37 protein-coding genes, 4 tRNA genes and 2 pseudogenes are annotated in these 40,945 nt (G+C 56.5%); 19 read left to right on the top strand and 24 right to left on the bottom strand.

The genetic code is table 11. The features are described from left to right. Positions 1-305: 305 nt before the first annotated feature. The 3 genes from WA928_RS00215 to WA928_RS00205 all read right to left on the bottom strand — a co-directional run bounded on the left by WA928_RS00215 (position 306) and on the right by WA928_RS00205 (position 2,200). A tRNA-OTHER gene (locus WA928_RS00215) sits at positions 306-405 on the bottom strand. Next, positions 396-1,232 carry a hypothetical protein gene (locus WA928_RS00210; protein WP_424298126.1) on the bottom strand — a complete coding sequence of 279 codons (837 nt, stop codon included), beginning with the start codon at positions 1,230-1,232 and terminating at the stop codon, positions 396-398. The genes WA928_RS00215 and WA928_RS00210 overlap by 10 nt, the downstream gene beginning before the upstream one ends. 296 nt (positions 1,233-1,528) lie before the next feature. Next, positions 1,529-2,200 carry a TetR/AcrR family transcriptional regulator gene (locus WA928_RS00205; RefSeq protein ID WP_424298124.1) on the bottom strand — a complete coding sequence of 224 codons (672 nt, stop codon included), beginning with the start codon at positions 2,198-2,200 and terminating at the stop codon, positions 1,529-1,531. A 105-nt stretch (positions 2,201-2,305) separates the two neighbouring features. Here WA928_RS00205 and WA928_RS00200 point away from each other — a divergent pair, with 105 nt between their 5' ends. Then, positions 2,306-2,743: a VOC family protein gene (locus tag WA928_RS00200; protein ID WP_424298122.1), complete on the top strand. Its 438-nt coding sequence runs from the start codon at positions 2,306-2,308 to the stop codon at positions 2,741-2,743. 89 nt (positions 2,744-2,832) lie between these two features. On the opposite strand, the gene WA928_RS00195 is transcribed toward WA928_RS00200, so the two are convergent. From WA928_RS00195 to WA928_RS00175, 5 genes are all read right to left on the bottom strand, one after another. Continuing rightward, on the bottom strand, positions 2,833-3,480 hold the full coding sequence (locus WA928_RS00195; protein WP_424298120.1) for a DsbA family oxidoreductase: 648 nt from the start codon (positions 3,478-3,480) through the stop codon (positions 2,833-2,835). A 135-nt stretch (positions 3,481-3,615) separates the two neighbouring features. Continuing rightward, positions 3,616-4,065, bottom strand: coding sequence for a hypothetical protein (locus WA928_RS00190; protein WP_350381264.1), 450 nt, complete (start codon positions 4,063-4,065; stop codon positions 3,616-3,618). Positions 4,066-4,078: 13 nt separating this feature from the next. After that, positions 4,079-4,240 carry a hypothetical protein gene (locus WA928_RS00185; protein ID WP_350381265.1) on the bottom strand — a complete coding sequence of 54 codons (162 nt, stop codon included), beginning with the start codon at positions 4,238-4,240 and terminating at the stop codon, positions 4,079-4,081. Positions 4,241-4,258: 18 nt separating this feature from the next. Continuing rightward, complete coding sequence (locus WA928_RS00180) at positions 4,259-5,242, bottom strand: cbb3-type cytochrome c oxidase subunit II (protein WP_424298118.1); 984 nt, start codon at positions 5,240-5,242, stop codon at positions 4,259-4,261. 4 nt (positions 5,243-5,246) lie between these two features. After that, positions 5,247-6,659: a cbb3-type cytochrome c oxidase subunit I gene (locus tag WA928_RS00175; protein WP_424298116.1), complete on the bottom strand. Its 1,413-nt coding sequence runs from the start codon at positions 6,657-6,659 to the stop codon at positions 5,247-5,249. Between the two features lie 367 nt (positions 6,660-7,026). Between WA928_RS00175 and WA928_RS00170 the strand changes: the two genes are divergently transcribed. Together WA928_RS00170 and WA928_RS00165 are read left to right on the top strand one after the other, a co-directional pair. Further along, positions 7,027-8,814, top strand: coding sequence for an ABC transporter ATP-binding protein (locus tag WA928_RS00170; protein ID WP_424298114.1), 1,788 nt, complete (start codon positions 7,027-7,029; stop codon positions 8,812-8,814). A gap of 1 nt (position 8,815) precedes the next feature. After that, positions 8,816-9,445, top strand: coding sequence for a PIN domain-containing protein (locus WA928_RS00165; RefSeq protein WP_417277270.1), 630 nt, complete (start codon positions 8,816-8,818; stop codon positions 9,443-9,445). Between the two features lie 134 nt (positions 9,446-9,579). Here WA928_RS00165 and WA928_RS00160 read toward each other — a convergent pair whose 3' ends face one another. Then, positions 9,580-10,374 carry an SDR family NAD(P)-dependent oxidoreductase gene (locus WA928_RS00160; protein ID WP_417277271.1) on the bottom strand — a complete coding sequence of 265 codons (795 nt, stop codon included), beginning with the start codon at positions 10,372-10,374 and terminating at the stop codon, positions 9,580-9,582. 118 nt (positions 10,375-10,492) lie between these two features. Here WA928_RS00160 and WA928_RS00155 point away from each other — a divergent pair, with 118 nt between their 5' ends. Further along, positions 10,493-11,356 carry a LysR family transcriptional regulator gene (locus WA928_RS00155; RefSeq protein WP_424298111.1) on the top strand — a complete coding sequence of 288 codons (864 nt, stop codon included), beginning with the start codon at positions 10,493-10,495 and terminating at the stop codon, positions 11,354-11,356. A gap of 8 nt (positions 11,357-11,364) precedes the next feature. Here WA928_RS00155 and WA928_RS00150 read toward each other — a convergent pair. From WA928_RS00150 to WA928_RS00140, 3 genes and pseudogenes are all read right to left on the bottom strand, one after another. Next, positions 11,365-12,084: pseudogene (locus WA928_RS00150) on the bottom strand (GNAT family N-acetyltransferase); the annotation flags it as partial. 60 nt (positions 12,085-12,144) lie between these two features. Next, positions 12,145-12,744: an NADPH-dependent F420 reductase gene (locus WA928_RS00145; RefSeq protein WP_424298109.1), complete on the bottom strand. Its 600-nt coding sequence runs from the start codon at positions 12,742-12,744 to the stop codon at positions 12,145-12,147. Between the two features lie 76 nt (positions 12,745-12,820). Continuing rightward, positions 12,821-13,042: pseudogene (locus WA928_RS00140) on the bottom strand (SDR family NAD(P)-dependent oxidoreductase); the annotation flags it as partial. A 138-nt stretch (positions 13,043-13,180) separates the two neighbouring features. On the opposite strand from WA928_RS00140, the gene WA928_RS00135 reads away from it, so the two are divergent. Next, the gene (locus WA928_RS00135; RefSeq protein ID WP_424298107.1) at positions 13,181-14,167 is read left to right on the top strand and encodes a LysR family transcriptional regulator; all 987 of its coding nucleotides are present in this window, start codon (positions 13,181-13,183) and stop codon (positions 14,165-14,167) included. On the opposite strand, the gene WA928_RS00130 is transcribed toward WA928_RS00135, so the two are convergent. Genes WA928_RS00130 through WA928_RS00120 form a run of 3 tightly spaced genes read right to left on the bottom strand, consistent with a single transcriptional unit; the run spans position 14,103 to position 17,234 of the window. Beyond that, positions 14,103-15,116 carry a substrate-binding domain-containing protein gene (locus tag WA928_RS00130; RefSeq protein WP_424298105.1) on the bottom strand — a complete coding sequence of 338 codons (1,014 nt, stop codon included), beginning with the start codon at positions 15,114-15,116 and terminating at the stop codon, positions 14,103-14,105. The genes WA928_RS00135 and WA928_RS00130 overlap by 65 nt on opposite strands. A gap of 16 nt (positions 15,117-15,132) precedes the next feature. Continuing rightward, positions 15,133-15,843 (bottom strand): sulfite exporter TauE/SafE family protein, encoded by a 711-nt coding sequence (locus WA928_RS00125; protein WP_424298103.1) that lies wholly within the window; start codon positions 15,841-15,843, stop codon positions 15,133-15,135. Then, positions 15,840-17,234 (bottom strand): amidohydrolase family protein, encoded by a 1,395-nt coding sequence (locus tag WA928_RS00120; RefSeq protein ID WP_424298101.1) that lies wholly within the window; start codon positions 17,232-17,234, stop codon positions 15,840-15,842. Before WA928_RS00120 ends, WA928_RS00125 begins: the two co-directional genes overlap by 4 nt. A gap of 296 nt (positions 17,235-17,530) precedes the next feature. On the opposite strand from WA928_RS00120, the gene WA928_RS00115 reads away from it, so the two are divergent. Then, the gene (locus WA928_RS00115) at positions 17,531-18,925 is read left to right on the top strand and encodes a uracil-xanthine permease family protein (protein ID WP_424298099.1); all 1,395 of its coding nucleotides are present in this window, start codon (positions 17,531-17,533) and stop codon (positions 18,923-18,925) included. 87 nt (positions 18,926-19,012) lie between these two features. On the opposite strand, the gene WA928_RS00110 is transcribed toward WA928_RS00115, so the two are convergent. Both WA928_RS00110 and WA928_RS00105 read right to left on the bottom strand, forming a co-directional pair. After that, positions 19,013-19,420, bottom strand: coding sequence for a DUF2231 domain-containing protein (locus WA928_RS00110; RefSeq protein ID WP_424298097.1), 408 nt, complete (start codon positions 19,418-19,420; stop codon positions 19,013-19,015). Between the two features lie 4 nt (positions 19,421-19,424). Further along, positions 19,425-19,763, bottom strand: coding sequence for a hypothetical protein (locus WA928_RS00105; protein ID WP_424298095.1), 339 nt, complete (start codon positions 19,761-19,763; stop codon positions 19,425-19,427). 117 nt (positions 19,764-19,880) lie between these two features. On the opposite strand from WA928_RS00105, the gene WA928_RS00100 reads away from it, so the two are divergent. Next, the gene (locus WA928_RS00100; protein ID WP_424298093.1) at positions 19,881-20,549 is read left to right on the top strand and encodes a cupin domain-containing protein; all 669 of its coding nucleotides are present in this window, start codon (positions 19,881-19,883) and stop codon (positions 20,547-20,549) included. A 73-nt stretch (positions 20,550-20,622) separates the two neighbouring features. Here WA928_RS00100 and WA928_RS00095 read toward each other — a convergent pair whose 3' ends face one another. Continuing rightward, positions 20,623-21,936, bottom strand: coding sequence for an NAD(P)/FAD-dependent oxidoreductase (locus tag WA928_RS00095; RefSeq protein ID WP_424298091.1), 1,314 nt, complete (start codon positions 21,934-21,936; stop codon positions 20,623-20,625). A 108-nt stretch (positions 21,937-22,044) separates the two neighbouring features. Here WA928_RS00095 and WA928_RS00090 point away from each other — a divergent pair, with 108 nt between their 5' ends. After that, the gene (locus WA928_RS00090; protein ID WP_424298089.1) at positions 22,045-23,007 is read left to right on the top strand and encodes a LysR family transcriptional regulator; all 963 of its coding nucleotides are present in this window, start codon (positions 22,045-22,047) and stop codon (positions 23,005-23,007) included. A gap of 47 nt (positions 23,008-23,054) precedes the next feature. On the opposite strand, the gene WA928_RS00085 is transcribed toward WA928_RS00090, so the two are convergent. From WA928_RS00085 to WA928_RS00070, 4 genes are read right to left on the bottom strand one after another with little or no spacing between them, the layout of a single operon-like run. Next, positions 23,055-26,666, bottom strand: a complete 3,612-nt coding sequence (locus WA928_RS00085; RefSeq protein WP_424298130.1) for a hydantoinase B/oxoprolinase family protein — start codon at positions 26,664-26,666, stop codon at positions 23,055-23,057. Between the two features lie 39 nt (positions 26,667-26,705). Next, a complete protein-coding gene (locus WA928_RS00080; protein ID WP_424298087.1) occupies positions 26,706-28,019 on the bottom strand; it encodes a TRAP transporter large permease in 1,314 nt (437 codons plus the stop codon). A gap of 12 nt (positions 28,020-28,031) precedes the next feature. Beyond that, positions 28,032-28,544 (bottom strand): TRAP transporter small permease subunit, encoded by a 513-nt coding sequence (locus WA928_RS00075; RefSeq protein WP_424298085.1) that lies wholly within the window; start codon positions 28,542-28,544, stop codon positions 28,032-28,034. 19 nt (positions 28,545-28,563) lie between these two features. Next, the gene (locus tag WA928_RS00070) at positions 28,564-29,571 is read right to left on the bottom strand and encodes a TRAP transporter substrate-binding protein (RefSeq protein WP_424298083.1); all 1,008 of its coding nucleotides are present in this window, start codon (positions 29,569-29,571) and stop codon (positions 28,564-28,566) included. 369 nt (positions 29,572-29,940) lie between these two features. On the opposite strand from WA928_RS00070, the gene WA928_RS00065 reads away from it, so the two are divergent. Further along, complete coding sequence (locus WA928_RS00065; RefSeq protein WP_424298081.1) at positions 29,941-31,218, top strand: MFS transporter; 1,278 nt, start codon at positions 29,941-29,943, stop codon at positions 31,216-31,218. Here the strand turns inward: WA928_RS00065 and WA928_RS00060 are convergent. Continuing rightward, the gene (locus tag WA928_RS00060) at positions 31,215-31,904 is read right to left on the bottom strand and encodes a class I SAM-dependent methyltransferase (protein ID WP_424298079.1); all 690 of its coding nucleotides are present in this window, start codon (positions 31,902-31,904) and stop codon (positions 31,215-31,217) included. The genes WA928_RS00065 and WA928_RS00060 overlap by 4 nt on opposite strands. A 152-nt stretch (positions 31,905-32,056) precedes the next feature. On the opposite strand from WA928_RS00060, the gene WA928_RS00055 reads away from it, so the two are divergent. Next, positions 32,057-33,106 carry a metallophosphoesterase gene (locus WA928_RS00055; protein WP_424298077.1) on the top strand — a complete coding sequence of 350 codons (1,050 nt, stop codon included), beginning with the start codon at positions 32,057-32,059 and terminating at the stop codon, positions 33,104-33,106. Between the two features lie 272 nt (positions 33,107-33,378). Here WA928_RS00055 and WA928_RS00050 read toward each other — a convergent pair whose 3' ends face one another. Beyond that, positions 33,379-34,551, bottom strand: a complete 1,173-nt coding sequence (locus tag WA928_RS00050) for a methionine aminotransferase (RefSeq protein ID WP_424298075.1) — start codon at positions 34,549-34,551, stop codon at positions 33,379-33,381. A 270-nt stretch (positions 34,552-34,821) separates the two neighbouring features. Between WA928_RS00050 and WA928_RS00045 the strand changes: the two genes are divergently transcribed. The 9 genes from WA928_RS00045 to WA928_RS00005 form a co-directional block, all read left to right on the top strand. After that, positions 34,822-35,028: a cold-shock protein gene (locus tag WA928_RS00045; RefSeq protein WP_350381297.1), complete on the top strand. Its 207-nt coding sequence runs from the start codon at positions 34,822-34,824 to the stop codon at positions 35,026-35,028. Between the two features lie 1,032 nt (positions 35,029-36,060). Beyond that, positions 36,061-37,977, top strand: a complete 1,917-nt coding sequence (gene mnmG / locus WA928_RS00040; protein ID WP_424298072.1) for a tRNA uridine-5-carboxymethylaminomethyl(34) synthesis enzyme MnmG — start codon at positions 36,061-36,063, stop codon at positions 37,975-37,977. Then, on the top strand, positions 37,974-38,645 hold the full coding sequence (gene rsmG, locus WA928_RS00035) for a 16S rRNA (guanine(527)-N(7))-methyltransferase RsmG (protein WP_424298070.1): 672 nt from the start codon (positions 37,974-37,976) through the stop codon (positions 38,643-38,645). Before mnmG ends, rsmG begins: the two co-directional genes overlap by 4 nt. After that, complete coding sequence (locus WA928_RS00030) at positions 38,635-39,447, top strand: ParA family protein (RefSeq protein WP_350381302.1); 813 nt, start codon at positions 38,635-38,637, stop codon at positions 39,445-39,447. Before rsmG ends, WA928_RS00030 begins: the two co-directional genes overlap by 11 nt. Before the next feature lie 32 nt (positions 39,448-39,479). After that, positions 39,480-40,418 (top strand): ParB/RepB/Spo0J family partition protein, encoded by a 939-nt coding sequence (locus tag WA928_RS00025; protein ID WP_424298068.1) that lies wholly within the window; start codon positions 39,480-39,482, stop codon positions 40,416-40,418. Positions 40,419-40,457: 39 nt separating this feature from the next. Next, a tRNA-Tyr gene (locus WA928_RS00020) sits at positions 40,458-40,544 on the top strand. 58 nt (positions 40,545-40,602) lie between these two features. Next, positions 40,603-40,676: transfer RNA gene (locus tag WA928_RS00015), tRNA-Gly, on the top strand. 32 nt (positions 40,677-40,708) lie between these two features. Next, positions 40,709-40,783: transfer RNA gene (locus WA928_RS00010), tRNA-Thr, on the top strand. A gap of 37 nt (positions 40,784-40,820) precedes the next feature. Beyond that, positions 40,821-40,945, top strand: a 125-nt coding sequence (locus WA928_RS00005) for a GTP-binding protein (protein ID WP_424298128.1), incomplete at its 3' end; no start/stop codon positions are given.

Raw genomic sequence — 40,945 nt, 5'->3', positions numbered from 1 at the left:
CTCGCGTCGGGCGTATGGTTTCAGAAACTTTGAGAATTACCGCATGAGAGTCTTGGCTCAATGCGGCTGGAACGGTGTCATCAACCGTGTCTGATGAATGCCCATCCCCCGTTAATGGGGTAGAGCCCGGCGAAGTCACTCACCTTGGTCACTTTCTGTTCGACAAGGAGGCATTCGCCCATTCGGTCTACGACGGGAAACAAATCAGCGCTCCCCATTCACATTGCGTCTGCTATCTGCATGCCGTGTCAGCCCAACGGAGTCATAAACAGACGTCAGCCGCTTGTGACCGGAATCAAAATCGGTGGTGGCCCATCTTGGATTTGAACCAAGATCTGCCCCTTCACAAGAGCACTGCGAAGTGACCTTGTGAAGGGGGACGCTCGACCGTTAAGCTAATGGGCCAAAAACTTGTCAAGTATACCTTCGGCTCTCGCCACGGAAACGCCATAATCAGTCCGAAGCTTGCCAATCCAAGCATTGCGCTTGCGCTGGGACGAATGCGTCAGGTCACTCTGTTTGAGCTCAAGCATTACAAACAGCCGTTCGTCGCCGGGATCCAGTTCAGCATCAATCGCCTTCGTTAGAGCAAGTCCCACCTGAGCCAACAACTTGACGTCGTGGAATGACAGTTGGTTAATACTATTAGGCGCAGACTGCATTCCATACTCGACACGTGCTTGATCAAGCAGCTCAGCATTCTTATCGTAGTATTCCTTGGCCTTTTCCAGTGAATCTTTACTTGGATGAGCGATAGCATTTCGCACCAAACGATAATAGTCCATCGCTGCGATGCGGTGTTTTCCTAAGCGCGCTGTGTGCACCTCCGGTCGCGAAAGGGTATTGCGAGCTAAAGATGTGAACGGCCCATCACCATCGTGTTGAACCCAGGGCCTCCCATTTAACCGGAAGAAGTCATCTCGAACCTCTTCCAAAAACAGATCAAAACCACTGTATAGACTTACCACGTTCAAGCGCGCGGTGCTCTGGATGATCTTCTGTGATCTCAAACCGTCGACGACGACACCATGCTTCTCGGCCATTGCTTTCCACGGATCCGCAACATCATTTGCCTCGATGATGGGAATCACCTCGTGGATTCCAACGTGCAGGCCTGCCGCTACGGCAGTCAGCTCACCGATGAAGGACTTGAACGAACGGGCTGCTCTACTTGAATAGGCATTCACTTTTATTATTTCAAATGAGCGGTGGTCGGAAAATTGCGCAGACAAGAAGGCTCTATGGGTCGAAGCGGACTTGGTAAGAAATTCCTCCAACCTATTTTCATTAAAGCAGAAATTAGCAGTTGTCTGCTTTGGTGTGGCATTGACTTAACCCAAGGGAACGTCTGCTCCTGGCCGTAAGCAGTCATCCGTACCTCACCAGAACCTACACCGTCACGCCCACTTTCCCCGCCGTCACAGTGCCCATGGGGTTGCACCTGAGTCCAGAAGCGCTGGCCGTCGTCTCAGCAAGAACGGTGCGAGCCACAACTAGCAATAACATCGTGTGGGCGTGAGGCGGTTGATCAACCACCCAGCTCCGCCAGCAACCCTCGCTCAACCATCGCCACCAACTGTTCGGCGAGCGCCTGGTGTTCGGTTTCGCCCTGGCCCCGCAAGGGGCCGTTAAGCACCAAGAACGCCATGCCGTGAACAGCCGACCACGCCATCCACTCTGCTCCGGCGCGACGTGCGGGGAGCATCAGACCCGCATCGACCATTCCGTCCAGGGCTTGGCCCAGCAACTGGAAGGGATCCAGGCCGCTGGCACCTTGTGCCGACTCATGGTCAGAGTGGGGAGTTTCGTTCAAGTCGAATGGCTGTGCCGCAAAGGCAGTGCGGAACAGGCCAGGCTCCTGACGCGCAAAGCGCAAATAGCCCAGCCCCACACCGCGAAAAGAAGCCCGCGCGCGCAAACGCGGATCGTCCAGGGGTTGCACCGCATTGATCTCGGCCTCGATGGCGTACGCCAGTTGCGATAGCGCGACCCCTCGCACCGCCTCGAACAACGCTTGATGGTTCGCAAAATGGCGATAGGCCGCGTTTGGCACCACACCTGCGCACCGCGTCACTTCGCGCAGCACCACGGCATCAGGCCCACCCTCGCGCGCCAGCGCGACACCCGCTTCAAGCAGCGCGGCCCGCAGGTTCCCGTGTCTATAGGTGCGGCGGGCCGGGCGCAAAGGATCATCCGACATTTAGAAACAATTTTTATGTGGACAGCGTCCACTCAGGCTTTCATATTAACACTAAGTGTACAGCGTCCACACCCTCATCATTCACGGAAATCCTGGGAGATCCTGATGCAGCTCACCCCCTATCTCAATTTCGACGGCGAGTGCGCCGAGGCCTTTGCCTTCTACGCCAAACTGTTCAACGGCACCATCGTCTACCAAGGCACCTTCGGCGAAATCCCGCCTACCGCCGATATGCCGCCTATCCCCGAATCGGCCCGGCAGCGCATCATGCATGTGCATCTGCAAATGGGAGACCAATCACTGTTCGGGTCCGACGCCATGCCAGGTGCGGACACCGCTTGCGGCGGCTATCAGGCGCCGCAAGGCACGTGGGTCTCAATCCATGCAGCCGACACAGCCGAAGGCCAGCGCCTGTTTGACGCGCTGGCACAAGGTGGTCAGGTCGTGATGCCGTTTGCCAAAACCTTCTGGTCACCGGGCTTTGGCATGACCCGAGATCGCTTCGGCACGCCGTGGATGGTGAACGTCACGTTGGCTGAATGAAAGAAGAAGCGCCACGAAGCAACTTGGCGAAACGTGCTTTCAGGGCAGCCTTGGGGCACAGACGCACGGGAGCGGAGATTCCCTGAGATTTACCCGGCACCAGCCACCTGCCGCAACGCCTGCTCGAATGTCTCGGGGGGCTGGCCGCCCTGGATCAGGTGCCGGTCGTTCAGGATGATGGAAGGGACAGAATTGATACCCTGCTGGGTGTAAAACCGTTCACGCGATCGTACGTCCGCCGAATACTCGTCGGAGTTTAGAATCTCGCGTGCGCGATCCTGGTTTAACCCCGACTCGCGGCACAACCTGATCAGAGTCTCGTGATCGCTGGGATTCTCGCCGTCCGTGAAATACGCCTTCAAGAGCGCATGCTTCAATGCCAGCTGGTGCCCTTCAAGGCCCGCCCAATGCAAAAGCCGATGCGCATCGAAGGTGTTGTACGTATGCGTGCGCTTGTCCATGTTGAAGGTGAAGCCGACCTCGCGGCCCCGTGCCGTGATGAGTTCGCCATTTTGGCGAACCTGTTCTGGCGTCATACCGTACTTGCGCGATAGACGCTCGACGGTATCCTGCCCTTCGGGCGGCATGTCCGGGTTCAGCTCAAAGGGTTGGAAATGAAGTTCTGCTTCGATTTCGCCCTCGATCCTGGACAATGCCTGCTCCAGCGAGCCCAACCCCACCGCGCACCAGGGACAAGACACGTCGGAGACGAAATCGATCTTGATACGGGTGACCATGTGAAGCTCCTACCAATAGATTGCAACTGACATATTCTATCCAAGGGTAGCACCTTGAAGACCGCCTTGGCGCCGCCCGGAATTTGCTCTCCTGCATCTAGGGCGCCATAAGGGTCAAGGAGATCCAGAGTCAAGTCAATGCTGCCACATCGTGCCGTGGACGTAGGTTGGTGTACTGGCAAATGGCGCGGGTGGCTCCCACTGCACAGCCACATACCATGCGGACCACGCGACGATGATCAGCGACAGCACCCATAGCCATACCGGTATCGGCGAGGGCGACTCGGCGCGACGAGGTTCGAACCGCTCTTCTGCGCCAAAGGCATTGACGGTAAAGCTCAGGTCGCCATGCACGACCGAGTCGCTGCGCAGTCCTGTCAAGGTGATGCCCGGACCATTGCGCACCTGAAACGGCACCTCGCGCACACCAATGCGCCCACTGTGGCTGCGCGCCTCGATATGCAGGCGATGCGGGCCGTCCGGCAATGCATGCGTGTCCAGGCTAACGGTAACTGGCGGCTCGTAATCCGCGATGGGATCCGGGCGGTCATCCAGGTAAATGCGGATGCGGGATTCTTCTTCCATGACCTTGATTCCTTTATCGATCATCATCCATGATCAGATATTTCGGGTGATTTTTATCCTGCTCGCCAGGCTTGACCAGCATGATGATGGCGGCAACAAAACACCCGATGGCACCCAACCCAAAGACAGCAATAATGATCAGATTGCCGATCAAATGGTTTGCAAAACTGTCCATTATCATGATGCAGGCCTCCTATTTTTTAGCCCGTACGGCAGCCACGTCTTTCGCAGTCACGGTTGGCGCCTGATTACCCCAGGAGGTCCGTTCGTGATCGATGATGTCGGCAATTTGGCTGTCGCTTAACTGGGATTCAAAGGACGGCATTTGCGCGGCATAAGTAATGCCATTGATAACCCTGCCGTGCAGGCCGTGCAAGACGACGTGGATATGCTCGGTGGGGTCTTTAGCATTGACCACCGGATTTTGCGCCAACGGGGGGAACACACCCGGAACCCCTGCCCCTTGCGCGCCATGGCAGGCGGCGCAGGTGGATGCAAACAGCTTCGCACCATCCGCAGCGTTAAAGGTGCTTGCACCCTTACTGCCTGTAGGCCCGGCCGCCGTCGTCGCACCTGTTGGCGCCTGCGCCGCGGCGGCGGGCGCACCGGCAGCCTGGGTATTGGGCAGTGCGGGCTGCTTCAGGGACAACAGATACGCCACCAGGGCCTGGGCATCGGGGCTGGGAATCACCACGCCATGGGCCGGCGCATAGGCCTTGGGCACAGGCACGGGCTGCGTGCCCTGCGGGGCCTGCGCCACAAGCTTGAACAACGCAGGAAACGACGGCATGACCGACTGCGGCACGACGGCACGCGGATCATACAGATGGATGTACTGCCAGATCTTGCTGGATTGGCGCTTGCCGATATTGGTCAGATCTGGCCCGGTGCGCTCGGATGCCAGCAGCTCGGGGGTCTGGTAGGCAAAATCCCCAGGCGCCGATGGCCGGCCAAACACGCGATCGATGGCTTGCGGCCTGACCTGCTGGGTATGGCAATAGACACAGCCTTCGCTGATGTAAACCTGCCTGCCCTTTTGCTGCCACAGGGTCAGTTGATTGACCTCCGGCCCGGGTGGCACTTGCGATAACTCGATGCCGGGCAAAACCGCCATCAGTACCGACAAAACGATATAGAGCAGTGTCGAGCCACCCGCAATGGCAATAAGTTTATTCATGGTCTCAGGCCTCCGCCGGCAGGGGGATGGAGGTCTGCGCAGCCGTGGACGAGCCCCGATACGTCATCGTCCAGACATTCCACGCAAACACCAGGTGGCTTAGAAACATCAAGGTGCCCCCCACAGAACGCCACAGCCAGTAAGGCCCCATATCCACCACCGACTGAATGAACGGCGCACCGTGTATCCAGTCCAGCCCCTGTATCGAACCGCCGATGGACAATGCCAGCACGTACACGATGATGCCAACCGTGGCCAGCCAGAAATGAATCCCCAGCAGCAGGTTATTGGGCGCCTTGCCGGTTGCCTTGGGCAGCAGCGCGTAGATGCCGCCCCAGATCGCAAAAGTGACAAACCCGTACATCGTCAGGTGGGAGTGGCCCACGGTGTAATTGGTGAAGTGCCACATTGCCTGCACGGACCGGAAGGCCTCGACCGTGCCCTGGGTAGACCCCAACAGATAGCCCAGCACACCCACCAGGATGAACATGGCCGGAGTGCGGCGCATGCGCTCGGGGCGCCCGCGCATGGTCATCAAATAATTGGCACTGCCGCCCCACACGGGCACCAGCATCGCCACGCTGGCAACGATGGCGGTTGTCTGCAGCCACCACGGCAAGGGGCTAAATAGAAAATGGTGCGCGCCCAGCAGCGGGTAAAACGCCAGGTTTGTCCAAAACGCAAAGATCCCCAACGAGTACGAATAGATGGGCCGGTTCATCAACTTGGGCAGGGCGTAATAAAAAACACCCAGCGACAGCGGCGTGAACCACATGCCCACGGCGTTATGCATGTAGTAGCCCTGAACCGCAACCTGCCCCAACCCGTGCTGGTACCAGGGCACCATCGTCACCACCACAATGACAATCGTCCACAAAGTGCCGCCGATGGTGTACCAATTGGACAGGTAGATATCCTTGCCTTCGCGGTGCGCCACCGTGGCAATCATGTTCCACGCAGCAGTCACCAGGCCGGCGCCCAGGATGGCGCGGATCCACCACAGCCATTCGCGATATTCCTGGCCGCCGTTGTTGTAGCCCAGATCCAGCGTAACCGTCCCGGCAATGGCTGCGACATTTAGCAGCACCAGTGTTGCCCACGCCAGCTTCGCGCTGTAGAGGCGTGTGCCAGAGCTCTTTGCAGAGATATAGAGGGCAAGGCCGATCAGCGCCGGGCTGGCCCAGGCATAAAAGGTATCGTTGGTGTGGATGGGGCGCAGGCGCCCAAATGTCAGGGCCGGTGCGGTGGCCAGTTCTGGTGACACGAGTTTTAACGAAAGCAGGACACCTACCGCAGTGGCAAAGATCAGCCAGATCGTTGCGCATATCGTATACGCACTGAACAGGCGGGTCAGTTCGTCGTCACCGTCGGATGGCCGCGCGGATCTTGCAATGATGGTGACGTTTTCATCAGCCATGAATACTCCCGGTGGGCAGGCGCCTGGCCGTCCGGGTGGTGTGCAGTGGGTGCGACAGGGAAGTCTGAAGCTGGCTCTCAGTCGTAGATGGCAAATGACTCTGCCATATCGCGCGCCGCCTAGCGTATGCGCCGTTTCTGTAGAAACTTCAAGCTTAAATAGTACAGTCGGACATTGACACGACCCTGAATTCATACGCCAGGGGCACTGTTTTAAGCTTGCTGTTAGTTGGTCAAGCAAAACGCCAACCCGGCATCCCCTGCGCGTAAAATGACGATATCTTCTCACTCACGATACCGCCCTGTTTACGCCTCTCTTTCGCTGGTTCGAGTCCCGGATCCCTGTCTTCCAGGAGCCGGACGAACGCATGCCGCCCACTGCGGTGGGACGCTTCTATCTCCATTACCTGGTGCAGGTCTGGCCGGTGTTTCTGGCTATTTTGGTGGTCGGGCTGGGGGTAGCCTCGATCGAAGTGGCCCTATTTGGCTTTATCGGCCGCATCGTAGACCTGGCCAAGGAGATTCCCGAGCCGGGCTTCTTCATCCGCCACGGGCACGAGCTGGCCTGGATGGCTCTGATCACGCTGGTTGCCCGGCCTGTGTTCAGCGGCCTGCACGATTTGCTGGTCAACCAAACCATTGTCCCCAGCCTGACCAACCGCATCCGTTGGCAGAACCACCGCTATGTGATCCGCCAGAGCCTGGGCTTCTTTCAGAACGACTATGCCGGCCGGGTTGCCAACCGTATCCTGCGCACTGGCGATGCCTTGCGAGACTCCGCCGTCCAATTGGTGGATGCGCTCTGGTACGTCCTGGTCTACACCGGCAGCGCGATCGCCCTGTTTGTACACGCGGACTACCGATTGGCCCTGCCGCTGCTGGTCTGGATCATCGTCTACGTGGTTCTGCTGCGGATTTGCGTGCCGCTCATGAAAGACCGCTCCTGGCAGGCCTCGGCGGCAGCCTCCAAACTGATGGGCCGCATCGTGGATGGCTACGGCAACATCCTGACGCTGAAGCTCTTTTCTGATCGCCAGAGAGAAGAAGCCTACGTCGCCGAAGCGCTGGCCGAACAGACCGACAAACTGGCCCGCATGACCCGCATCACCACCGCGCTGGACGCGGGGGTCACGGCCCTGAACAGCCTGCTGATCGCCGGCACGTCCGGGCTGGCGCTGTGGCTCTGGAGCCGGGGCGAAGTCACGGTGGGCGATATCGCACTGTCCACTGGCCTGGTCATCCGCATCAGCAATATGTCGGGCTGGGTCATGACGGTCGTCAACAGCATCTTCTCCAACGTCGGGGCAGTGCAAGACGGCATTACCTCGATTTCACAACCCAGGGCAGTCCAGGATGAGGCTGGCGCCCCACCGCTACGCGTGGTTGAGGGTGCCCTGCGCCTGCACGATGTGCACTTTCATTATGGTTCACAGCACCCCGTCTTTACCGGGCTGAACCTGAGCATCCACGGCGGAGAAAAGGTCGGCCTGATCGGGCCGTCCGGCGCCGGGAAATCCACCCTGGTCAGCCTGTTGCTGCGCCTGCACGACATCCAGGGGGGCAGCATCACCATCGACGGGCAGGACATCGCCCAGGTTACCCAGGAAAGCTTGCGGATGCAGATTGGCGTCGTCACCCAGGATACGTCCTTGTTGCATCGCTCGATCCGGGACAACATCCTGTACGGCCGGCCCGATGCAAGCGAAGCGCACATCCTGCAGGCCATCCGCAAGGCCCAGGCCGACAGCTTTATCCCGGATCTGGTCGACCGCGACGGCCAGCGCGGCCTGGATGCCACGGTAGGCGAACGCGGGGTAAAACTGTCTGGCGGGCAACGCCAGCGCATCGCCATCGCCCGCGTGCTGCTAAAAGACGCACCCATCCTGGTGCTGGATGAAGCCACCAGCGCCCTGGATTCGGATACCGAGGCCGCCATCCAGGACAGTCTGGACATCCTGATGCAAGGTAAAACCGTCATTGCCATCGCACACCGGCTATCCACCATCACCCGTATGGACCGCCTGATCGTGCTGGATCAGGGCCGCATCGCCGAAACCGGCACCCATACTGAATTACTGGCCCGAAACGGGCTGTACGCACATCTGTGGCGGCGCCAGACCGGCGGATTTGTCGCATCCGATGAGGCGGGCCTTTGAAATGCCCCAGCCTCAGCAAATCTCTCACCCACAGGCCTGCCCTGCCCCACCCTTTGTCGTTCTTGATGCCTGTGTGCTGATGTCCACCGTGCAGCGCCAATTGCTGCTGCGCGTGGCCGAACAAGGCGTATTTCAGCCGATCTGGACAGAACGCATCGGCGAGGAGTGGCGCCGCAACGCCGAGCGTGTCTGGCAGGTTCCACCTGAAAAACTGGCGAATCAATGGGCAGACATGAACCAGCGCTTTCCTGGGGCCATGGAGCCCAACACCGACCCCTATGAAGTCGGGTTGCGCTACAGCGACCCCAAGGATTTTCACGTGATCGCAGCAGGCTTGGCACGTAGAGCACGCTGCGGCTTGCAGCGCCCGCCAGCCGTGCACGTAATGACATGGAATCTAAAGGATTTCAACCGATCCGAACTGCGGCGCCAGGGCTTGAGGGTGTGCACCCCCGATCAATTGCTGGCCGACTGGTGGCGGGCGGAACCATCGCGCCTGGACGCTGCCGTACAGGCTGTGGCTGTCGACTCTGTTGCGCTGGGCCACGCGCCCGAGCCGCTGGCCGACACCTTGCTGCGTGAACGGCTGTGTCGGCTCAAGCGTCTGGCAACCGAAGCCCCTGCACGGTGATGCTCTGGAGGCACCCAACCGTTCGTTACCCCCGTACCGACTGCATCGACGCAGCGGCCCACATCCGCCCAGCTTTAGTTCAGAGAATTGATTGTGGAGCATACTGCATCGTTGTGGCCGGTTTATCCCCGATTTCAGGCGACTGAGCGAACGACCCCACCATCAACCCGCAACGCGGCGCCAGTGGTTGCAGATGCCTCTTCCGAGCAGGCATATACCACCATGTTCGCAACCTCTCGGGTTGTTGCGAACCGGTTGATCAGCGAGGTTGGACGAGCCGCTTTCAGGAACTGCTGTTCGGCCTGCTCTTGAGTAATGCCTTGCTCTTTCGCTGTCGATTCCATCCAATTGGATAGAATCTCGGATCTCGTCGGGCCGGGCAGTACGGCATTGACCGTAACGCCCGTTCCGCCGACGAGTTCAGCCAGCCCGCGTGAAACAGCAAGCACCGCGGTCTTGGTCATGCCGTAGTCAATCATTTCCTTCGGAATGTTTAGCCCGGATTCACTGCTGAGAAACACCACACGGCCCCAGCCACGTGCCACCATTTTCGGCAGGTAATGACGGGCCGTGCGCACACCACTCATGACGTTCAACTGGAACAGGTTCAGCCATTCGCTGTCGTCCTGGTCGAAAAAATTGTTCAGAACCGCAGTGCCGGCATTGTTGATGAGAATATCGGCGTCCGGTGCATGTTCGAACAGCACTGCACACCCTTGAGCGGTGGCGACGTCTGCCGTCACGCCGCTTAATTCAGCCCCTGGAAACAGGGCGCTTATCTCGCGCAAAGCGGCATCCACCCGCTTCTGTGTGCGCCCGTTGATGACCACCGCCGCACCTGCACGCACCAGCCCTTCGGCAATTGCACGGCCAATGCCTGCGGTGGAACCGGTCACAACGGCTTTGTGTCCCTTGAGTTCAATATTCATCAAATTTCTCCTGTTCTGAAGTTTGTATAGGAAGCATGGTAATTCCATTCTTTTGATGTGATAATCCATGTCTTTGGTATAAAACCTATTCCAAATAAGAATGGATAAATTCAGTGAAATGAGCGCCTTCATCTCCGTAGTCGAAACGGGCGGATTCTCTGCTGCTGCGCGGAAAACCGGACAGTCGCAATCTGCGGTCAGCAAGGCAGTCAATGCACTGGAAAAGCGCCTGGGCGTAGCCTTGCTGCATCGGAGCACGCGCAAAGTGACCCTGACCGACCAGGGACAGAAATACTACGAACGCACCAAGCCCCTGCTCGACGAAATCCTTGTAGCGGATAACGAACTGACCAGCAGCGTGCAGGATGTTTCAGGCTCGATTCGGATTGCCGCACCCTCAACGTTCGGCCGTCTGCACGTGCTGCCACTGATTCCCAAGCTGTTGTCGCTCTATTCCGGTCTGCAGGTCGATTTGGTGCTGTCCGATGCGCTGCGTGACATGGTCGACGACCGGATCGATCTGGCAATACGCATCAGCCAGGTCAACGATCCGGATTCCGTTGTCCGGCGAGTGGCGAGCACGTCTCTGGTCTGCGTGGGTTCCCGACACTACTTCGCACAGCGTGGCATTCCAAAAACGCCAGCCGACCTTATCGACCATAACTGCTTGATCTATGGCGAAATGACCGAATGGGCATTTGCCGGCTCGGGAGGGCGTTTGAGCATCCCCGTGCGTGGCACATTGTCTTCCAACAGCGCAGAGACAATCCTGGCAGGTGTGATCAATGGTGTGGGCATTGGTCTGATGTATCGCGCCTCATTGGTCGGAGAGTTCGGGACGCCGGACGTGATCACGGTGCTCGATGAGTTTCTGAACGAAACGCGTGATGTCAGCCTCGTCTGGCCCAAGCGCCGGTTCATCCCCACACGAGTGCGACGCGCGACGGACTTTCTGACCACAGCACTTTCAGCGCGCCTTTAGCCGGGTGAAGCGCTTGCTGCGCCCTCTCTGATGGCAGCCAGCGACTTAATCTGCCTGCCCTGGCCGTCGAAGTTCTCCGGAGCCAACCAAGCCAGAAACACCTCTTTGAGGCGCGGCCACTCTTTGTCGGTGATGGAAAGCCAGGCCGTATCGCGGGATCGCTGCTTATAGACGGTGGCCTGTCTAAAAATGCCCTCATAGATGAAGCCCAGCCGCTCGGCCGCTTTGCGGGATGGCGCATTGAGGCTGTCGCATTTCCATTCATAGCGACGATACCCAAGGCCTTCGAAGACATATTGCATCAGGAGGAACTGCGCCTCTGTTGATGCAGGTGTCCGCTTGAGCAGCGGCGAAAACGTAACGAAACCGACCTCGATGGCGCCGCCACGGGGATCGGCGCGCATCAGCGCCAGCGTCCCTACGGCACGCCCAAACGTCATGTCGATGATTGCATAATGCTTCTGATCTGTGGAGCGTTCCAGGTTTTTGGCATGCTGCAGGTACGCCGGCATGCCATCGAAAGGCCCAACGGAAAGATACGTCCAGTCACGCCCATCCGGCGCCTGGCTGTAGGCCGTATAGAGGTCATGCGCGTGGCGATCTGCGCTGATAGGCTCCAGGCGACAAAACTTTCCCTGGAGCACCACATCCCCTGGTCGCGGCCGTTCCGACCAATCAGGTAGTGGCTCGCCAATGGGTTGTCCGTAGTGATTGAGGCGGGTACTCATTTTTCCTCCTGGTAGTGGTGGCTCAGTACCGCACTCTCAATTATGCAGGGACAATCGTGATTACGCCTCTTGCTTGAACAGATCCTGAAAAATCAGAGGCCCCCAGGCCGCGTCCTGTGCATGCACAAGTGCGCCGCCCTCTTCGAGCTTCCCAAGATTCACAGGTGCAAAGCCAAGCCGCTGGGCAAGCGTGGCAACCGACGCGACGGCATCATCATCATTACCGGCAAGAAACACCACTCTCCTGGCGCTGTTTACAGCGGGATCCCGAGCAAGGACACCCGCGCCCAAATGGTTGAAGCCCTTTACAAGCCTGGCGCCAGAAAATGCCCTTGAAACCAATGCGGAAGACAGGAGCCCATCCAGTTCCTCGGAGGGGGCCAAGGTATTCATCGCGTCGATGATGGTCTTTCCCTTCCAGCTGGGCAGCACCTTCGCCACCTCGGGGTGCGACTCGAAACGAACCGCCAAAAAGATGGTGTCGGCCTTGACGGCTTCCTCCAGTGTTTTGGGAAGAATCGTGGGCCCGATCGTAGCCGCATCGAATGCGAAGCTGGCGGGATCGCGTGTGGCTGCTACGGATACTTCGATGCCATTGCGGGCAAATGCCTTGGCAAGTGCTTGGCCGATGTTGCCAAAGCCGATAATTGCGTAACTCATATACTTTCCTTGAATTTATTAACGCAGTCAGATCGCGTCAAAGTTGTGCCAGGCCACCGTCCACGGCAACCTCGCTGGCGGTCATGCCCGGGGCACCTGTTGTGCCGGCGCTCGATCCGGTCAGGATGATTGCCCCTCCCTTGCCCATCAGCGGCAACGCCTTCTGAACCGTGAAAATCGTCCCTTTCACGTTGGTGTCGAAAATTTCGTCGATGTGCTCGGCGATGATCTCACCCAGCGCCATTTGGCTCCTTGCCCCTGCATTGGCAAAGACGATATCCAGGGTTCCACGCTCAGCGGTCTTTCCATTCAATCTATTCATAATACGTCGCCAAATCGGCGTCCTTTACTGAAGTTAGTAAACAGTCTAAGCACCTTGACGTATCAATACAATTGACGAAAAATTGCTCAATTCAATCTATTATTTAGATCAAATATGCTCGACAGCGTTACGATTAACCAGTTGCGCGCATTTGTTGCCGTCTGCGATCAAGGAAGCTTTTCCGGTGCGGCGCGCAAACTCAGGCGTGCACAATCCGCCATCAGCCATGCCATCAAGGTGCTGGAAACCGCATTTGATGTTGAGTTGTTCGAGCGCAACACACGAAAGGCGCAGCTCACGGCCGCGGGGCACAGCCTCTTACCAGACGCCAGAGCAGTCATCTCCCGCACAGAAGAGATGAAAAACCGCGCCAGCTCGATCGCCAAAACCGGGGCACCGCAGGTTTCAGTTGCCGTCGATGCCTACTTTCCGCGCAGCCACCTGATCAACTGCCTGAGGAAGCTGCAGGCAGAGTTCCACAACGCGTTGATCGACCTGCGTATCACCACCATGCAAGGCGGCGAAAACCTGGTGCTCGAAAGAGTATGTGCGCTAGCCGTCACCATCAATAACGTGCCCGAGGTGAACCCGGATGCCATAGAACGCGACTGGCTGTGCGAGGTGGAGATGGTGACGGTGTGTGCGCCCTCCCACCCGCTTGCTTCAACACCAGAGCCCATCCCGATGGACGAATTCAGCAGACATGTTCAGATTGTCGTGACGGACAACCAGCCCGGGGCAGAGAAGATCCAGCAGGGGGTTGCGGGCAAGCGCCAGTGGCTGGTTAATGATCTCAGCGCCAAGCGCGATCTTCTCAATGCCGGTCTCGGCTGGGGACACTTGCCGCTGCACCTGGTTCGCGACGACCTCGCAAGCGGACAACTCGTTGAACTTGAACGCCGCGCCTGGCATCTCGGTTCTCTCACGTTCATGATCTCGCAACGGCGGGGGCATGATCTCTCCCCATGCGAATTTCGCCTGGTTGAGCTTCTTGGCGCACCTCAGTGCGACTCAAAAAACGGGCAGCGCGCCGCTCCTACGCACCTGTCGACAGCCGTGCCACCAGATCCGGCACCGGGAGATCAAGCAGCGGATCTTTGATCTCATGGCCCAGGATCTGCAAAAGCCGCTGCACCGCAACGCTGGAAACAGCGTCCAGATGCAGGTTTACCGCCGTCAGTGGCGGATGGCACATCCGGGCGCGCACGCCGTCGTGACGGGTGGTCAGCAGCAAATCTCCGGGGACACTTAACCCTGCCGCTTCGATGGCGTGCAGAGCACCACTGGCAAAGGTATCGATCGGAACACAGAGTGCATCCAGTTCTGGATGTGCTGCCAACAGGCGCGCCGCAGCTTGCTGGCCGGCTGCTTCGCCTTCTTCTTCGGCGGCCATGGCCACCACAGGCGTAAACCCCTGGGCCTGTGCCGCAGCCAGGTAGCGTTCGTGAAAGCTGCGCTGAGAGGCCCGCCCGCTGGCACCCAGGATCAGCCCCGGGCGCCGGGCACCCGATGCATACAGATGCGACAGCAGCAGATCTGCTGCGGCTGCATGCTGCAGATCGATATTGTTTGGCCCAGGCTCGCCACCGACAGTGACATAAGGCACTGCACGCTCGTCCAGCTCCTGGGCGATAAGGTCATCCGGCGCAGGCTCCAGCAGGATGGCGCCATCGATGTCCATCAAAGACAAGGGGTCGCACTGATCCATGGGCGGTGCCAGCACAAGGACATAGCCACTTAACAGGGCTCTTCTGGCCAGGCCCATGGCCAGTTCAGTAAAAAAGCCCAGTTGTGATTCGCCGGCCGAGACCGCAGCCGGCATGGACGACAGCAAGGCAATTGCATGAGAGCGTCCGGTTCGCAAGCGCTGGGCCCGGACGCTTGGGCGATATTTCAGGCGTGCCGCCACATCCTTTACATGCTGGCGCGTGCGCGGATCCACCTGGCCGATGCCGTTTAGAGAATGAGACACTGTCGTGGGCGAAAGCCCAGCCTCGCGGGCGACATCGGCGATAGTGACTCGTTTGGGCGTACGGCGATTGTTGATCATGGGAGGCAATCAGGATTTAGGCTTGCAAAATCACCACGATTCCGGAGACGCTCGAGAAACCCAGGACGAGATAGCGTAGCAAAGGCCCGTCCAGGCGGTGGTGTACAAACTTGCTTGCGTACGATCCTAGCACCAAAAACGGCAGCATCTGTAGCGAAACAAGCAAGGTATGGGCATCCACCTTGCCGCCAATCGCCAGAACCACGATCGAGATAACCTCGCCCACCAAAAAACACAGCGCAACCGTGGAGCGCAGGACTGAGCCGCTTTTGTGCTGATACGCCAGTGCCAGTGGCGGCCCACCTACGCCGGTTGATGTTTCGGTGATGCCTGTGATGAGACCAACCAGGCCCAGGCCTTTCTTGCCCAGATCAAAGGACGGAGACAACAGCGCCACGATGGCGGCAATCAGGGTAGACCAGCCAATCAGCAGGGACAGCTGATGCAGATTGACCACCAGCAAGATCCACAAGCCCAAAAACGTGCCCGCAAACCGGCCGATACTGATCAGTTTTACACCCCGCCAATCGATGGCCGCACGCTCACGCCAGCCAACATACGCGTTAAGCGGAATCATCAGCACCAGCAGCATCACCGGGATCAGGCCCGGCGCAAACAGCGTCACAATCGGCGCCGACAGCATGGCAAACCCCATGCCGCTGCTCCCCTGGGCAAAGGCGGCAATAAAAACAGCCAGCCCGATCAGCATGAATATGGTTGGGCTCATGGATGCCGAGCCCCCCATTGGGCGCGATGCTCACTGGCTAGGGGATTGATCCGATGGATGGGTGCGCTTGCGACAATATTTTCCGCCAAGGTACGGGCACGATCCATCAGGGCGCTGCCGTCCCAATCCACCGGCATGCCACGGTCAAGCCGCAGCCGCCCGTGGACAATTACGGATTCGATTTGGTCCCGGTTTGCCAGCCGCACCAGTTCCCACTCCAGATCCCAGGAAGGTACCAGTTCGGGGACATCCAGATTGACCACCAGCATGTCGGCATAGGCACCCGGTGTGATGACTCCCACCTTGTTGGTCAGACCCACCGCATCCGCGCCACCTTGCAATCCCATATTCAACCAACGCCAGCCGCCCCCTGAAGCAGAGTCTCCGGACGCCATCGTGTAGGCCAGGCGTTGTGCGGTCTCCGCCGCATCCATCAGGCGGAAGGCGTCGCTGCGGGTGCCGTCTGTGCCCAGCCCCAGCCGCACGCCCAATTCACTGAGCAACAGGGCCGGCGCCACAGCGTTGCCTTTCCAGACACTGGCCACCGGGTTGTAGCTCACCGCGGCGCCGCTGTCGCGCATCAAGGTAATCTCGTCGGGGGTCAGCAAGGTGGCATGGGCCGCCAGCAACTCGGGGCCGATGGCGCCCAGGTGGCCCAACCGCTGCAGCGGGCGCAACCCCGTAGCAACCAAGGAGCGCTCGACCGCAGCCAGATGCTCGTTCAGGTGCGTCTGGAAAGCGACATGGGCTTCGCGTGCCAGCTGCGTAACCGCTACCAGAACTTCGTCACTGGCCGCTTCAGGGATGGAGATCGCCAAAGAGGGGTGGATCATCGGATTTGCGCCCCATCGATGCAGATGATGCTGTGCCAATTGCAGGATCTCCTCTTTTGAGGCCACACACTGACCCCCTTGCAGATCATTGCAGATGGCACCCAGCACACATCGTAATCCCACCTCAGAGACCGCATCGGCCACGATTTCCATGCCAACTGTCGCCCGGGTACCTGCATCGGCCACAGTGGTAAATCCCCCACGCAGGGATTCCCAGGCCGCCAGGCGTGTGGCCACGTCAATTGCCTCGGCGTCCATGTATTGTTCCATCGGCACCCAAACACGCTTGAATATTTCTGACGGCTCACCAAACACCAGCGATTTTCCAAACGTTTGCGTGACATGATGGTGGGCATCGATAAAGCCAGGCATCAGCAGCCGATGCTTTAGCGCGCACACGGGCAGATCCTGGCCGGCAAACTGTTCCAACGGCCCCACGGCTGTGATCATGCCGCTCTCAACACGAACCCCGAAGCCCGAACGCACGCCTTCGGGCAGCAGCACGTTGTCTGGCGCCAGCAAGACGGCCCGCTTATGCATGTCCTTCAATGCGTTCATCTCCGATCTCCTTGGAAAATAACCCAGGACAAGGCAGATGGAATGTTCAGAGAAATTCCCGTTCTGTATTGCCCAAATCGATTTGTGTGATGAAATTCTACCTGCCAAATCGAATTGGGGCAATTCATCAAGTGTCGATCAACCAACAGACTGACCAGCCTGCCAATGCACAGAGTAAACCCTATATTGACAGAAATGACGAGAAGATTGAGGATTCACATAAATCGATTTGGGAAACAAAAAACATAAACCCAAATCGATTTCGTAAACCCATAAACCGCACTTAGAGGCCAGTCATGGAGACAAACCATCCTTCTCAGGGTGATGCCCTGGTGGAAGAAATCCACCCAGTGGATCAGATCCGTCCCGTCGGCAAGCTGTTCATGTTTGCCATCCAGCATATTCTTGTGATGGTTGCAGCGCCCGTATCATCCGTTTTTCTGATTGCCAAGGCTCTGAACCTGTCCGAGGCGCTTTCCTCGGCCCTGCTATCCAGCGTTTTCGTCTTTTGCGGCCTGGGCTCGATCCTGCAGTCTGTAGGCATCGGCAAAATCGGCGTACGGCTGCCATTCATCATGCTGCCCGGTGGCGCTGCCACGATTCTATTTATCTCGATTGCTCAGGGAACAGATCTGCAGACAGCGGCGGGCGCGGTCATCCTGACCGGTATTTTCTACCTTCTGGCCGTCACGCTTTTCGTCCGTATCCTCAAGTATTTCCCGCCACTGGTCATTGGCACCATGGTCCTGGTGATCGGCATCAGTCTGGTCAGGATTACCGGCTTTCTGTTCACGGGCAGGCCGGGCACCGAGCATTTTGGTGATCCCATGCAGCTGCTGCTCGCATTGGTCACCATTGTGTTGACGGTCTTGTGCTTCAGGTTCCTGCGCGGCTTTCTGCGTCAGCTGGCCGTCGCGTTTGGCCTGGTGGGCGGCACGCTTTTTGCCATGGTGCTTGGTGAGACCAACTTCACGGCGCTGATCGCAGGCCCCGTCATCAGTACCCCGACCCTGTTTCCCTTTGGCATGCCGCATCTGGATCTGGTCGCTGCAATCCCGATGTTGGTCTGGAGCCTGGCCTCGATGGCAGAAGCCACTGGTCAGACCGTCATTAACGGTGAAATTGTAGGGCGCGAAGTCGACCCCACCCGGGATGTACCGCGCGTGATCCGCTCGGACGGCATTATCTCCATCATCGGCGGGCTGTTTGGCACACCGGTCATGGTCACCAGCGGAGAAAACATCGGCATCGTCCGTGCCAGCGGGGTGCGTAGCCGTTACGTGACGGCTGTTGCCGGCGTGCTCCTTATCGTGATCGGCTTTACACCGATGGCACGGATGCTCAACGGCATCCCGCCCGCGGTCGTCGGCGGCACGGCTGTCGTCGTGTTTGCGATCATCAGTGTGCTTGGCATCCAGATGCTAGCCAGAGTCGACTTTACGCAAACGGGCAACCTGGTTACTTGCACGCTGGCATTGGCACTGGGCTTGCTGCCAGTATTGATCCCCGGCATGTATCACAGCCTGCCGGCCAATATACAAACAATTTTTGGCAGCGGTGTGGCTATGAGCGCTCTGGTGGCTGTCTTGCTGAATCTGCTGTTCAATCACTGCGGCAACAACCGGCAGAGTGGTTCTACGCCCAAGCCGGACGAATCCCCACAAGCACGCCCAGCCAACTACCGCATCTGAACTTGACGGGCGGAAAGCCGCCTGACAGCAAAATAATAAAGGGCCGCCTGGAGGTTGTATGCGAAACCATCCACTACCTCCAGGCAATCAGCGCCCGATGCCGTGGCCGTAGACCAAGCGGCCGCCCAACCAGCCGCCAACAGCCAGCGTGATAAAGCCGGCCAGGCTCAGCAACAGCGCCAGCACATCCGGGGCCAGTGGTTGCAAGTGATCCAGCCGCAGAAAAAGCCGCGCCGTGTATAGCGTAAAGGCGGCCAGCATAAGCCCCATGTGCAGATACACATCCCGTAGTGCGGGGCCGTCCGGTACGCGGGACAACTCCATCAGGCCAGCCATCATCGCCAGCAGAGCAACAACACAGCCCACCATAAGCAGGCCAGCCGACCAACGCCAGGCGGATTCCCCTAGCCAAAGACTGCTGAAATCAGCCAGCGTGGCCAGCGACCAACAGGCAATTGGAAAGTGAACCAGTGCCGGATGCAGAGGATGGCGCATGGTCTTAGAGTACGGCGCTAAGTAGCGTAAGGAAGCCAATCACTGCAACGCCGGCGTGCACAACCACGATGGCCTTGGGCGGAAGCCGCTTGCGTGCATGAAAGGAGACAAGAAAGAACCCTCCCAATGCGGCAATCAGCAGCAGGATGAAGCCAACCAGCACCGGCTGCGAAGCAGCCCCTTCGGCCAAAGTCATGATGAGCAATATCAGGCCCACAGCCCCCAGCAAGGCATGCAACAGCGATAGCGCCCAGGGTGCAAATTTGTCGCGCAGGACGTGGGAGGCAAGAATCAGGCCTCCGACGGCCGCGATGGCGAAGACGATAATTGCGGCGGTAAGCATTTTTTGTCCTTAAATAGCAGTATTGGGTTTTGAACGGTATGCTCCGTTGAAACGGGCCACCTCATCGCCATAGATGCCTGGTGGATGAAAAACGTTTCACTGCACAAAACAATACTTATGCTTATCAATGCCGATTTCTCGCAACGCGCCTCGGTGACCTCCCAACAATACCAATGGATCACCTCTCCCCAGGGTGGTGTCGAGCGCGTGATGCTGGATCGCATCGGCGCAGAAAAAGCTCGTGCCACCAGCATCGTGCGATACGCACCCGATTCTTATTTTCCAAACCACAAACACCCCGAAGGCGAGGAAATCCTCGTGCTGTCAGGCACCTTCTCCGATGAGAGCGGAGACTTTCCCGCAGGCTGGTACCTGCGCAATCCGCCCGGCTCCGGCCACCAGCCTTTCAGCCGGGACGGCGCCACCATCTTCGTCAAGCTTCGGCAGATGGCCGCAGGCGATCAGCATCTGGTGCGCATTGATACCCAAGCCCCATCTGCCTGGCAGCGTAATGGTGACAGCGAAATCTGCCCCCTGTTCTCGAGTCACCAGGAAAATGTCTGCCTGCAACGCGTGTCGCCGAATCAACCCATACCCACCCAACACACAGGAGGCCTGGAGTTGCTGGTCTTGTCCGGTGAGGTTTTGATGGATGAGCAGCATTACGCACAAGGCAGCTGGATACGCCTGCCGATGGACGACACCCCCGTCATCACCACCGGCGCACAGGGTGCCACTATTTACCTCAAGACAGGCCATCTGGCTAACATCACGGTAGCGGGGTAGGAATGGACGGGGCACACTGGCTTCGCTGGATATCTACAGCCAGTTCACAGCAATGCCCCTACCTTGTTGACATTCACATCTCTTTACCAGCCCGCCAGCGCTCAAACCGAATGGCGCTATGTATTGCCAGGCTACGCAGTGGCTCTGGTGGCAGCCAGGAAGGCTCCGCCAGGCTCAAGGCGTCGCTCAGCAAGTCTGACTGCCCACCCATGGCCATTTCCGCCATCAGTTGCCCGTAGACCGTCCCCTTCAGGATACCCACGCCATTGCAACCGACCGCGGCAAAGACATTCTTTGCAGGCTGGCCCAGGTAGAACGCGCCGTTTCTGGTGAGTGCGGTGGTTCCTCCCCAAACGGATTCAAAACTGTGGTCAGACAGTTGTGGAAAGCGACTCACATAACGGCCTCGCAGCAGCGCCTCAACCTCAGGCAACGGGCTTGCCTTCTCGTATGAGTAACTGGTACGCACCAGAAAACGGTTGCCATGGATGCGCCGCAATGTTGTCCCTAATCTGTGGGCAGGCAAGATACCCCAGTTTTCTACCGCACCGCTGCGTGCAATATCTTCCGCGCTCAGCTCAGGCGAAAGACCCGCATATGTATAGATAATGGCCAGACGATCCCGCAAAAATCCCAGCTCTTTGAGAAATCCGTTAGTAGCCAGCATAACGGCACGCGTGCGCACAGAATGGGCGCCAATATGAACCTCTGCACCGTCAGCAGTCGCCGAAATTGCGGTAACCGGCGTGTTTTCGCTAAGATGAACATTCTCCGGCAAATGATCAGCCAACCCACGGATCAGCGCTGCCGGCTGGATCAGTACGTTGTGTGAGGTCCAATAACCATAGTCGTAATAGCGCGTTCCAAGGTCGTGTGCAAGCTCTCCAGCACTTAGCTCTCGACACTCCACACCCCATTCCTGAAATCCGTCCAGATATTCACGCAGATGCTCCGCACCCTGTGCAGTAGCCGCCGCATGATATTTTCCGACTGCCTGCCAATCGCAATCAATCTGGTGCTGTTTGACAAGTGATTCCAGAGCCTGCACACCTGTCTGATATAGCCGCAGTTGTTTATGCGTGCGCTGAGCAAATAATTGGCGGCTTTCATGGCTGGCACGGGCAACGTGAGGTTCGCTGATCATAAAACCGGAATTCCGCCCGGAGGAACCTGAATCGACGACCCCAGCATCGCACAGTAGAATCTCTTCGTCGGGATTAAGTTCAGCCAGACGCCGCGCAGCTGCCATACCTGTATAGCCGGCGCCCACTACCACGTAGGCGTACTGGCTATCTGGCTTCTGGATTTGCCTTGGCTCACGCGGTGGCAGTAGTTGATTCCATCCCGAGTTGTTTTCGTAAATAGGATAGAGTGGGTGGCGCGACATGGAGTTCATCCCCGTAGGTTTAATAATTACAACCAGCGTAGTCCTGGGTTTCGCGCAGGTTTACTTAGTGAGAGAAACTTAAGCAGTGCTTCAGTCAGGGTGTATTCGATGACGCCGTATCCCTTTGATCTTCATTCCCTGCGTGCTTTTGTGGCTGTATGCGAGGCACAGTCCATGGCGGATGCAGCGCGCACGCTGCAAGTCACCCAAAGCGCCACCAGCCAGCTCATCAAAGCACTGGAAAAACAAAGCGGCATGACTTTGTTCGATCGCGATTTCCGGCCTCTCCGGCCCACGGCCCAAGGATTGTTGCTGCTGGATATGGCAAAGGATCTCCTGGCGCACGCCCAGTCAGTAGCGGGCCGCCTATCAGATCAATCGCAACAGGCGATCGTACGCATGGGATGCGTCGACTCATTTACAGGCGCATGCGGCGGCCCACTGGTGCGTGCCCTCAGCAACCGGGTGCGCGAAGTCTCTCTGTGGTCCGGTTTAACGCCCGGTTTATCGGGCGCCCTGGAGCAACGAGAACTGGACATCGCCATTTGCACGGTTTCACCGTTAACGGATACCCGGATCACGCAACGTTTTCTGTTTTCCGAACAATTTGTGGCGGTAGTGGGAAAATCACTGCTTGAGGGGCGTGCACCCACCATGGCCACACTGGCCAAGCTGCCACTTATGCGGTATTCACGGCGCTCCGTCATTGGCCAACAAATCGAACGCTACCTGCTACATATCGGCATACAAGCACCGCTCAAATATGAATTTGATGCCACCGACCCCATCCTGGACCTGGTCAGTGCAGGAGAAGGCTACGCTGTCACCACGCCCCTGTGCCTATGGCAAGCACGCCATTATCTGGATCAACTCCAGGTGATGCCGCTTACACCAAGTAAACTGGGCTCGCGTGGTTTCTTCTGCTTAAGCCGCGTCGGTGAATGGCAGGCCCTGGCCCGGCAGGTCGAAGACGTCACCCGCTATATCGTCATGAATGATGTGCTTCCACAACTTCGAAAGCACCTGCCGGACATCGCTGCTGACGCGATTGATGTAACACCGGCGCACTAAGTGCGCCGGCTCTGTAAAGCTCAGCCCGCAATAATTGCAGGCTACGATCACACGTTGTAGCCACCTCCTCCCGGCGTTTCGATGACAAACAGGTCATTCACCTGCATATCCGCCTCATCGTTGGTGCCCAACACCTCAACGCGGCCATCAGAACGCACCACATAGTTTTTGCCTGCCTGTCCAGGCTCGGCTCCGCCGACACCAAAGGGCTGGGTACTTCGATGCGAAGTCAGCACCGTCGCTGTCATCGGACGCAAGAACCGCACCTTACGCACAACGCCATCACCACCATGGTGCTGTCCTGCACCTCCTGAACCATGCCGGATGGAAAACTCCTCAACCCGAACGGGGTAACGCCACTCGACCACCTCTGCATCTGTCATCCGGGTGTTGGTCATGTGACTATGCACGGCACTGGCACCATCGAAGTCTGGCCCAGCACCGGTACCCCCGCAGATCGTTTCGTAATTTTGGTAGACCTCATCGCCATACACAAAATTATTCATGGTGCCTTGTGAGCCAGCCAATATACCCAATGCACCATATAGGGCTTCGGTGATCGCTTGCGACACCTCCGTATTGCCTGACATAACAGCCGCTGGGGGCAAGGGGTTGATGAAGGAACCTTCTGGAGTGATGATTTTCAGAGGCTTCAGGCAACCTTCATTTAATGGAATATCATCAGCTACAAGCGTTCGAAAGGCGTAAAGCACTGCTGATTTGCATACCGACGCAGGCGCGTTGTAGTTGCCATCCACCTGTGCAGTTGTGCCAGTGAAATCAATGACGGCTTCGCGGCTCTCTGGTTTCACGCGAATTTCCAGATGGATGACGCTGCCGTTATCCAGGGCATAGCTGAAATGCGAATCCTTAAGCTTGCCAATGACGCGGCGTACGGATTCCTCCGCGTTGTCTTGTACATGCAGCATGTATGCATGCACCACATCACGCCCAAAATGGCTGACGGCCTTCATGATTTCACGGACACCGGTTTCATTGGCAGCGATCTGCGCCTTCAGGTCGGCCACGTTCTGGTCCGGATTACGGCAAGGATAGCGCCCCGAACCCAACAACTCACGCAAGGCCTGTTCGCGCAGCTGCCCATGCTCCAGCAGCTTGAAGTTGGTAATAACTACCCCTTCCTCGTCAATTGTCCTGCTGTCCGGAGGCGCCGAGCCAGGTGTCTTACCGCCAATATCGGCGTGATGGCCACGCGAAGCGACGTAAAACAAAATATCTTTCCCGTTCTCGTCAAACACCGGCGTCACGACAGTGATATCCGGCAAATGAGTGCCTCCCACGAACGGATCATTGAGCATGAACACATCGCCTGGCTGGATAGAATCCTGGTTGCGTGTAACAACGGCCCGTACCGATTCCCCCATCGACCCCAGATGCACGGGAATATGTGGTGCATTGGCAACCAGCCCTCCCTCCGGGTCGAAGATGGCGCAGGAGAAATCGTAGCGCTCCTTGATATTGACTGAATAGGCAGTGTTGGCAAGGGTTGCACCCATTTGCTCAGCAACCGACATGAACAGATTATTAAAGACTTCAAGCATCACGGGATCAGCATCCGTACCGACATGCTCGCTCTCTGGCAACGGCACCACCCGGGTAAGGATCAGGTGCCGAAATTCGTTCATGGTTGCGCGCCACCCGGCTTCGACAACGTTGGTGCCTGTAGGCTCCACAATAATGGCGGGCCCATCAACGTGATGCCCGGGATGCAGATCCGCACGCTGATACAAGGGCGCTTGCACGCGCTGATCAGCCGACACCATAGAGATCTGCTCACTGCTCGGCAGTGGCAGGTTGTTGGATATGGCCTCTGCCTGATCAGCGATTTCCGGATTATGCGCAATTGCTTCGACAGTAAGCGCATCGATGATGATGTCCTGATCAGGTGTGCAAAAGCCATAGCGCTGCTGATGCAAGGATTCAAAGCTGGCTTGCATGGCCCCCAGGGTGGCAAGCTCAACCAGAATAGCCTGATGGCTTCCGGCATAACGCAGGTGCAAACTGACCAATTGTTCGGTTGGCCGATCGCCCACTTGCTGCTCCACGAGCTCGGCTCGGGCTTGGTTGGCCAGATCATCAACTGCACTCTGCAACGCAACCAGGCCTTCTTTCGTAAACGGGCTATTTACTTGCCGATTATGAATACTGCGTACATCCGCTAGGCCGATGCCAAAGGCCGAGAGCACACCGGCGTACGGATGCAGGAAAACCCGTTTCATGCGCAAGGCATCTGCCACCAGGCAAGCGTGCTGGCCGCCGGCGCCACCAAAGCAGTTCAAGGTGTAATCCGACAGATCGTAGCCGCGCTGAACCGATATTTTCTTGATGGCGTTGGTGATGTTGGCAACAGCAATTCGCAGGAATCCGGTTGCCACTTCTTCAGGGCTGCGCGGTGCGCCTCCGGTGGCTCGCGCAATCTCTTGAGCCAGTTCGGTAAATTTTTTCCGGACAATAGCCTGATCCAACGGCTGATTGGCGTCAGGGCCAAACACGCGCGGGAAGTACGCCGGGTTGATTTTCCCCAGAATGACATTGCAGTCCGTCACCGTCAGCGGCCCACCCCTGCCATAGCATGCCGGCCCTGGATCAGCACCCGCCGAATCAGGGCCCACCCGATAGCGGGCACCATCAAAGTGCAGGATGGATCCACCACCGGCAGCCACGGTGTTGACGCTCATCATCGGCACACGAATGCGCACACCAGCCACTTCTGTTTCGAAAGAACGCTCGAATTCACCAGCATAATGGGTGACATCGGTTGATGTGCCACCCATATCAAAACCAATCAGCGTGTCAAACCCAGCCTGATGCGCGGTGCTCACCATCCCGACCACGCCACCAGCCGGGCCCGAGAGAATGGCATCCTTACCGCGAAAGTGTTCGGCACTGGCCAGCCCACCGCTGGATTGCATGAACATGAGGCGTGTGGCCTGATCAGGTGTTCGATCCTTATCCAGTTCACCCGCCACTTGCTGCACGTAGCGCTGCAAAATTGGCGATAGGTAGGCATCCATTACGGTCGTGTCGCCCCGTGGCACCAGCTTCATAAGCGGGCTTACTTCATGGCTGACCGAGATCTGCGTAAAACCAACCTCCCGGGCCAGCGCGGCCAGGCGTTTTTCGTGCGCAGGATATTGATAGCCGTGCATCAGCGCAATAGCTACTGCACGGATGCCATCATCGTAGGCAGCTTGCAAGCCTTTGCGTGCAACAGCCTCATCAAGTGGCTGCAACACAGTGCCTTGCACATCCACTCGTTCCTGGGCTTCAAGCACACGCTCGTAGAGCATTTCGGGCAGCACGATATGCAAATCAAAAATATGGGGCCGGTTCTGGTAACCGATGCGCAGCACATCTCCAAACCCGCGTGTAGTCACGAATAGCGTGCGATCTCCCTTGCGTTCCAGCAAGGCGTTTGTCGCTACCGTCGTGCCCATTCGCACGACTTCGATCAGCCCCTCAGGGATCACTTCATTCTGAGCGACTCCTAAAATCTCTTTGATGCCATAGACCGCTGCGTCACGGTAATGCTCAGGGTTTTCAGACAGCACTTTATGGCAGAGAATTGTGCCATCCGGTTTTTTTGCAATGATATCGGTGAAGGTACCACCTCGATCCACCCAGAATTGCCACATAATCAGTTTTCCTTTCGTCAAAAATAAATGTGATGTCTTGAATTACTTGCCGTACAGGTTGTTCGGTAACCAAAGTGCAATATCGGGCCAGTACAGCAAAATGATGGTTGCTGCACACATGATGAAAAAGAAGGGTACGGAAGCCCTTACCACTGAGGCGATACTTGCTTTTGAAATGCCCTGGATAATGAACAGATTGAAACCCACCGGGGGCGTAATCTGCGCCATCTCGATCATGATGACCATAAACACACCAAACCAGACAGGATCAAATCCGGCACTGACCATCAGTGGCAAAGTGATGGGCAGGCTCATGACCGTAATCGAGATACCATCCAGGAACATACCCAACAGCAGGTAGAACACCGCCATCACCAAGACTAGGCCGCCAGGCGACAAATCCAGCGTAGTGATGAGCGCTGCCACGTTCTGCGGTACATGAAGGTAGCTCATGGCTGTGGACAAGAAGGCCGCCGAAATAAGCAACGAGGTGATCATGCATGAGGTGACGATGGACGACAGCAGCGCGTTGCGCATGACGCCCAGATTAAATTGCCGGGTCAGCACAATGAGCAGCAACGTACTGGCTACCCCGATGGCGGCGGATTCCGACGGCGTTGCGATACCTGTATAGATCAAGCCCAAAACAACTGCCATAAGAGCAATCAGCGGCAACAGCTGGCCAATACCTCTGATTACTTCCAGCAGGCTGACCGGCGTCGGATCGCTGGGCGCAAGCTGGGGCTTCACCAGGCACGCAACCGCGATATAGCCGGAATACATGAGGGCCAGCATAATGCCGGGAAACACTCCCGCAGCGAAGAGCCGCGAAATGGATACCTCCGCAAGGACGCCATAAACAATCATGACTATGGAGGGCGGGATCAGTAGCCCCAGGCTGCCTGCCCCAGCCAGGGAACCAAAAGCCAACTGGCGCGAGTAACCACGCTTATCGAGCTCAGCCAACGTAATCTGGCCAACTGTGGCCGTAGTAGCCGCACTGGAGCCGCTGATGGACGCAAAAAGTGCCGAACCAATCACATTGGTATGCAGCAAGCCCCCCGGCACGCGCCTGACCATTGGTGACAGGCCATTGAACAGCCTCGAGGAGATATCCGTATGAAACATCATCTCGCCCATCCAGACAAATAACGGGATAGCTGACAGCTCCCAGGATGTCGAGGCACGATTAAGAATGGTGGCCATAATCGTGCCGATTCGAAAGAACGAAAAATCCAGTATGAAATGCAGGCTGAAAATACTCACCAGGAGCAAGCCAATAAATACATAGACACCCAATCCGAGGAAAAACAGGACAAGCGCCAGGACGGAGATAACAACAAAGAGCGGATCCATGAGCTTGCCTTATTAACGGGCCTGGGAAGGCGTGATGAAGAGTGCCAGGATGGACGCGAACGTTTGCAAAATAAAGGCGTATAGGCCCAGAAGCATGAAGGTTTGTGGCATCCAGATAAGGACTTGCGCCATACCAATGCTGCGTCTGCCATTCAGAAAATTCGTATGCGCAATACGAGTCATGAAATACGCCAGGAAAATTGCCGTCAGCAAAGCCAACACAAGACCAACAGCGTCCAGCCACTTTTTACTGTTTTCACTCTTTAGCAAGGCGGGGATCAACGTGACCCGAATCAATCCATCACGCGTCTGGGCATATGCCAATGACCAAAAAATAGTGGCGCCAATGGCATACCCCACCAATTCGTCCATCGTGTGCGTGGACGTACCAAAGCCCACGCGCAAGACAATATCAAGCAGGATATGACCCACGGAATAAACCAGCAGCAGACCACTCACCCAGGCGCCCAACACAGACACCCGTGCCGTCAAGGATATGTAGCGGTCACAAAAATATCGGATCATGGTGACTGCCTTCGTAGTTTTAGTGTTTGCGCCCAATGGCGGTGTAGTAAGCATCCAGCGTGCTCTGGCCATCTGCACCTGTTTTTTGCATCCAGCTATCAATAATGGGCTTGGCTGCAGAAGTCAGCGCTTGCATGATGTCTGCAGGCGCTGTTTTCTGGATGTGCACGCCTTCCTTTGCCATCTCGACAAAATTGCCTTCCTGGCGTTTGACTACCCCTTCCCAACTAACAGCCTCAGCTTTCAGAGATGCGTCGACGATCGCTTTTTTCTGATCATCACTCAGGTCGTTGTAAACGTCCTTGTTCATATGAGTGACATTGAGCGACATGGAGTAGTTAAGGCTTGTGAAATACTTCAGGTGTTCCCAAAACTTGGCATTGGATCCACCCTCTGTGGAAGTGAGTACCGCATCAATACCACCAGCAGCCAACTGAGGAACAACATCACCCCAATTGAGTTGAACCGCATTAGCATGCGCATTGATGAGAGTTTGTGTACCCGTAGCATCCCAGGTACGAATCTTGAGTGATTTGAAGTCATTCAGTGACTTGACCGGTGTCTTGGACCAGAGGCCAGCCGGTGTCCAGGGTGTTGCATACAACAGCACCTGGTTGTTCTGATCGAATATTTTTTGATAGTAAGGCTTGGAAATTTCCCAAAGCTTCTTAGCTTCCTGTGCTGAATTAGCCAGAAAAGGAAGCGAGGACAACAAGAAATAAGAGTTGATACCGCCCAAAGTTGTGATATTGGAATTTGCAATGGGCACAGCACCCGACCCCACCATGTCAAATTGGTCTTGGGAACGGTATCCCATAGAGCCACCAAACTGATTCTTGATGACGATCTCACCCTTGGTTTCTCGCATCAGTACATCCCCAAAGGCACGTTGGGCCTCCGCAGGCAGGGAGGTGTCGTTGTATTCATTCGGCATATCCCAGATTTGCTTAGCTTGGGTCGGGCCCGCGAAAGCAGTTGCACACAAGAATGATGTCGCAAGCGCAAATTTGAAGCTGAAAGTCTTCATGACGGCGTCTCCAGTTGTTGTAGTTCCCCACACCTGTGGGCTTCTTCAGGCAAACAATGCAATACCAGGCTCTGATGCAGCCATGGCTTTAAGGAAACTAATTTTAAGTATGAGGGCGTAACTCCAGGAAAACCCTGACTTTTCTCCTCGCTACAGTTTTTTGGCTTCGACCTTATTAGATAATTTGGCGCCCTGAAGTATTGTGTCGGAACCAGGCACAAGCGGCATTTCTAACTTTCACTTAACATCCCGGTGTATGAATTTTCCAGACGCCCCAAGGCCCACACAAAAACTTTCCGTGACGCCCAGATCAACAGTTTGCCCATGCAGACCTTGACTCCCAAAGCCTCCCCACCCCCTGACTCAGCCATGCCTGCAAATCTTATCCACCGCTTGGGACAGCGTTACGCCTTTGTTGTTGTGGGCGTAATTTTTCTGTGCCTGCTGTTTTCTGCGGGCTTGCGAGCCACCCCCAGCGTGTTGCTCGACCCCCTTGAACAAGCTTTTGGCTGGAATCGCAACATCACTTCGCTGGCAGCAGCGATCGGCATCTTCTTTTATGGCATGGTCGGGCCCTTTGCGGCAGCGGCCATGGATCATTTCGGCTTGCGGCGTGTCTTGCTGGGTGCTCTGTTGGTGATGGCAGGTTCATCCGCCGCCAGCGCATACATGAGCCAAACCTGGCACCTGATCGTCTTGTGGGGCTTTTTCTCGGGTGTAGGGTCTGGTGCCGTGGCAGCCGTGCTAGGCGCCACCATTGCCAATCGGTGGTTTACAAAGCACCGTGGCCTGGCCATGGGCATCCTGACGGCCAGTACCGCCACAGGCAACCTGATCTTTTTACCCCTGCTGGCTGCCCTGGCATCTTCCGGCGACTGGCGCTGGGCCGTCTGGGCCGTGGCGTTTGCCATGCTGCTGATGCTGCCTCTGGCCTGGTATTTTGTACCCAACCAGCCCGCGGATGTTGGGCTCTTGCCCTATGGCAGTAATCCCGATCTACCCCCTGCCCCAACCACACCCAAAATAGGTTTACTGGCCTCTGCGTTTGGCGCACTGGGCAGGGCAGCACGCACGCAAACATTTTGGTTTTTGTTTGCCACCTTTTGGGTGTGCGGCTTCACCACTAACGGCCTGGTAGGCACACACCTGATCGCCATGTGTGGTGATCACGGCATCTTGCCGGTTCAGGCAGCCGGATTGCTGGCACTGATGGGTGTTTTCGATCTGGTGGGTACCACGGCCTCGGGGTGGCTTACCGACCGCTACGATCCGCGCAAATTACTGTGCATGTATTACGGACTACGCGGCATCTCGCTGATCTTGCTGCCCTATAGCGATTTCTCACTCTACAGCTTGTCGATCTTTGCTATTTTTTATGGGCTCGACTGGATCGCCACGGTACCGCCAACCCTGCGTCTGGCCACAGACGCCTTTGGTGACCGCGACGCACCCGTGGTGTTTGGCTGGATTGTGGCCGGGCATCAAATAGGCGCTGCAACCGCAGCATGGATGGGCGGCTATATGCGCGATTCTACCGGCAGCTACCTGACCGCCTTTGTGTTGTCGGGTGCCACCGGGCTGATTGCTGCAGTCATTGCCTTATTGATCAAGCGCCAGCAAACACCCGCCCCATTGGCCGCGGCCTAATCAGGCAAGCGGCCCACTTGCGGCAATCCAATATCTGCCTGTTCTCGCCGATAACAGCACACCCGTGCGGGCGGCACGTTAAGCCAGGCGTAGCGCACGGATTGTTGGCTGAAGCCGTCGGCCAAAGCCTCTTGAGCGCCCCACAACGCGTAGGTAAATTGCACCACATTGGCCCCTGGCGACAAACAGGCACGCCATTGCAAAACCACATCTGCAACCATATTGGCCGGCAAGGAACGCAAAGGCAGGCTGGATACGATGGCGTCCACATGCATATTGGCAGGCAGCAATGCCTGTAAATCGGCTGCGTCGCCCCCCACCACCGTCAGCGCGGGGAACCGATGGCGCAGGTGCTGAACAAATGCGGGGGATTGCTCGACCACCCAGAGGCGGTTGGCTGGGACGCCGGCATCCAGCAATGCCTGGGTAACTACCCCGGTACCGGCCCCCAGCTCGACAATCAAGCCGTCACCCGTCTGGGAAATTTGTGCTGCCATCAGGCGAGCCAGCTGTCCCGAGCTTGGCCACACAGCACCGACAGCCCCTGGACGTACCAACCATTCTTTTAAAAACAGGCTGGCAGCAGGGCCGCTTCGTGCTTTACGTAATAGGCGCAGAGCACTGGCCTGATATTGACGCAAATTTTGTAGCAGTGGCCAAGTGCTGGCACTGAAATTTTTCAGCATTCAGGTCTCCGGTTTGGATAACACGAGACTACGTCGACACAATGAGCACTGCCTTAGGAAGGCCGTAGAAAGTATAGCGTTGGTAACAGCCGTTGAGGAGCCCCCGGTTTACGCCCATTGTCCAGAAGCCACCCCGGGCGGACAATAGTCCGATGAACCCTACACTTGTCCACACGCTTCCAGAACAACCGCTGGCAATTATCGGTGATATTCATGGCGAGATCGAAGCCCTTGATGCACTGCTCAAGCACCTGAAGCACCACCCGGTTTTCAAGCATCGCCTGTTGGTTTTTATTGGCGACCTCTGCGACCGCGGACCCGATAGCGTCGCTGTCATCCAGCGAGTGCAGTCACTGGTAGACGAAGGGCGTGCCCTGATGATCTTGGGCAACCACGAAATCAATCTTCTGGCACACGATGCCAAGGACGGCTCCGGTTGGTACTTTGACAGCCGGGAGGCTGCCGACAGGCCCCACTATGCCCCATTTAAGCGGGCAAGCGCGTCACAACGTCCGGCAATTCGCAACTTTTTCTGTCAGTTGCCAATGGCCATCCAGATGCCGGGCCTGCGCATCATCCACGCAGCCTGGGACGCTGCATCGATAGAAGCCATTGCACAGGTTCCACTGGGCACCATTCTGGGCTATATCCACGAATGCGATCTCAAAATACAAGAGCTTGCAAAAAAAGATGATCTTCACGCACGCTACATCGCCGAACATGAGCGTTGGGGCAAAGAACTCGAAGATCCCAACAATCCACCTCCTTATCTCGATGCAGTTGCAGACTTTGAATCCCTGCAGCAGCGCTGCAGTCCAATCAAGCGGCTCACATCCGGCATCGAAGCCCGAAGCCCACAGCCGTTTTACTCAGGCCACCGCTGGCGCTACTCCGACAGGATTGCCTGGTGGGATCAGGACCCAGACCCTACCCCTGTGGTGTTTGGGCACTACTGGCGGCTTTTTCAACCCCCTACAAAGCTGGATGCCTGGCGCTATAGCCGCCTGTTCCAGAACATCACGCCAACTGCCTGGCATGGCAATCATCACCAGGCGTTTTGCGTGGATTACTCCGTAGGTGCCCGCTGGAGCGAGCGAGCGCAAGGGGGCACAGTCAGTGCACGGCGTTATCGCCTGGCTGCCCTGATGTGGCCCGAGCGCGAGCTCGTGTTTGATGACGGCCAGCAGCTTCCCACCACTTAAATCACTCTGTGGATAACTCTAGAGCGCCGAACTTGTGCATGGCATGTGGATGAGAGTTGCATAAGTAGGGTTCTGTTGTACCTGGCAAAATGTATCCCCAATTGATCCAACAGGCAGTCACAGATTCGTCCACCGTAAAAAGTCGGCTAACACATTGATGGAACTCATTTTTTTCACTTATGCCACTTATCCACAGGGCTCCATTATTATTATCAGTTAGATATAAAAGATAAGAACAAACAAAACATACACATTGCCAGCAACAACGCCCGCTAAACGCGGGTCAGGCGCTCGATCGCAAAATCCAGTGTGCTATCCTGCTTCGCGAAGCACAGACGCAACAGGTGATGATTGGCCTGAGATGCATTGGGATTTTGATAGAACGCAGAGACAGGAATACTGGCCACGCCTGCCTCCTTCGTCAGTCGAATCGCCAACGCCTTCTCCGATGTGTTGCCAACTGCTATTGTGTCGACTAGTAAAAAAAACGTGCCTTCACACAACAGCGGCCGCAATTTGCTACCCTGCAAACCTGCTATCAGGCGATCACGTTTTCGTTGGTAAAACGCAGACAGTTGTGCAATGACCGAGCTGTCCTGCAGATAGGCGGCTATTCCGGCCTGAACAGCGGTGTTAACCGAATACACCGCAAACTGGTGCACTTTTCTGATTTCCCTTGATATCTCCACAGGCGCACAGCAATAACCAACTTTCCAGCCAGTTGCATGAAGCGTTTTTGCAAAGGATGAAATCAAGACGCAACGGGCTGCCAGGCTTGGCCGATTAACCGGGCTGAGATATGGGCGGTTATCAAAGACGATATGTTCATAGGCTTCATCGGACAGCAGTAAAAACGGATACTTTTGAGCCAAGTCTTCAAGCGCATCCAGATCTTCTGCGGTCAGCACCCCCCCACCCGGGTTATGTGGAAAGTTCAAAATCAATAGCCGCGTGCTTGGATTTAATTCGGTTGCTACTGCATTCCAGTCCAGCGTAAAGCCGGGATGTTCTTCTGAGGGCGGCAGCATGGCTGCCCTCCTTACGATTCCGCCGGCCAGTTGCACGACAGGCGCATACATGTCGTAGGCAGGGTCAATCACGATCACTTCATCGCCGGGGCGTACCAATGCCAAAATGGTCGCGGTCACTGCCTCGGTTGCACCCGAGGTCACGGTGATTTCTGTGTTTGTGTCGTACTCGCACTGCTGATGTGCCAGAACCTTGTTGTTGATCACTTCGCGTAGCGTCTGGATGCCTTCCATGGGTGCGTACTGGTTTGGTCCATGCCGGATGGCATTGCATACTGCCTCCAACAAATCCGAGTCTGGTTGGAAATCGGGGAACCCTTGGCCAAGATTAATGGCCTCGGTTGCCCTGGCCAGCTGGCTCATTTCACTGAAGATGGTGTCGCCCACTAAGGGTAGTTTCGAGTCTATTTTGATCATAAATGTTGGATTTAAAATACTTTTCTAGGGTTCCAGGCAATTATTTATGCACAATTTCGCCAGCCCGGATACAATCTCGCATAAGGGAAAACTATGATTTGACTTTCGAGTAGTCGTGGTTATTCTCTTTGTTGCAATGCAATTCAAGCAGCACGCACGTCTCGCAGTAGGCTTGCCCTGTCGCATACCGCTACTCAGGCACGATCTGTTCCGTTTCCGCGTTCTTGATTCATTGTTGTTATCTTTCTTTTATTTAGGACGTACCAGATCATGGCTCAAACGGGCAAAGTCAAATGGTTTAACGCTGAGAAAGGCTTCGGCTTTATCACTCCCGACGCCGGCGGTTCCGACGTATTTGCACACTTCTCAGCCATCGAAGGCCGCGGTTATCGCAGCCTCAACGAAGGCCAAGCAGTTGAGTTCGAAGTCAAGGACGGCCCCAAAGGCCCTCAGGCGGCTGAAATCCGCCCGATGTAAGGCTTCTTGCTTTAGCTGCACCAGGCACCCTCACGGGTGCCTTTTGTTTTTGGACGCGTAAAAGTTTTACCTGGTTTTGCACAGGCTGTCCACCGATTATCCACATGGTTATCCTCGGTTCGACGATTAGGGAATTTGCATCATCGATTTGTGTTTCACGTGAAATATATGTGTTGACGTATGTTCTGTGCTTTGCGCGCTGTGTTGTGGTCGCAATCCCTTACAAAAGTTTAAATATTATGTTGTGGTCGATTTATCGCACGCTGTTCGGATCCTTTTTGGCTAGATTCTAGGGATAACTTGGCGGCTCTGTGGTACGGAACAATATATCTTTGGTACACGGGTGTTCCGATAATCTTTAGGTTTCATACGGTTCGGATTCTTGCGTCTGTGGTGTCGCATGCTCTGTGGGTTTTGGTGTTACTTACCTAAGATTGTTTGGCCTTCTATATGCTGGTTATGTTTCACGTGAAACTACCCTATCATCAGTGTTGGCGGATGTTTGACTTTGATGCACACCCTATTTCAGTTGTGAATAGAAACCTCTGACAACTACGATTTGCTCGTCTTCGATTCGTGAAGTGCTTCACCGTTAACTGGACATAGGGCATGTTTCACGTGAAACACCAGGTCTCATGGCTTAGATGTGCAAATGTTCGTGATCGATGGCAGCACGGAAATGTAGGGAATCAATTGCGGGCAAGGCAGTACCTCTGCACACAGAGAAGTGGTTTCATGATGTTCTGCATAACGCTAGGTGTTTCTCTTAAAACTAAGCTTGTCGTCATTTTTTGGTAGCAGCGATCTATTGGCGCCTTGGGATAAGACAAAATTTTATGCACGGCCGGCAGGAAGATTTGATCTCTCCAATGACCTATTTTGTTGTTATTAACGCTTCTCTGCATCTCCTAGGCGATGTATCGTTTCCGCACCTTATTGCTTCAGCAAAAAGTGCAGTCTTGTTTCACGTGAAACATAGTGATTTGAGAGTAGGCCGTTTTATAATACCCTTACTCTCTATTGGTTTTATTCATGAATTACTCTGAAGAATTTGACGTGTTGGTAATCGGTGGTGGTCATGCCGGCACTGAAGCCGCGCTGGCAGCCGCACGCATGGGCGCATCTACCTTGCTGCTTACCCATAATATCGATACCCTGGGCCAGATGTCCTGCAATCCGTCTATTGGCGGTATTGGCAAAGGACATCTGGTTAAAGAGATAGACGCCTTTGGCGGCGCAATGGCTTGGGCCACAGATCATGCCGGGATCCAGTTCAGAATCCTGAATCGCTCCAAGGGCCCTGCTGTGCGTGCAACCCGCGCGCAGGCAGATCGCTCTCTATATCGCCGTGTGATCAGGATGACATTACAGAGCCAGGAAAACCTAACGATTTTCCAGCAATCTGTCGATGATCTGATTTTGGAGGGAGATCGGGTTGTGGGCGCCAAAACCCAGATAGGGCTGGTGTTTCGTGCAAAAACCGTGGTACTGACGGCGGGCACATTTCTAAATGGCCTGATGCACGTTGGCTTGTCTCACTATGCTGCCGGCCGTGCCGGAGACCCCCCGGCCACTAGCCTTGGGCAGCGGCTGAAAGAACTGAAACTGCCGCAGGGCCGTCTTAAAACGGGTACGCCACCCCGTATTGATGCCAAAACCATTGATTTTTCGAAAACGCAGGTTCAGGCAGGTGATCTAGATCCTGTCCCTGTTTTCTCGTATCTGGGAAGAGCAGACATGCACCCAGATCAAGTGCCTTGCTGGGTCACGCATACTACTGAGCAATCCCATGAGATTGTGCGCGCTGGTCTTGACCGCTCACCGCTTTACAGTGATCAGGGCACCATCGAAGGGATTGGACCGCGCTACTGCCCATCCATTGAAGACAAAATTCATCGCTTTGCGGATAAAACCAGCCACCAGGTATTCTTAGAACCCGAAGGCGCATCCTCATGCGAGATCTATCCAAACGGGATCTCCACCAGCTTGCCATTCGACGTGCAGTACGCGCTGGTGCGCAGCTTGCCTGGGCTTGAAAATGCACGCATCATGCGGCCAGGTTACGCGATCGAATACGATTACTTCGATCCTCGCCATCTGCACGCCTGGCTTGAGACCAAAGCCATTTCAGGTTTGTTCTTTGCCGGCCAGATCAATGGCACGACGGGGTACGAAGAAGCCGCCGCTCAGGGTTTGCTGGCGGGTGCCAATGCTGCCTTGCGCGCTCAAGGAAGGGAGCCTTGGACAATTTCCCGGCAAGACGCATATCTTGGCGTCCTGGTAGATGATCTTGTAACAAAAGGTGTTACAGAACCTTACAGAATGTTTACGTCGAGGGCGGAGTACCGCCTGAGCCTTCGAGAAGACAATGCAGATCAGCGCCTTACAGAGTCGGGCCGCAGGCTGGGGTTGGTGGACGACATTCGCTGGGAGGCCTTTTGCCGCAAACGCGACGCCGTTGCCGCTGAAATGCAGCGGCTGCAAGAAACCCGGATCAACCCGGCGGTGCTCTCGGCGCACGACCGCGAGCAACTGGCGATCCAGCACGCGGATCGCCATCCCAGTTTGCTGGATCTTCTGCGTCGGCCTAATGTGCAATATGCCGATCTCATGACCCTGCAAAGTACCGAGGGTGTTGCGCTGGCGGGCCCCGGCCTGGCAGATACCGAGCAGGCCGAACAACTCAACATCCAGGTGAAGTACGCGGGCTATGTCCAGCGGCAGCGCCTGGAGATCGATCGTCAGCACGCGCAAGAAAGTCAAAGCATCCCGGGCGACTTCGATTACGCACATATCTCAGGCCTGTCCAACGAAGTACGTCAGCGCCTGCAGACTGCCCGTCCAACAACGGTGGGGCAGGCCAGCCGGGTGTCGGGTGTCACTCCCGCAGCGGTTTCCTTGCTGCTGGTGCACCTGAAGCGCTCACAAAGAAGCCAGCCAGCGGCATGACGGCAGACTTCTCTGAATTCCGCGACCGTTTATCTGCAGCCCTGGCAGCGCTGAATATGGCGGCGGATGCTGATCGTGCAGACCTCCTGCTGGGCTATCTGCAGCAGCTGCAGCGCTGGAACAAGGCCTATAACCTCACGGCCATCCGCCAGCCGGAAGAGATGCTGGTTCAGCATCTGTTTGACAGCCTGGCCGTTGTGCCGATATTGCGGCGGCACCGGGCGGGCCGTGACACCTCCGTGGCAGATATGGGTTCGGGCGGCGGTTTACCGGGTATCATTCTGGGGATCTGCGAGCCAGGCTGGCAAGTGGTGTGTGTTGATGCAGTGGGCAAAAAAACCGCTTTCATCCGCCAGGCCGCCGGAGTGCTGGGTTTAAGCAATGTCCGTGCTGTTCACGGCCGTATCGAAACCCTCGATAGCCTGCAAGCGGATATCGTGGTCTCCCGTGCGTTTGCGTCCTTGCAGGATTTTGTTCAGGTGTCTGCCCATCATTGTGCGTTAGGCGGCGCATTATGGGCCATGAAAGGCCAGTATCCCGAAAACGAAGTCGATGCCCTGAAGAACACCCAATGGATAGTGCGTTCCGTGGCCCATCTGCAGGTACCCGAAATGTCAGCACAACGTTGCTTGCTAGAACTCGGTTTGAAGGAAACCCATGACGCTTGAAACCCAAACACCAAGGGCCAAGGTTTTTTGCATCGCCAACCAAAAGGGTGGGGTGGGTAAAACCACCACAGCCATCAATCTGGCTGCGGCGCTGGCACTACACAGGCAACGCGTGCTGCTGGTCGACCTCGATCCCCAGGGTAATGCGACCATGGGCAGCGGTATTGATAAAAATACCGCAGATATCAACCTGTACCAGGTGCTCATTGGCGAAGCCACCGTCGTACAAGCGCGTCTGCGCTCGGAAACCGGGCAGTACGATGTGCTGCCCTCCAATCGCGAACTTTCGGGTGCTGAGATCGATCTGGTGGGTATGGAGCATCGTGAGTCGCAGCTCAAGCGTGCGCTGGATCAGGTGGCTGAAGACTACGATTTCATCCTGATCGATTGCCCACCCACGCTGTCGCTCCTGACGCTCAATGGCCTGGCGGGCGCTCATGGTGTCATTATTCCCATGCAGTGCGAATACTTCGCGCTCGAGGGGCTGTCCGATCTGGTCAATACCATCAAGCGGGTGTTCCGCAATCTCAACCCTTCGCTCGAGCTCATCGGCCTGCTGCGCGTGATGTTCGATACCAGGGTTACCTTGCAGCAACAGGTGTCCGAACAGCTCGAGTCACACTTTGGCGACAAGGTCTTCAAGACCATGATTCCCAGAAACGTGCGTCTGGCAGAAGCGCCCAGCCATGGCATGCCGGGGGTGGTGTACGACAAATCCTCCCGGGGTGCCAAGGCGTATCTGCAATTTGGCGAAGAACTGATTAAACGTGTTGGTGGCAAGGGCCGCCGACGCGCTGCCTGACGCAGGCAGCTTCAAAGACACAGGATTTCTCTATGGCTACACGCAAAAAAGGCTTGGGTCGGGGATTAGACGCTCTGTTGGGCGCTGATCGTCATGCACTGGATCAGGTCGGTACACAAGACAGCGATACGCCTCACCAACTGTCCGTCAAGGTTCTGCGTGCGGGGCGCTACCAGCCGCGCACCCGCATGGATGAAGGGGCCCTCAACGAGTTGGCGGAGTCCATCCGCGCACAGGGCATCATGCAGCCTATCCTGGTGCGCCCACTGGCGGCCAAGCTGGGGCACTACGAAATCATCGCTGGCGAGCGCCGCTTTCGGGCGGCCCAACTGGCAGGCCTGACCCAGGTGCCTGTACTGGTGCGCGAGGTTGACGACGAACACGCCGCTGCGATGGCCTTGATCGAGAACATCCAGCGCGAAGATCTCAATCCCCTCGAGGAAGCGCATGGGGTCAAGCGTCTGCTGGATGAATTTGGCCTCACCCACGAACAAGCTGCCAGCGCCATTGGTCGCTCGCGGTCAGCCACCAGCAATCTGCTGCGGCTGCTTAACCTGGCAGAGCCGGTACAAACCATGTTGCTGGCAGGCGACATCGACATGGGCCACGCCCGTGCCCTGCTGGCCACTGACGCAGCGCGCCAGATCATTTTGGCGCAAGAAGTCATTACCCGGCGACTGTCTGTGCGTGAAACCGAAAAACGCGTGGCACGGGCCTTGCGCGACGAAGACGAAGCCGTCTTTACGCAATCGGGCAATGTGGCGCGCGCCAAGCCCAGGGCAGGGGGCGGTGATCTTGGCCGTCTCGAAAAAGCACTGTCCGATCACCTTGCCACCCGTGTGCGCATCAAAACAGGTGCCCGCAAGGGTGGTCAGCTGGTGATCGACTTTTCCGACTGGGCGCACCTTGACGCTTTGCTGGATCGCCAGGGCTTGGGCCAGGTGATGGATCAGCAAGACGCCAACGCTTGACACGAAAAAAAAATATCTGCATAATTCGAAGTTCGCTTCGGTGGGGTGCCCGAGTGGTTAAAGGGGGCAGACTGTAAATCTGTTGGCCTTGCGCCTACGTTGGTTCGAATCCAACCCCCACCACCAAGCGGTCTTGTTTTCTTGGCCTCTGGCAAAGAAAACACATCAGCAGGGATACCGAATCGCGGGTGTAGCTCAATGGTAGAGCAGAAGCCTTCCAAGCTTACGACGAGGGTTCGATTCCCTTCACCCGCTCCAGCGGGTTTTTGTTGATGACATACATAGATACCGCCCATGTGGCTCAGTGGTAGAGCACTCCCTTGGTAAGGGAGAGGTCATGCGATCGATCCGCATCATGGGCACCAATATTTCGACCAGCGCTCATTTTTTCAGGAGTCAGTCATGGCAAAAGGTAAGTTTGAACGGACCAAACCGCACGTAAACGTCGGTACGATCGGGCACGTTGACCACGGCAAGACGACACTGACGGCGGCCATCACCACGGTGCTGGCCAAGGCGAGCGGTGG

This window comes from Castellaniella sp. (assembly GCF_049651205.1).
Taxonomy (GTDB): Bacteria; Pseudomonadota; Gammaproteobacteria; order Burkholderiales; family Burkholderiaceae_B; genus Castellaniella.
Note: the sequence above shows the minus strand (reverse complement) of the source record. Positions and strands in the feature narration are given on the sequence as shown.

What these genes read in the sequence shown, in the direction of transcription:
- WA928_RS00105 (WP_424298095.1), bottom strand. Translation starts at nt 19,763, where the DNA reads ATGCTTACCGCCGCAATTATCGTCTTCGCCATCGCGGCCGTCGGAGGC.
- WA928_RS00135 (WP_424298107.1), top strand. Translation starts at nt 13,181, where the DNA reads ATGCTCGACAGCGTTACGATTAACCAGTTGCGCGCATTTGTTGCCGTC.
- WA928_RS00180 (WP_424298118.1), bottom strand. Translation starts at nt 5,242, where the DNA reads ATGAATAAACTTATTGCCATTGCGGGTGGCTCGACACTGCTCTATATC.
- mnmG (WP_424298072.1), top strand. Translation starts at nt 36,061, where the DNA reads ATGAATTACTCTGAAGAATTTGACGTGTTGGTAATCGGTGGTGGTCAT.
- WA928_RS00185 (WP_350381265.1), bottom strand. Translation starts at nt 4,240, where the DNA reads ATGGACAGTTTTGCAAACCATTTGATCGGCAATCTGATCATTATTGCT.
- WA928_RS00190 (WP_350381264.1), bottom strand. Translation starts at nt 4,065, where the DNA reads ATGGAAGAAGAATCCCGCATCCGCATTTACCTGGATGACCGCCCGGAT.
- rsmG (WP_424298070.1), top strand. Translation starts at nt 37,974, where the DNA reads ATGACGGCAGACTTCTCTGAATTCCGCGACCGTTTATCTGCAGCCCTG.
- WA928_RS00060 (WP_424298079.1), bottom strand. Translation starts at nt 31,904, where the DNA reads ATGCTGAAAAATTTCAGTGCCAGCACTTGGCCACTGCTACAAAATTTG.
- WA928_RS00155 (WP_424298111.1), top strand. Translation starts at nt 10,493, where the DNA reads ATGAGCGCCTTCATCTCCGTAGTCGAAACGGGCGGATTCTCTGCTGCT.
- WA928_RS00130 (WP_424298105.1), bottom strand. Translation starts at nt 15,116, where the DNA reads ATGATCAACAATCGCCGTACGCCCAAACGAGTCACTATCGCCGATGTC.
- WA928_RS00090 (WP_424298089.1), top strand. Translation starts at nt 22,045, where the DNA reads ATGACGCCGTATCCCTTTGATCTTCATTCCCTGCGTGCTTTTGTGGCT.
- WA928_RS00115 (WP_424298099.1), top strand. Translation starts at nt 17,531, where the DNA reads ATGGAGACAAACCATCCTTCTCAGGGTGATGCCCTGGTGGAAGAAATC.
- WA928_RS00045 (WP_350381297.1), top strand. Translation starts at nt 34,822, where the DNA reads ATGGCTCAAACGGGCAAAGTCAAATGGTTTAACGCTGAGAAAGGCTTC.
- WA928_RS00100 (WP_424298093.1), top strand. Translation starts at nt 19,881, where the DNA reads ATGCTTATCAATGCCGATTTCTCGCAACGCGCCTCGGTGACCTCCCAA.
- WA928_RS00200 (WP_424298122.1), top strand. Translation starts at nt 2,306, where the DNA reads ATGCAGCTCACCCCCTATCTCAATTTCGACGGCGAGTGCGCCGAGGCC.
- WA928_RS00125 (WP_424298103.1), bottom strand. Translation starts at nt 15,843, where the DNA reads ATGAGCCCAACCATATTCATGCTGATCGGGCTGGCTGTTTTTATTGCC.
- WA928_RS00175 (WP_424298116.1), bottom strand. Translation starts at nt 6,659, where the DNA reads ATGGCTGATGAAAACGTCACCATCATTGCAAGATCCGCGCGGCCATCC.
- WA928_RS00070 (WP_424298083.1), bottom strand. Translation starts at nt 29,571, where the DNA reads ATGAAGACTTTCAGCTTCAAATTTGCGCTTGCGACATCATTCTTGTGT.
- WA928_RS00050 (WP_424298075.1), bottom strand. Translation starts at nt 34,551, where the DNA reads ATGATCAAAATAGACTCGAAACTACCCTTAGTGGGCGACACCATCTTC.
- WA928_RS00075 (WP_424298085.1), bottom strand. Translation starts at nt 28,544, where the DNA reads ATGATCCGATATTTTTGTGACCGCTACATATCCTTGACGGCACGGGTG.
- WA928_RS00055 (WP_424298077.1), top strand. Translation starts at nt 32,057, where the DNA reads ATGAACCCTACACTTGTCCACACGCTTCCAGAACAACCGCTGGCAATT.
- WA928_RS00095 (WP_424298091.1), bottom strand. Translation starts at nt 21,936, where the DNA reads ATGTCGCGCCACCCACTCTATCCTATTTACGAAAACAACTCGGGATGG.
- WA928_RS00195 (WP_424298120.1), bottom strand. Translation starts at nt 3,480, where the DNA reads ATGGTCACCCGTATCAAGATCGATTTCGTCTCCGACGTGTCTTGTCCC.
- WA928_RS00120 (WP_424298101.1), bottom strand. Translation starts at nt 17,234, where the DNA reads ATGAACGCATTGAAGGACATGCATAAGCGGGCCGTCTTGCTGGCGCCA.
- WA928_RS00160 (WP_417277271.1), bottom strand. Translation starts at nt 10,374, where the DNA reads ATGAATATTGAACTCAAGGGACACAAAGCCGTTGTGACCGGTTCCACC.
- WA928_RS00165 (WP_417277270.1), top strand. Translation starts at nt 8,816, where the DNA reads ATGCCCCAGCCTCAGCAAATCTCTCACCCACAGGCCTGCCCTGCCCCA.
- WA928_RS00170 (WP_424298114.1), top strand. Translation starts at nt 7,027, where the DNA reads ATGCCGCCCACTGCGGTGGGACGCTTCTATCTCCATTACCTGGTGCAG.
- WA928_RS00030 (WP_350381302.1), top strand. Translation starts at nt 38,635, where the DNA reads ATGACGCTTGAAACCCAAACACCAAGGGCCAAGGTTTTTTGCATCGCC.
- WA928_RS00065 (WP_424298081.1), top strand. Translation starts at nt 29,941, where the DNA reads ATGCCTGCAAATCTTATCCACCGCTTGGGACAGCGTTACGCCTTTGTT.
- WA928_RS00205 (WP_424298124.1), bottom strand. Translation starts at nt 2,200, where the DNA reads ATGTCGGATGATCCTTTGCGCCCGGCCCGCCGCACCTATAGACACGGG.
- WA928_RS00025 (WP_424298068.1), top strand. Translation starts at nt 39,480, where the DNA reads ATGGCTACACGCAAAAAAGGCTTGGGTCGGGGATTAGACGCTCTGTTG.
- WA928_RS00145 (WP_424298109.1), bottom strand. Translation starts at nt 12,744, where the DNA reads ATGAGTTACGCAATTATCGGCTTTGGCAACATCGGCCAAGCACTTGCC.
- WA928_RS00110 (WP_424298097.1), bottom strand. Translation starts at nt 19,420, where the DNA reads ATGCGCCATCCTCTGCATCCGGCACTGGTTCACTTTCCAATTGCCTGT.
- WA928_RS00080 (WP_424298087.1), bottom strand. Translation starts at nt 28,019, where the DNA reads ATGGATCCGCTCTTTGTTGTTATCTCCGTCCTGGCGCTTGTCCTGTTT.